Raw genomic sequence first — 57,671 nt, forward strand, 5'->3', positions numbered from 1 at the left:
ATCGAACAGTTCGGCAGACCGGAGAGTGATACTCATAATGACTCCTTCAGTTGCTTCCGCAATAGTTTACCGTTCGCATTGCGTGGCAGCGCGCTACGATAGATATAATCAACCGGACATTTATATTTAGCGAGCAATTGACTGATTTCCGTTCGGACGATGACTTGATCTAGTGTACTGACAATGAAGGCGACCGGAACTTGTCCCCATTTAGCATCAAATCGTCCGACGACACCTGCTTCTTGAATTCCATCAATCGAGAGAAGTGCTGATTCGACTTCAGCTGGATAAATGTTTTCCCCACCTGAGATGATGAGGTCGCTTCGACGATCGAGGACATAGAGGTATCCGTCGGCGTCCAGACGTCCTATGTCACCAGTCTTGAAAAAACCATCTGCCGTAAAGGCGTCTGCCGTTTTCTCTTCATCATGAAAATAACCTTTCATGATCGTCGGGCCTTTGACTTCGATCTCTTGGTGACGCGTAATGCGGATTTGCGTGGGATGAATCGCTTGTCCGGCCGATCCAATCTTTCGTAAGGCATCCTCTGGCAAAAGAGTCGCGATTTGAGAAGCTGTTTCCGTCATCCCATATGTCTGCATGACCGGGATATTACGATCAAGGGCACGCGTCAGAATCGGTAATGGAACAGGACCGCCTCCTGTCAGTACGACGCGAAGCGCGTGGCGACGTAGCCCGGCTTCGAGCAGTCGATCAAGCATGACCGAGACGAGTGAGACGTGGGTGATCTTTTCCGTCGTAATCCAGTGCAAGGCGCGTTCTGGTGAAAAATGTGGCTCGAGAATGATCGGTACTCCATAGATGACTGCCCGATAGACGACAGCTAATCCACTCATATGGAACAGCGGTGTGACGATCAAAAAACGATCCTCTGGCAGTGATCCGATATGACGCGCGGCGTTCGTCGCACTCGAAAAATGATTCAACATTGTTTGTTCGACGGCTTTCGGATGTCCGGTCGTACCACTCGTAAAGAGCATCGATTGGACGTATTGCTTGGGCATATGGCGTATTAACAGGTCAGGTGCTTCTTTTTCATAAGAGAAAGTACGGCACGGAATCGCTGTATCAAGTGCCCGGTCCGTCACGATGAGCCGTACATCTGCCTGTTTGAATTGACGCAACACTTCTGTCTGCGTCAAACGTGTGTTGATCGGGACGACGGTCAATTCAAGCAATTGAGCTGCGTGAAGTGCGACGATGTAGCGCGCACTCGATGGACCGTAAAGGGCGATCCGGTCTCCGCGTGTCACGATCGTCGCCCAAGTACTTGCTAAGCGATGTGCGCGTGTATATAGTTCAGACCACGACCAACGCTCTGTTTCCGTAATGAGTGCGATGTCATCCGGCTGTTCTTTTGCCCGTGTATAGATCCAAGGATACAAAATAGTCACTTCCTTTTGAGATGAATATACGAAAAAGGTTCAATGTCGTAAGACGATTGAACCTTTTTTTCATTATGGGAAACGTGGGAACTGTCCGAAGTCCGGGTTGCGTTTTTCTTTGAACGCATCGCGTCCTTCTTTTGCTTCGTCCGTTGTGTAGTACAACAACGTTGCATCTCCTGCGAGTTGCTGAATCCCTGCAAGACCATCTGAATCAGCATTGAATGCCGCTTTGAGAAAACGAAGAGCCGTTGGTGAATGTTGAAGGATTTCAGCACACCATTGAATCGTTTCTTGCTCGAGATCTGCGAGTGGGACGACCGTGTTGACGAGTCCCATATCAAGTGCTTGCTGTGCGTCATATTGACGGCAGAGGTACCAGATTTCACGCGCTTTCTTGTGTCCAACAACGCGTGCGAGGTAACCAGAGCCATATCCAGCATCGAATGAACCAACTTTTGGACCAGTTTGTCCGAAGCGGGCGTTGTCTGCAGCGATCGTCAAGTCACACACGAGGTGAAGGACGTGTCCGCCGCCAATCGCATAACCTGCGACCATAGCGATGACTGGTTTTGGGATGACACGAATCAAACGTTGAAGATCAAGAACGTTCAAGCGTGGAATTTCATCGTCACCGACATATCCACCATGTCCGCGTACCTTTTGGTCTCCGCCAGAACAGAATGCGAGATCGCCTTCACCTGTTAAGATGATGACGCCGACATTTTGATCGTCACGTGCACGTGAAAATGCGTCGATGAGTTCGTGGACCGTGTGTGGTCGGAACGCATTGCGAACTTCAGGACGATTGATCGTGATTTTCGCGATCCCGTTCCATTGTTCATATTTGATGTCTTCATAGCTGCGGGCTGATACCCATTCCGGAGCATATTTCATGTGAATTCCCCCAATATGTTAGTGATGAATAAGTAGATTCTCTACCATTGTAACAAACTTTTGCGGTTGGTCGATATGTGGGGCGTGCGAAGCGTGCAAAATCACGTGAATTTTTTCAGGTGATGCCGCTCGTGAAGCGATGGCACGGAATTTTTCATCCTCTTCCCCGACGATCCAATCAATCTCTTTCGGAAGACATGACCAAAGGGATGGCATGCTCCCTGTACCTTGTGCACGTAACGAAGCACTCAGACCTTCCACCGTTTGGGACAGGCGCTCCTGACGCAGTCGCGTACGTTGCGATTCCGGCAGAAGGGCTTGGGGTTTAAATAGTCCAAGTGTCTCCCAGTGATCGATGAAAGCTTCGAGTCCGCCCTTTTCGAGTCGCTCCGCAAGCAATCGATCCGATGTACGACGTACTTTTCGCTCGATTGCCGTCTTGATACCGGGTGTCGTACTAACAGCGATCGTCCGAGCGATTTGCTCAGAGACGACGCTCAGCATTAAAGCGATTCGTCCACCCATCGAATATCCGAGGACGATCCATGGCTCGGTTCGCATAGCGAGCAGTGCCTCGAGATCCTTGACCTGTTGCGTCAAACGCATTCGTTGCTCAGACGCCGGTGTCGTTTTTCCATGTCCCATCAAATCAAGGCGATAGACGGTGAAGTGAGTCGATAAATGCTCACTTAGCATGTCCCACGTCGAGAGCGAGCCTGTAAAACCATGAAGCAATAGGAGCGGTGGACCCGATCCCTCGATTTTCACATGATACGTATGCCCACGCAAAATCATTGGAACACCTCGGCTAACGCATGATTCGTCACGTCCCAGATCGAACGGTGCATCTGTACGTTTTCTGTTCGTGTCGTCTTGACTTCAAGAATCCGAGTGATGTTCGTCTCTTCCGCAAGTGCTTGACGTAACGCGGCGATGGAATCGATCGCCTGATAGGTTACACCGTATCCGGAAGCGAGAGAAGCGAAGTCGAGATGCTGCGGTGTACCGAAAAGTGGTTCGAACACCTCTTGCTCGAGTTGCTGTTGTGGTAAAAAGCTAAATATTCCGCCACCCGCATTGTTGACGAGAATGATCGTTAACGGAAGCGTCCGTGCTGTCATCAGACCGTTGATATCATGAATGAACGCTAAGTCGCCGACGAGTAAATAGCGGTGTGTGGCGTCAAACGTTGCTCCTAGAGCGCTTGAGAGAATGCCGTCAATTCCGTTCGCACCTCGGTTCGCGAGTAGACGAAGCGGTGTTCCTGTCGGTAGGAACGTATCGACATCCCGTATCGGCATACTGTTCGAAACGAAGAGACTTCCGTCCTGTAACGTCGTCAACGCACGGACGACGTTATACTCCGTCATCTCCTCTTGGTCGATTGTCGCAAAAGCAGCGGCGACGCGTCGCTCCGCCTGTTGCAACAGTGTCAGATACGCAGGATCATGCGGAACAGATATATAATGCGTGAGTTGTCGCGCGTGACCAATTACGAAATCCGAATGGAGTTGAGGGTCACGCCAATTTCCTGGATGACCGACGACCGTCGTCGGAATATCCCGAGACCAAAGCAGATAAGGTTTTGACGTCGGCATGGCACCGAAACGAATGATTCGGTCTGGTCGGACGTACTGAGCGGTAGCTGGATGTTTGAGCCATGTATCGTAATAGGCAAAAACGTGAGCATCATGCGATTGTCGTCCTTGACTGAGTGGATCCGCCAATACCGGAATCCCTGCTTGTTTCGCATACGAGATGACAACCTGACTGTCCGCCGCAGTAAGTTGTGGTCCAAGTACAAAAAGAAGACGCTCTTCTTGAAGTGCGGTCGCTAAAGCGTCGTTTACGCCCGGTGTCGGTTCAGGTAAAACACCGACCGGGCGTCCTGTCCGTAAGAGATCGAGTTCCGGCACGAGTGGTTCACGTAACGGAACATTGATTTGAACCGGACCAGCTGGTTCCGTTAGAGAGAGTAGGGTTGCGCGTTGTGCAACATGAGCGACGTAAGGAAGGCTCGCTTCTTCTGCTAACGGAAGATCAAACGCATGCCGAACCTGCTTCCCGTACAGACCAACCTGATCAATAGCTTGTGGCGCACCGACATTCCGTAATTCATGTGGTCGATCGGCGGTCAAGACGATCAGCGGAAGTTCAAAAATATTCGCTTCGGTCACTGCTGAATAATAGTTCGTCGCAGCGGTACCGCTTGTACAAATCAACGCAACGGGACGAACGCGTTCTTCCGTCCGTGTTAGACCTAAAGCAAAAAAACTAGCCGACCGTTCGTCAACAAGGACGTGGGTACGGCTAGAAGGATGCAGAAAAGCAGCAATGGCAAGTGGTGTCGAACGGGAGCCGGGACTGATGACGAAGTCCCGGACACCAGAAGCGACGAGCGTATCGATTAACGTGTGCATCCACTTAGTCAACATAAATATCATCCTTTTCAATCGAACCGACGTGTCCAAGTGCTTGTACCATCGGTGATAGTTTAGTTTCCGTCTCTGCCAGTTCACTATCGAGATGAGAGCCTTCGACGAGACCGCAACCGGCGTAAAGAATGACCGCCCGTTCTGTAAACAATCCAGATCGAATGGCAACGATGAATTCCCCGTCATCCTGTCCGTTCATCCAACCAACAGGTGAACCGTACCATCCTCGTTCGAACGTTTCGATTTCTTGGATGGCATCGACTGCTAACTGCTTAGGTTCGCCCCCAAGTGCAGGTGTCGGATGCAGTTTTTCGATTAATTGGAATAACGTCACATCTTCTTTTAAATGAGCTGTGATCGGTGTATAAAGATGTTGAATATGGCGATTCTTCAAGAGAATCGGCGTATCCGGACAATCCAGTTCCTCTGAAAATACAGATAATGTCCGTTCAATCGAATCCGCGACGATTCCGTGCTCTACCCGGTTCTTTTGATCTTGTAATAACGATTGACCGAGTGCTTCGTCCATCTCATCCGTTGCGTGGCGTGGTGCAGAACCAGCGACGGCTGCCGTTTCAAGACGACGTCCACGTTTTAAGACGAGTCGTTCCGGTGTAGCGCCGATAAAGGCTTCTTCCGGATTTGGTTGGAAACAGAAGACGTAGCTGCCGGGCTGCGTATCTTCGAGTTCAGCGACGACAGCGGCTACGTCGAGTGGACGATCCAGCTCATAGACGACTTCGCGCGCCAGGACGATTTTTTCAAGTGTCGTCTCCAAGTAGTGCATCGCTTGATGGAACGAAGCTTCAAAGGCTTCATTCCCATCTCGCGATAGTCGTAAGCGCGTGACGCCTGCGGCAGTCGATGGTTGCGGTTGATTGACTTTGGCGAAATCGAGTGCGAGTTCATTTAAGATAGAATCGACTTGATCCATTGGCTCGACGCGAGCAAAAATCGTCACACGTGTCTTGCCATCTTGTTCTAGAAATAAAAACTTCGGAATCGTCATCGAAGCGTCTCCGAAGGAAGACCAACGATAATCCGGTTGTTTAAGTTCGGTAAACGAAAATCCGCTGAACGCAAATAAATCATGACCGACATGATCGCGATTCAAGTTTGCCCATTGCGATTGAATTCGTAAAAAACGATCCGTTCCTGAAGCCTGAAGTTGTTGTACGATGCCAAACCCGATGGCCCGCATCGAGCGATCAGGTGTCGCGAAATAAAATCGTTCCTCGATACCCTGTTCGAGGGAACGCATGTCAGTTGCTTCGATTTCCCATGAATACGAAGCGAGTATAGGTCGTTGTGAGGCGTTCGCCTGACTGACGGCCTGTTCGATACACTGTTTTAGCTCTTGTTGAGCGTAAGCCATACCGCTCATTGCCCCCTAGTCTATAGATACTGTGATATGTTTCACTTAATCTAAGTGTAAACTTTTTGCGGACAAAAAAGAAGGAATAAGCTATCTCGGATTGAACATTGACAGCAAAAAACGAAACCCGATACACTTAGACAGGAAAGGGGTTATTATATGAATAAATCAATCGCTGTCTATTGGCGAATGACACGACCGCATACATTAACAGCAAGTTTTGTTCCGGTCGTCGTCGGTACGGCAGTTGTCGCACCACGCGTGGAATCGATACGCTTGGATTTGTTCGTGGCGATGTTGATCGCATCGATGTTGATTCAAATCGCAACGAATCTGTTCAATGAATACTACGATTACAAACGTGGTTTAGATACGGAGGAGTCGGTCGGAATCGGTGGATCGATCGTTCGTGACGGATTCAAGCCGGGAACGATCCTAGCGTTCGCACTTACATTGTATGGCATCTCGGCATTACTCGGTGTGTATCTGTGCATCGAGACATCGTGGTGGTTACTTGTCGTAGGACTCATTTCGATGTTCGTCGGATATATCTATACAGGAGGACCGCTTCCGATTGCCTATACACCGTTTGGAGAAGTCGTTGCAGGCTTTTTCATGGGGTATATTATCATCGCGATTTCGGCGTACTTGCAAATTGGTTATGTTCCGACAGAAGCCGTTGCGATTTCGGTACCAGTCGCCATCTTGATTGGTTCAATCCTACTTGCGAATAACATTCGGGACTTGGATAATGATAAGGTCAACGGACGAAAAACGATTGCCTGTCTCGTCGGACATCGCCGTGCCGTGTACGTCTTGATCGGATTTTTTGCGGCAGCTATCCTGTCTCTCATTATTGCTGTACTCGCATTTGACGTTTCATGGTTTGCGTTACTCGCGTTATTGAGTATTCCGCTCATGATCAAAGCAGTACGTCTCTTCTGGGAAGACTTACCACCGGAAAAGCTGATGCCTGGCATGGCACAGACCGGTAAAGTGAACACGATTTTCGGACTCTTACTCGCAATCAGTCTCGTGATCGCGAATATCTAATCTTTAATCAAAGCAGCAGGCGATCCGCTTGCTGCTTTTTTAACGTGAAGATAACGAACAGTTAGAAAAAAACTACTTCGGTTGTCACTGATTTAAAATTTTACTATAATTGAAGCAATGTGCCTGAAAGATCAAACAAGGTCGGAAATCAGGAAATATGGTTAGAGGTGGAACTGAAATGAATAAAATCGCGGTAATCGGAAAAGTATTCGTCGACATAAAAGGAACTTCGTTCGCTCCTTTGCATAAGGATGCGAAAAACGTAGGAGACATCACGTTTTCAAATGGAGGAACAGGACGCAACGTAGCACAAAATCTAGCCGTCCTCGGGAATGAAGTTCGCTTTATCTCGACGGTTACGAATGATCAGATTGGCGTGGGAGTGCTCGATGAGCTGAAATCTTACGGTGCAAATGTGGATCACGTCGAAATGTTAGAAGATCATGGAATGGGCATGTGGCTAGCTGTCATGGATAATGAAGGCGATTTGCAAACATCGATCTCAAAACAACCAGATGCCAAGTTGCTCGAAGAGGCGATTTTACGTCAATCAATCTATGCACTCGATGGAGTCGATGCCGTTGCAATCGATCTTGATTTGTCCGTTACGGTTTTAGAACGTTTGATTCATCTATGCCGTAAAATGGAGTTGCCATTGTTTGGTGTTTGTGGTCACTTGAGCGTCATCGAACGTAATCGTCATCTGCTACAAGGATTCACTGGATTCATTTGTAGCCGAGAAGAGGCGGAAATTCTGTCTGATCTGTCGATCGTGACTGTTGAAGATGCGATTCATGTAGCGAATGAGCTAGCGAAAAAGGGTGCTCCGTTCACGGTCGTGACGATGAGTGAACTCGGGGCGGTCTACGTTGATCGTCGTACAGCGACATCAGGTCATGTCGGAACGAAAAAAGTAAAAGTCGTTGACTCGACGGGAGCAGGCGACTCATTCTTCTCTGCTGTCTTGTCTGAATTGACACAAGAAAAGTCAGCAGAAGAGGCATTGAAGCTTGGTATGAAGGTTGCAGCAGAAGTCATCGCTTCGACAGAGAATGGACTCGTTCCTGAAATGCTGGATACTCTTCAATAAGTCGAAATAATAAAAGGGAGGTGGCGTCATGCCGATTCAACGAAGTGCAATCATTTTACGAAACGAACAGGATCAAATTGCGTTGATTCGTCGGGATAAACTGAACGAAACGTATTATGTCTTTCCAGGCGGTGGGAAAGATGATGGAGAATCGTTAGAAGAAACAGCGATTCGTGAAGCACATGAAGAACTTGGAATCGACGTGGAGTTGACCGGTATTGCCGCCATCGTCCGTTTTAATGGATTTGATAATCCTTATTTTTGGGCGAAAACAATTGGTGGTCGGTTTGGCACGGGTACGGGTGAAGAATTCGAAGAGGAAGGATCGGGTTATACACCGGTCTGGATCAAGCGTTCGGAGCTACCTTCGTTACCGGTTCGTCCACCGTCACTTGCCAAACAGCTGGCAGAAATGACAGAACCATTCTATGAATTAATCCTTTCTGAAAACGAATGAGGTTTTAGTTGAAATAAAATGGGAAAAGTATATTAAAACAATGAGGTGGTCGTTGACTGCCTCTTTTTCATGAAGGAGAGATGACGATGGCGCATTCACGCGATCCAAAAGGGCTTGCCCTGAACTTAAAGCAACGAATGTCCGATCATAACATCACGGATTATGCAGGGACACTCGCTTATTACTGGTTTTTATCCATTTTCCCAGGTATCATTTTCGTCATTTCCGTCTTATCTTTCTTTGACATCGATCGTCAGACGCTCGAATCACAAATTCGCGACTTAGCGCCAGGTGGAGCCGTCAACACATTCACGGATACGATTTTCCAAGCCATCAAGGAACCACAAGGTGGATTGTTATCGATTGGTGCGATTCTTGCTGTCTGGTCCGCTTCCAAAGGGGTCGATCGTTTGATCACGACAGCAAACCATGCCTATGGTGACTTCTCGCCACGTGGTTTCGTCGCAGCACGTGGGATTGCCTTATTGCTCACGATTGTACTCGGAATCGGGATGTTGCTGCTGATCGTCTTGAATGTGCTCGGTGGTCCGATCATCACGTATCTTGCCAATTTCGTGCTTCCGATCGATATGGGGCAAAAAATCCTACTGACGGTCTTACGGTATGTCGTGTCGACGATTCTATTGATCGGTATCCTGTCGATCTTTTACCGCGTCGCACCAAAGCGTCCGATTACATTCAAAGAAGCAATTCCAGGAGCCGTTTTTGGTGTCATCGTCTGGCAATTATTATCGGTTGGATTCGGATTTTACGTCTCGAACTTCTCGAATTACAATCAAACGTACGGTTCGCTCGGTAGTGTCGTCATCTTGTTATTATGGCTCTACTTCACAGGGCTGATCATCTTACTCGGTTCTGAATTGAACGCATCATGGGAACGATTCATGAAAAAAGCGGATCCGAAGAAAATGGAAGAAAAGCGCTTGAAGGAACAAGCTGAACTTGATGCCATTCCGACGAATACGTTCGGATGAAGATACGAAAAAACGTCTGACTGCCTTCCGGCAATCAGACGTTTTTTCGTGTTAAGCAGCTAATCGTTTTTCAGATGAACGCTGTGGAAGACTTGGTAAAGCATCCTGTTGAAGAAGACGTAAACCGTTCAAGATGACGAGAATCGTTGATCCTTCGTGTCCGACGACGGCGAACGGCATGATGAGGAACTGGGACAAATTCGATGCGATCAATAGGAGGATGACACCGATCGCAAGCGTGATGTTTTGTTTGACGATCCGGTTCATCTTCCGGGCTTTGTGCACAGCATAGGCAAGACGACCTAAATCATTTTTCATCAAGACGACGTCAGCGGTCTCAAGCGCAGCGTCCGTTCCTTCACCCATCGCAATCCCGACATGTGCTAATGCAAGGGCTGGGGCATCGTTAATGCCGTCACCGACCATCGCGACGGTCCGACCTTCTGTTTGGTATTGTTTGATGTAGCGGACTTTATCTTCCGGTAGGCACTCAGCGACGAAGTCCGTCAATCCCGCCTCACGTGAGATAGCAGCTGCCGTGACCGGATTGTCACCAGTTAACATGATCGTTGCGATGCCGAGATCATTTAAGGCAGCAATCGCTGTTTTGGCTTCCGGACGAATCGTATCACGTAACGCATAAAGCGCTACGATCTGTGCTCCATTGCTGACATAAACGATCGTATGCCCTTGCTCTTTCAATGACTGTTCGATCGCGACGAATGGATCGTCTAAACCATCATGGAATGCCCGTTTACCGATACGATACGTGACACCATCGACAGTTGCTTCAATCCCGTATCCTGTCACATCCTTAAACGTTGATGGTTCGCGGACATCGGTTTTTAAGTGATCGACGATTGCTTGGGCGAGTGGATGGTTCGACTGCGCTTCGATGGAAGCAACCGCTTGTTGGACTGCGCGGACGTCCATGCCTTCCGCGTAACGACTTTCAGTGACGACGGGTTTCCCTGTTGTCAGTGTTCCCGTTTTATCGAAGACGATCGTATCGACTTGACCGAGCGTTTCGATGTGGGCGCCTCCTTTAAAAAGAACGCCATTTTTCGCAGATGCGGCAATTGCAGATAAGGCAGCAGGTGTAATCGACGCAACAAGGGCACAAGGTGAGGCGACGACGAGAAGAATCATCGCGCGATAAATACTTGTCTCAAATGTCCAGCCAACGACGTAATGAGGGAGGACCATCATTAGTGCAACGACGAGGAGGACGATTTTGACATAACGGCTTTCGAAACGTTCGATGAACTGAGCAGATGGAGACTGTTCACTTTGTGCGTTTTGGACCATATGAATGATTTTTTGGAACAACGATTCGTCAGCAGCTTTCGTCATCTCAATCGTCAAGACACCATTCATGTTGACAGTCGAGTTATAAACGGTATCACCTGTTTGTTTTTCAACCGGAATCGATTCTCCTGTAATCGATGCTTCTTCGATCGCGGCTTGACCGCGGACGATGACACCATCGACTGGAATCCGCTCCCCAGGACGAACATAGACGAGGTTACCGATCGCTAATTGTTCGATTCCGACGACTTCGAGTTGACCGTTTGCATTCAGACGTGTTGCTTCCTCTGGCTGTAAAGACATCAAGCTTTGCAAGGCACGTTCGTTCTTATTCATCGTGTATGTCTCAAGGGCACCGGATAACGCAAAGATGAAGATGAGGATCGCACCTTCCATCCAGTATCCGATAGCAGCCGCACCGATGGCAGCTAAAATCATCAACAATTCGACGTTCAACGTTTTTTCTTGATACGTCTCCGTCAATCCTTCCTTCGCTTTCGCATATCCTCCGATTACATAAGCCGATAAGTACAATGTGACATAAACGGCAGACGCCGTATTGAATTTTTCGAGTCCGTAAGCAACTAAAATCAATATTCCGCTAAACAATGCTAGAATCAATTCGTGATGCTCATCCCAAGCATGACGGAATACGGAACGCTGTTGAACATCGGTAGTAGTGGAAGTCGTCATATTAAAACTCCTTTCAAAATGTAAATGAGAAATGAAATCATTATAGAAAGAGAATGAGAATGTGATATATCAATGAGTTTAACTGATTGATAATGAGTTTCATTGTCTCTAGATTATAATTATTATTATCTGTAGAATTACTATACCATGCTTCAGTGAAAAGGAACAGGAAAGGAACTAGAAAGATGCAAAAAATTTTAACCCATCGGATTGGACTCGTCGTCTTTGCGTTACTGACGACTTTTTTGTGGGGAAGTGCGTTTCCCTTCATTAAAAAAAGTTATGACTTATTACAGATCACATCTTCCGAATACGGAGAGCAATTACTGTTTGCGAGCTATCGTTTCTTTTTAGCAGGTGTGTTATTACTTGTCGTCAGTGTCTTCGTCTTCAAACAGACGATCACACTGAAGGAGCGGACCTACGCCTATAGTCGTCTCGGCTTCTTTTTGACGTTCTTGCAGTATGTCTTCTTTTATATCGGTCTATCTTTATCAACTGGCGTACAAGGATCAATCATTGCCGGATCGACTTCGTTCTTTCAGATGTTGCTGGCACATTTTCGATATGAAGACGATCGACTGAATCGATTTAAAGGACTCGCCTTATTCCTTGGATTCACAGGTGTCATCTTGGCCAACTGGCCACAAGGTGGGCAAGGTGTCTCGTTTGGAGTAGGGGAAGGATTATTGATCGCAGCAATGGTTTCCGGGGCGTTCGGTAACTTGATTGCCAAAGAATACTCGGCACGTTATCCGGTGGCACCGATGACTGGATGGGCGATGGTCATTGGATCAATCGGTCTCTTTATCGCAGGAGTCATTCTCGATGGTCACGTCGCACCATTCACCTTTTCAACGACAAGTGCTTGGATGCTCGTGTATCTTGCCTTCTTATCAGCGACTGGATTTACGCTTTGGAACTTACTAATGAAATATAATCCAGTCAGTAAAGTGTCGTTGTTCATGTTCTTCGTACCGATCTATGGTGTCAGTTTATCGGCCTTGATTCTCGGCGAGACGATTCCACCGCAAGCGTTGCTTGGGTTACTCTTCGTCGTCAGTGGTATCTTAGTCTCGACGTACCTTCCTGTATGGTTTCAAAAGCGAGGTTGACGAAGATTCAGAATCGTGCAAGAATAGTTTCAATCAAAGTAACTCCCAATCGTTCGTTGCTCAAGCCGACCCGTTCGGCTTTTTTCTGTACGGTCAAGTGAAGACCGATTCGGCCTTGTCTGAAAGGCTAGTGCGACTATAAAACGAAAGGAGATGAAAACGAATGGAACGGAATGAGATCGTTCGAAAGATCATTGCCACTCGTCGTCCACGTGATGAGTTTGCCCGGTTCGTCGTAACGTGCGTCAGTCAACAATTGAAGGAAACCCATGGAGATGTGGATGTGGAAATCATCGAGGCGGAGAGAGGTTACGATTCAGTGTGGTCAATCAACGGTCGAGAGGTCGTCGTGCTGCTCGAGACAGAAGAGCTGAAGCGTGCAAAAGAACAGCCGTATGCGATCGACGATAAGCTCTGGCGGAGTTTTCGGCAAGAAGGAATCGTGAAATAAAACAAAGGATCTTGCGCATCATTAGCGCAAGATCCTTTGTTTTAGATCCGGGATGATTCGTGACGGTTCGCGTATCGTAAGAGAAACGCAAGTGTCGCTAGAACCAGAACGAATAGACTGAAATAAAGCATAGCTGGAAGCAGAACGAACAAGCTGCCAGCAATCGGTCCAAGGATCGAACCAAGACTAAAGGCAATCCCTGCAAGCAAGTTGCCCGTCGGAAGAAGGTGTCGCGGTAACTGTTCCGTCATATAGGCGACACCGAGCGAGTACGTCGAGCCAAGTGCCATCCCGCTAATAGCAAAAATCGCGAATAACCAACCGTATTGTTCGAAGACGAAGCAAGCGATAAGGAAAGCAACGGAGCCAATCGAAAGAACGGTTACTAACGTCCGACGTTTTCCGAAGTGATCAGCAAGTCGTCCAAGTGGAAGTTGCATGATCAACGAGCTGACGACGAATGTCGTGATCAAGGTACTCGTCTCAGATAGACCGTACCCGTTACGCGTCGCAAAAACGGGAAAACTGGCATTCAGTGTGGCTTCGAGAAAACCATATGTAAAGCCAGGAAGTAACGTGAACCAAGCAGTTGATAGGACAAGTTTATACCGTGAGGCGGCGCTTTGCAGCTCCTCCGGCATGACGGATGACGGTTTTTCGTTCGGCATACGCGATAACAAGATCAGGACGATGACAGTCAATGTACCAGTCAACACGAATGGTAGCCAGTTGATGACATCGACGAGAGGTGCCGCAAGAGGACCGAGAGCAAAACCGAGACCGAATGCCATCCCGTATAGTGACATCGTTCGTCCTAACCGTTCATTTGGGGTAATGGACGTCACCCAAACCTGTGATCCATAGTGTAACGTCTGATCACCAAATCCGACGAGGAACCGTAAAATCATCCAAGCAATGACGCTTGGAAGGAGTGGAAATAAGAAAACCGCCACTGCAACAAGAGCGAGTCCAAACGAGATGACCGGAATATAACCACGTCGTCGTAGTGGACCTTCCATGAGAGGGGCGGCGACGATGACACCGATATAGAGAACGGCAGCGCTGAGACCGTTGATGAAAGCGGGGGTTCCTTGGCGTTCAAGTAAAATAGATAACAGTGGAATCAGCAGACCTTGCGTGAATCCGGAAATGAAGACGATCGATAAGATAAGAGCAAAACGACGTGACACAAGTAACGACGACCTTTCTTTTTTCTTTTAGCATAACACGCCCCGGTCTCTGAAACGGGAGACCGGGGCGTGCTTCATTTATTTTCTTGTTCAAAACGTGTCGGACGCGGCATATGCAGAAGATGTTCGTCCCAGTCTGTCTGGTCGAATACTTCATCATGTTCGATGCTGTGTGAAGCGCGAATACCAACCATCATGACGAACAAGACCATACTGAACGTACCGATGATTGCGACAATACCTACGAGCCATTCCATCCCGGTCACCCCTTTTAGAAAAACAGAATGTGTCTACTTTGTGACATTTTTCCCGGGATGCCATCGTTCAAAACCTTTTTTTTAGTTTTAAAGCCGGCTGGACTGTTTTGTGAAATCAATCTCAGGGTAATATGCGTTTTTCACAAGCGCGTTCGGTCCAAGGCATTGCACCGCAGGGCAGTGACATGACAAGCTTTTATTCAGTTCTGTCTCTTGCCACTCGGCATAAGCATCATTGAAGGATGTCTCATGAATCGTACCTAGCGAAGCAAGTTCGTCACCGAAATCCGTTACGATGATCTCGCCATCAAAGATGTTGACGTTAAGACGGGAACGTCCATCAGGGTCATTGCGAACAGAGACGTTTTTCTCTTGACGCAATCGACGATGAAGTTCTAAATCCGCCTCTTCCATCGAACAAGCATAGAAGGGGAGTGTTCCGAATAACATCCAGACGTTCGGATCCCGGACGTCAAGCAAACGATGGATCCCGTCGCGAATTTCGGGCAAGCTAGCTGCTTCGATCATCGACGCGAAGTCAGCGGGGTACATCGGATGCACTTCATGACGGACACACCCCATGTCGACGATTTCCTTATGAATCGCTTCAAGGTGTGGTAATGTCCGTTTATTGATCATCGTCTCTGCAGAAACGATGACACCACGTGCATTTAGAACACGGGCATTCTCTTTCATCGTCTCGAAAAGCTTCGTCCGTGCTTCACGTGACGGTTTTCGTTCCATCATCGCAAAGCCACCATCGATGAAATCATCAGCTGTTCCCCAGTTATGTGAGATGTGCAAGACATCTAAATAAGGAATGATTAATTCGTAGCGAGATAACGGAAGTGTTAAATTTGAGTTGATTTGGGTTTTAGCACCACGTTCGTGGGCATACTTAAGTAAAGGGACAACGTACTCCTTGATGGACTTCATTGAAAGCATCGGTTCGCCGCCGGTGATTGAGAAGGCACGCAGATGTTCGATTTCATCCAGACGTTGAATAAGTAGCTCGACTGGAATCTCGGGTGACTCGCTACTGGATAACATGTAACCGACGGCGCAATGTTCGCAGCGCATGTTACACAGTTTTGTTGTCGTGACTTCAATGTTCGTCAAACGGACCGTGCCGTATTGTTCAATGTCGCGATAAGCTTCCCACGGATCGTTCGCAATCGTGATGGGTGATGAATGTGACATAGATACTCCTCCTTTTTAGTGCTCCACTTCGTATCGTATGCTAAAATAACGTCGGAATCCAGCGGAAGAAAGGAAGTCTGAATAATGGGAAAAGCAAGAACTGATAAACTTGGTCAAATGAATGTGCTAAAATCAAGAATGCAGCTTCTCTGTCATACAATCGATTCACTCGATGAATCATCAGATATCGAAGATTTGGAACGACTGATCGTATCACTGGATCAACTCAAGGCGAAGGTCGTTCGATATGCAAAGGATATGAAAGAACAAGAAGAAACGAAAAAAGCGGTAGATTGAGACCGCTTTTTCATTTGCGTAAAGAGAAAGGATGAAATCAATGGCAACAAAAATCAAATTACAGACGGGTGAGGTCCGTTCGGTCACTTGTCTACGAATGGGAATCAACGGTGAAGGGATCGCAACACTTGAACGACAAATCGTCTTCATCCCAGGTCTACTCGTCGGTGAGACAGCACAGATCGAGATCACGGAAATTCATGCGAACTATGCGAATGCAAAAATCTTAAAGCGTGACGATCGTTCACCAGACCGTGTTACTCCACTTTGCCCGGTCTATAGTGTCTGTGGCGGCTGTCAATTACAACACATGAGTTACGATGGACAATTGCGTTATAAGGAAGAAATGCTTCGCAACGCTTTCTTGAAATCAACGAAGTTGAATGTCGAAAAAGCCGATATCCGCCCGACGATCGGTTCGAGGGAGTGGGGATACCGCAACAAGTCGCAATTCGTCGTCGGGAAACAAGGCAATGAAATCGTTAGCGGTCTCTATTCTGCGAATTCGAATCGTTTGGTCGCGATTGATGATTGTGTCGTCCAAAACAAGGATACGCTTCGCGTCAACCAAGCTGTCACGAAATTACTCAATGACTATAAAGTACCCGTTTACCATGCATCAAAACAAGATGGTGTCATGCGCCATATCGTCGTCCGGACAGGAATCAAAACGGGCGAAATTCAAGTCGTGCTCGTTGCCTTTAAAGACGGCTTCCGTGATCTAGAGGGCTTATCGCGCGATATCATGGACATTCCAGGTGTCGTCTCGGTTGCACTGAACATCAATGATAAGTTGACATCACGTGTCTTCGGAGAAGAGACGGAAGTCTTGCGTGGCGTTGAACGGATCGAGGAAGAGATGGGGGAATTCACGTATCAATTGTCTCCGCGTGCCTTCTTCCAATTGAATCCGGAACAAGCAGAGCGGATGTATGAAGAAATTGCGCGTGCTGCTGCTTTGACAGGCGAAGAACGTGTCGTTGATGCATACGCAGGTGTTGGTTCAATCGGACTTTGGATCGCTAAAGGAGCAAAAGAAGTCCGCGGTATGGAAATCATTGAAGAAGCTGTCGAAGATGCCAATGCGCACATGAAGCAATACGGATTCGACCATGCCCACTACGTCGTCGGTAAGGCAGAAGCGTGGATTCCACGTTGGGTCAAAGAAGGCTGGATTCCGGATGTCTTCATCGTCGACCCACCACGCTCAGGTTGCGATACACAATTGTTGAACGCGATGATCTCGTCTAAAGCGAAAAAAATCATCTATGTCTCGTGTAACCCGCAGACGCTTGCGCGCGATTGCGATCACTTGATGAAAGCGGGATACAAGGTATCGTACATTCAGCCGTACGATATGTTCCCACAAACAGCGCACGTCGAAGCAATCGTCGTGCTCGAAAAAAAGAAAAAGAAAAAGTTCTAAGTAACAAGCCCGTATGCACTCTTTGAACGAGTGGACATACGGGCTTTTTATCATGTTTGCGAAAGATAACCGAACGTCGCGTCACACTCAGCGAAGCGTTCCTTCAACCGAGCAACACGATCAACAGGAAGTGGACCGCGCTCGATCAGTTGCTGATTCAGCGCGAGGTGTTCTGATCGAGACGTACCGATGATGGCTGTCGTGATCCCTGGCTCAAAGACCGTGAAACGAAGGGCAGTTTCAAGCCAACTGGATTCCTCGAGTGGATAAGCGAGTTGTTGCGCACGTTCCCAGTAGGGTTCGACGTACTGTCCGACCGGACGCTCTGCGAATCGCCACGGGGCGTTACCGATTGGACGCTTGGCGATGACACCGTGATCTAGAAGGGTGGGCAGGACTTCATCGACACGTTGATCAAATAGATTGAATGACGTTTGGAAACTGTCGAAGCGATTCGTTTCGATAGCATATGTTAAGTCTTCCCGATCACCGGAATAAGCGATGACGCGGACTTTTCCAGCTTGTTTTGCTTGTTCAAGCGCTTCGATGACATCTCCCTGGGCGAGAATTTCTCGACTACAAGAATGGAGGTGTACGATGTCGAGATGATCCGTTTGCATCGTCTGTAAGGCTTGATCGATGCCACCATGAACCGCTTCAAAGGTCCAGTCCTGCGTACCGGGAACATCGTAGCCGACTTTCGTCGACAGAATGACGTCGTGGCGACGATTCTTTAGAAATTGTCCGACGCGTTGCTCCGATAAGCCATAGCCGCGTGCTGTATCGATCAGATTGATGCCGAGATCACGTGCTTGTTCGAGTAAATAAACTGCTTCGCGATCCGTCATCTGTTCTGCGCCGATGTGACCAGCTCCGAACCCAAGCGGGGATACGAGTAGGTCGGATGTTCCAAAACGTCTTAACTCCATGAACGATACTTCCTTTCAGAAAACCTGTAGTTTTATATCGATGATGCTCGTTTTTGTTGAATACGATAGGCCAGATAACCAACGAGTGCCACGCCTGCAATCGACCATTGGATGATGGATGAGGATTGCATGAACTGATGGACGGCGAACACTTCGATTAACATGGCTGGAATTTTTCCGATCGTACTCGCAGTCAGGAAAAGTAGGATGGAAATACCACTAGCAGCACTGACGATGTTGACGATGCCAGACGGGACGAACGGTAACAGCCGCAGCAAGATGATCGTCCAAAATGCTTCATGTCCTTGTTGTGCTTGTAGTTTTTGTTGCAAACGAGCGAATCGATCCGGAAGTGGGCGACGAAGGGCATACCGCAGTCCTTTTCGGTAAAGTAGAAACGCACAAACCGCACCTAGGACTTCACCAATGAAAGAGAGCAATGTGCCCATCCATAGACCGAAATATACGAGATTCGCAGCGGTGACGAACGTACTCGGTAGGACACCAAGTACACTGACGACGACGCCGACTAAGATACTAACGAACGGAGCGAACGGTCCGAAAAGTTCAAAGGTTTGGATGACATGATGTTCCATCATTCGAATCCATCCTCTTCATCCGGAAGAAGCGGTAACTCGATGTGGACAGTCGTTCCTTCTCCAAGAACGGAGTCGAACCGGATTGTCCCATCATGACGATCGATGATGTGTTTCGTGATGGCAAGACCAAGACCGGTTCCGCCATCTTTACGCGTCCGTGATTTATCGACACGGTAAAAACGTTTTGTCAGTCGATCAAGATGCTCTTCCGGAATGCCTTCTCCTTCGTCCCGGATAAGACAATGCGTCCGGTCGCCGATCGTTTCAGTCGATAAGAAAATCTGTTTTCCAGGCGGTGTGTACCGTAAGGCGTTATCGAGTAAATTGCCGAAGACTTGCTCGAGGCGGTCCGTATCGCCTAAGACGATTTGATCCGGGTCGAGATTCATGACGAACGTGACTCCTTTTGACTGGGCGATGGGTTCCATCCGGTAAATGACATCTTCAAGTACTTGACTGAAGACAAGTGGTTGTTTCGACATCGGATAGGAATCGCGTTCAAGTTGAGCGAGATCGAGCAGATCATTGACGAGACGTTGCAGACGTTCCGTTTCCCGCTCGATGATTTGGTAATACTGCGCACGCTTTTCTTCCTCGAGCGAATCATCCTGCATCATCTCCGTATAGCCACGGATGTAGGAGAGTGGTGTCCGCAATTCATGACTGACGTTCGCGAGGAACTCCTTCCGCTGCTCGTCGACTTCTCCGAGCGATTCCGCCATCTTATTTAATGTTTCTGCGAGTTCCCCGATCTCATCGTCCGATTGAATCGGAATCCGATAATCAAAGTCACCTTGTGCATAAACAGTCGAGGCGCGCTTCATGTCGATCAACGGACGGATGATCGTATCGATGATTTGTCGTCCGAAGATGACGAGATTCAAGACGATCAGTCCGATCATGAAGAAGATCATCAGGCGGAGTGGGCGGAATGGTTCACTGATTTGACCGAGTTCTAGATATAAAATCAATGTACCGACCAGTCGATTGTTTTCGATGATCGGAAATCCGGTCATCAAAATGTCCGTTCCTTCAATCGGATGGGTCCGACTGGAGACGACGGTTTCACCGTTTCGAAGTTCTTCGATATCCGCATTCGTCAAAAAGCGCAGTCCAGCTGGATTTTTCTTCAGGAAATCGATGAAGAAGACTTTCGATTCCGTCAACTCATTCGTATAAGTCATTCCATCGTAAAAAGCACCAGATAATCCTTCAGATTCATAAATGTTGATCAGCTTTTCGCCTCGGTTCAATAAGATATCTTCCTGCGTCTGAAGATAGAACCGGTCGTAGAGATAGAACGTCAACAAGACGAATAAAATGGCGGAAAAAACGCTTGTGAACCAAATCGTGATCCAAATCCGGCGCCGGATCGTATAGCGCTTAATCATACTTCCTCGAATTTATAACCGATGCCCCAGACCGTTTGAATCGAGCCACCAGCTTCCCCAAGCTTTAAGCGAAGTGTTTTGATGTGTGTATCGACCGTCCGTAAGTTCCCGATATAATCCGCACCCCAGATTTGATCGAGTAACTGTTCACGAGAAAAGACCTTATCATTGTTTTGAGCGAACAGGTGCAGCAAATCAAATTCCTTACGTGTCAGGCTGACCGGCTTGCCATTGACGTGGACACTCCGACTTTCGGTATCGAGTTCGAGCATTCCGAGCGTCAGGGTAGCCGATTGATCAACTGTAAAGCGATGAGAACGACGAAGCGTCGCTTCGATGCGAGCAAGCAGTTCTCGAGGGCTGAATGGTTTTGTAATATAGTCATCAGCTCCGATTTTCAGCCCGTGAATGCGATCGAGTTCATCCGAACGTGCCGTCAGCATGATGATCGGAACGTTTGAGAACTCACGGATGCGCATACATGCTGTCAAGCCGTCCATTTCCGGCATCATGACATCGAGTAGAACGAGATGGAATGTATTTTGTTGAATGAGATGGATTGCTTCTTGTCCGTTAGAAGCTGTCATCGTCGTGTAGTGTTCTTTTTCAAGATTCGAGACGAGAAGATCACGCATTTGTGCTTCATCATCTACTACGAGAATGTTAAACGATTCTGGCATTAGTCTTCGCTCCATTTCCTGTAGAAGAAAGTGTTTCCTCCATAAAGATGAGTTTTCTTATTTATCATACCATTTCAAACTTTAGAAGCGCATGCGTGGACACAAAAAAGCATGAGAGACAAGGCTCTCATGCTTCGAGTTGTTGGTGATCGTATAGTGTTTCGAGTTCCCGACCATGAATGTACATGTGGAAACTAGATTTTGAGACTTCATATAGCGTGAACTGTGTCTCACCGGCATTCAATTGCTCAAGAAGCGCAGGGCGCAACTCATCCGCACAGAACGCATACGGCAATTTTTCAGCTGCTTTTTGTGACCGAATATTGCTTTTGCGAATTTTCATGAAGACACTCTCATATCCAAGCTCGAAGAACAGCTCAGAGAAGAAGGCTTCTTTCGCTAAATGATTGTATCCTTTACCATGATACGGTTTACCTAACCATGTACCGAGAAACCCATATTGTCCTTCGATATCGAGTAAACTAATCGTACCAATCGGTTGATCGAATTCATCTAGGATGGTACGTGATACGATTTCACCACGTTCTTCCTCTTCGATTGCCTGCTTTGTAGTAAACAGAAATTCATCAAAGTACCGTGTTTTTTGGCGGACGTACGGATATACGTCTTGATGCTGCATCAGTTCGAACAAATCAGCGCAGTCGCTCAGCTCCCGTTGCTTGAGCATACTTCCATTCCTCCTTTTAGGACCGCAAGAATGATTGTCGAAAGCTACCTGTCTGACTCGTTTGAACCGCGCATGGTATGCCTTCTTCAGTTGTCGGATAAGATAATATTACCTTCTTTTTTTAAAATTGCAAGAAAATAATTTTTGTGAAAAAAGATACAAAAACAAGATGTTTTCCGTAAGCGTCTAAAACCCCCGAAAGGTGCAAAAAACACCTGGCGGGGGTGGGGTTAAGTCAAGTTCAGTTGAGCGTGTTCAAAAATGATTTTTCCGTCAATCATCGTCATGAGCGGCTTCGCTAAATAGTCGAGTGGGAAGTGACTCCATAGGACGAGATCCGCGTCTTTTCCGACCTCGATCGATCCGACGCGATCGTCCACACCGAGCGAGCGGGCTGGATGAATCGTGATCGCGCGCAAGGCGACATCGACCGGTAGACCTTCTCGTGCAGCTAGACCGGCACAGAGATTCAAGTACTGGACAGGGGTGTACGGATGATCGGTCGTAATGGAGATTTCAAGACCATGCTCATGAAGAATTCGATACGTTTCCCATGTCTTATTCTTCAGTTCGATTTTAGACTTTCGCGTGAAGGTTGGTCCGACCGTCACTTTTTCAATCGGTAATTGTTCCATCTCTTTTGCGACGAGATGACCTTCCGTACAATGTTCGATACGTAAATCGAGATCGAACTCTTCCGCAAAACGAATGGCGGAAAGGATATCATCTGCTCGGTGCGCATGTACACGAAGCGGCATTTTATGATCAAGGACCCGTTTGATCATCTGATGGGCGAACGTTTCGGAAACTCGTTGTGTCCGAACTTCAAGAAAGGCTTCGCGCAACATCCCCATGATGCCCATCCGTGTCAGTTCACCGGCGCGACCAGCACTATGGACACGCTTTGGGTTTTCACCGAGCGCCACCTTCAGACCCGCGTACTTTCGAAGAATCATATCATCAATGAACCGTCCATGCGTCTTGATGACACTCGTGACACCACCGATGATGTTCATGCTACCGGGCATGACTTGAACGGTCGTAATCCCGTGCTCGACGGCTTCCTTAAATCCTTCATCAAGTGGGTACACTCCATCAATGGCACGCAGATGAGGAGTCATCGCAAAAATCGTCTCATTCGCATCATTTCCGACGGTTCCGGTACCTTCGTCATATAATCCGAGATGTGTATGGGCATCGATGAAACCGGGTAATAAAAAGTGACCTTCTGCTTCAATGACTTGATCGTTTTCTAAGTGATCCAGTAATTCACCGATTTCAATGATTTTCCCATCACGAATGCGGATGTCCCCGTAAAAACTGTCCGAAGTAATCGGATAGATATGTGCGTTTCGAATTAAGATATCCAAGTATCGTCCACCCCTGTACTAGTTTGAATGCTCGATTGCTCGCAATGCATCCTTTAGTTCAGCATACCGAAACTTGTATCCGTTTTCGAGCGCTTTTTTCGGAACGACACGAGCTCCTTCTAGTACAATCGTACTCTTTTCACCGAGTGCGAGTTCTAACGCGAAGCGTGGCGCCGGGAGCCAGTGTGGGCGATGTAAGACTTTTCCGATCGTCTGACCGAAACGCCGCATCGTCTCCGGATGAGGAGCAGTGATGTTCAGCGGTCCTTCGACTGTCGGGGTCTCAAGTGCGAATACGAATAAATCGACTAAATCATCGATGTGGACCCAGGAGACCCACTGTTTTCCGTCGCCCATCGTCCCACCACCAAACAAGACATAGGGCAGGCGCATTAATGGGTAAGCGCCACCGGCTTTCGTTAGGACGACACCGATTCGTGGATGGACGAGTCGAATGCCAGCGTCGGCAATCGGACGGGCAAGATCTTCCCACGCGACACAGACATGACTTAAGAAGTCAGCGGTCGGTGGAAGGGGGTGATCTTCAGAGAAGGTTTGATGCCGATCTTGTCCGTAAATGCCAACCGCAGAAGCAGACAATACGACATTTGGCTTTTGATCGAGTGCTTCAACGATTCGAACGAGCTCCTTCGTCGTGCTGACGCGACTGTCGAGAATGACGCGTTTGCGTTCATCTGTCCAACGTCCGTCGTTGATCGAAGCACCAGCCAGATGAATGAATGCATCAACGCCCTCTAAGTGCTGTTCCGGTTTTGCGTCTTCTGTCATCCACTTGATATATGTGACATGCGCGTCATTTGCTTTCGGATGACGCGTTAAGATAAAGATATGATGTCCTTGCTCGAGTAAACGCTTCGTCAAGGCTTGACCAATCATACCGGTTCCACCGGTAATCGCAATGTTCATGTAATCCATCCTCCCTGAAATAAGTAAAAGTAGCTTCTTTCCATTTGTTCCCGTTCCATGGTTTCACTCAAACATAGACCTGCCTGTTCATGATATCGTAGAACTACCGAATCAGGTTAGGGGAGGGAACGACATGAAGATCAAACGGATCTCGACGCAGAAAAAGAACAGCGAACGATTCAACATCTATGTCGAGCGTGATGGCAAAGAGGAATATGCCTTTGCCGTAGACGTCGATATCTTAATTAAATACAATCTACAACGCGATAAGGAACTCGATGACGATTTCGTCAAGGAAGTGTTGACGGCTGAAGAACAGCAAAAAGCGTATCGTCTCTCGTTGAATCATTTATCGTACCGCATGCGGGCGACGAGTGAAGTCGTCGCCTATTTAACAGAGAAAGAGACACCGGAGCATGCGATCAAACATGCAATCGAGCGATTGACGGAGCAGCGCTATCTGGATGATCAACAGTTCGCACTTGCTTATACGGCAACGAAAAAAGCGACGACACCTCAAGGTCCGGGACGGATTCGCCGCGACCTTGAGGCATTGAAGATACCGAAGACGGCGATCGATGAAGCGATCGTGACGTTTACGGATGAAGAGGAATACGAAAAAGTCCTGAAGTTTTTGCGGCAAAAGCAAAAAGAGCTGCAACGGCGTTCCGTGCGGGAACTGACACAAAAGTTGCAGTTAACGCTCATGCAGCGTGGGTTTTCGTCCGATTTGATTAAAGCGGGCATTGAAGAGGTCTTTCGAGCTGAAGAAGGTGACGAAGAAGAACAAGCGGCCCTTTATCAAGCGCGCAAGTATTATCCGAAATACCGGCAACTTGAACCGTTCGAACGCGAACAGAAAGTGAAACAAGCGCTCGTCCGAAAAGGATTTCCATACGGTCTAGCGGCTCAAGTCCTCGAACAAGTCAAAGAAGAAGAGGCGGAACAATAAAAGCAAGACGAAAAATTGACAATTATCCGACAATTGTGCTATTCTACGCACAGACTAAGAAAAGGAGGAACCGTCCTATGAAAAAGCCAATTGGTTTCACTCATATCCAACAGCTGAATACGACGGAGACTCTTGAGCACGTATAAGTAATTCATTTCATGTGCGAGCAAGGGGATTCGTCTCCCGAGCGCGCAGACGAACAAGAATGCATCATGCCCATTTCAAGGCATACGGATTCTCGGACTGCATCCGGAAATCCGTATGCCTTTTTGCGTGCTCGGAAAAAGTACTTCATTTCACAGTAAAGGGGGGACCCTCATGCGTTTATTTCGGCAATTGAGTTGGTTTCTAAAAGAACACAAATCATCGTATCTCGTAGCAGTCGTCTTATTGATCATCACCGGCTTCATCGATTTAACGCCGCCATGGCTAATCGGTAAGGTCATCGACGGATTGCGGTCGGGATCGATGGACCAGGCGACGCTCTTGCAATACGTCATCGGATTAACAGTCATTTCCATCGTTTCCTTCATCTTGACGTATCTGTGGTTAGCGAAATTATTCGGAACGGCATTTTTATTAGAACGGACACTTCGGAGTCGCTTTTTTACGCACTTATTGAAACTGACGCCGACGTTCTACCAAAAGAATCGGACGGGAGACTTGATGGCGCTCGCGACGAACGACTTGAAGGCGGTCGAGCGGACAGCCGGATTTGGTGTCTTGACGCTCGTCGACTCGTTGAACATGACGGCAATCACGCTCGTCGTCATGGGGGTGGCGATCGATTGGAAGCTGACGCTCGCTGCCTTGTTACCGATGCCCCTTCTCGCCTACGCGATGAATAAGCTCGGAAGTCAAATTCACGGACGTTTCATCACTGCCCAGGATTCATTTGGAACGATGAATGACCAGGTCGTCGAGTCGATTTCCGGACTGCGTGTCATCCGCTCGTTCGTACAAGAACCAGTCGATGTTAAACGCTTCGACGATGTCACGACGGATGTCTTTGAGAAAAACATGCACGTCGCAAAAATCGATGTCTTGTTTGAACCGATCATCAAGTTGCTCGTCGGTTTCAGTTACTTGATCGGCTTATCGTTCGGGACATATCTCGTCTTTACGAACGACATCACGCTCGGACAATTGGTCGCCTTTAACATCTATCTCGGGATGCTGATCTGGCCGATGTATGCCTTTGGTGAATTAATCAATGTCATCCAGCGCGGGACAGCAAGTCTTGACCGCTTAGAAGCAACGATGCGAGTCAAACCGTTGATTGCTTCGACACCGCGGGAACACGTCGAACATCCCGAGCGGATCGAGATGAACGATTTGACGTTCACGTATCCAGAGACAGCCCATCCGGTCTTACGAGATTTGAATATGACGATCGAACAAGGAACAACGATCGGTATCGTCGGACCAACGGGATCCGGGAAAACGACGTTCTTGCGTCAATTCTTACGTGAGTATCCAATCGGACGGGATATGCTGACGGTCAACGGCGTACCGTATGAAGATGTTGCGCTAGAGACGGTTCGCGGATGGACCGGTTACGTCTCACAAGAACATTTATTATTCTCAAAATCCGTTCGGGACAATATTCTATTCGGTGCAGGTAAAGCGACAGAAGAAGAATTGCAGGAAGCGATTCGTCTCGCATCGTTTGAAAAAGATATCGAAACGCTGGAACAAGGACTTGAGACGATGGTTGGTGAACGTGGCGTCACGTTGTCGGGAGGACAAAAGCAACGTCTCTCGATCGCGCGGGCGATGTTAAAAAAACCAGAGTTGCTGTTGCTGGATGATTCACTATCAGCAGTAGATGCGAAAACGGAATCACATATCATTGATTCGATTCGATCGAATCGCCACCAATCCACGACATTAATTGTTGCCCATCGCTTATCGGCAGTAGCACATGCGGACGAAATCATCGTCTTGCAAGACGGAATGATTTCTGAACGAGGAACACATGACAGCCTGATGGCACAAAATGGCTGGTACGCTCAACAATTCGAGCGACAAAGTGAAGAAATGTAAGGAGGTGCCTCTGCATGAATGAATTAGAATTATACCAACTCGATCCGGCACGTCGGAAGACGACGATCCGTTCGTTGATCCGCTATGCGATGCATGAGAAACAAGCGATTTTCTTAGGGTTGTTTCTACTCGTACTGGCAGTCGGAGCGGAATTGACAGGTCCGTATATTGCCAAAGTCATCATTGATGAACATATCGTGGCAATTGAGAAGGACTGGGTCGAAGTTAAAGCGGACGGAGCGGTCACATATGACGGTCGTCAGTTCGCCAAAGCACAAGACGTCTCGAAAAGTCAGATCGTTCAGTCCGTCTCGATCGTTCAAACGACCAACGGCTACTTTTTCGTACCGAAACAAGTCGTCAGTGGAGGAGAGCGGAAAATCAGTGGAAATACGATGACGGTCACGCGTGGAGACGACGTCTACGCGTATGATAATATTCAAAAACTGACACAAGGACAGGTCTATGATTTTTATTCAAAAGACTTAAAAGCAATCGGCTGGTTGTCCTTGATCTACGTCCTTTTGCTGCTAGTAGCAGCTGGTTTGAACTGGATTCAGCAAATCTTGCTCCAGCGATCTGCTCATAAAATCATTAAACGGATGCGTCTTGATGTCTTTACGCATCTGCAACGGTTACCGGTTCGTTATTTCGACCAGACACCGATCGGGAAAATCGTCAGTCGAGTCACGAATGATACGGAAACGATTCGCGATCTATATCTCGGTGTGCTCGCCCGGGTCTTCTCGGGGATCATCACGATGGCGGGGATTCTGGTCGCGATGTTCTTCCTCGATTATCGCTTAGGACTAGTCTCACTAATCATCATTCCGATCGTCTATTTCTGGATTCAGCTATTCCAGAAACTCGCGACGAAGAACAACTTCAAAGTCCGCTCCCTCGTTGCCGACATGAATGGTCAACTGAATGAGAACATCCAGACGATGCCGATCATTCAGGCTTATGCACGTGAGAAGGAAGTTCTTGCCGAATTCGAACAAAAGAACGAAGAGAACTATCAGACACGGGCAAAGTTGTTACGACTTGATGCCCTGATGTCCCACAACTTATCCTACTTTTTGAAAAACTTGACGCTCGCCTTGTTGATTTGGGTCGTCGGTGGGAAAAGTCTGACGAACGGCTCGTTTTTATCGCTCGGGATCTTATATGCGTATATCGATTACGTGTCCCGTTTATTCGAACCGGTCACCCAAATCATGAATCAGCTGTCACCGCTACAACAAGCACTCGTGTCAGCGGACCGAATGTTCCAGTTGCTCGACGAAAAGGGAGAGCCGGTCGAACAAGGTCGTGTTGCTCGGTTTAAAGGGGCGGTGTCCTTCAAGGACGTCGAATTTAGTTATGAAGCGGGAAATCCCGTATTACGTGAGATTCAAATTGATGCTCGTCCTGGCGCGACGATTGCCCTCGTCGGACACACGGGCAGTGGGAAAAGTTCGATCATGAACTTGCTGATGCGTTTCTATGATCCGTCAAAAGGACAGTTGTTGATTGACGGACAGGACGTGACGACTTTACCGAAACAAGCGGTCCGTGAGCATATGGGGATCGTCCTACAGGATCCGTTCCTCTTCACAGGAACGATTCGCTCGAACATCACACTCGGCAATCCTGATATTTCCGAAGAACGAGTACGACAAGCGATTGAAGCTGTCGGTGCGGATCGGTTCATTGATCGTTTACCGAACGGGCTCGATGAACCAGTCATCGAAAAAGGTGCCACGTTATCAGCGGGGGAACGGCAGTTGATCAGTTTTGCCCGTGCGCTAGCGTTCGACCCTGCGATCCTAGTTCTTGACGAAGCGACAGCGAGCGTTGACTCGGAAACGGAAGCGGTCATTCAGGATGCTTTGCTGACGTTAACGAAAGGGCGGACGACGTTCATCATCGCCCACCGCTTGTCGACGATCAAGGATGCGGATGAGATTCTTGTTCTCGATCATGGTCGGATCGTCGAGCGAGGATCCCATGATGTGCTCCTTGCAACGTCCGGGATTTATGCGAAAATGTATGCGTTACAAAGTAAACGGAATCTTGAATTGAAATCAAGCTAATCCATCCAGTTTCTCCTCCTTTTCGTTTATACTGAAAAACGAAGAGGGGGAGTTTTTGTAATGGAGACACGGATGAGTCAATTATCGAAATACGAGCTTGAGATGTTGATCACGAAATTAAGTGAACAAAAACGAAAAGCGGAGCAACACGGGAACGTCAGTGAAGTGGAAGTCGTGACGCGAAAAATCGCCATTGCGAAAAGTTATTTGATCGATCCGGCACGATTCGAACGGGGAGCCTTTTACCGAATCGAAGGAGAAGAGGCACGATTTGAGTTACACTTCGTCAATGGCGTCATGGGCTGGGGACATTTTGAAGGAACCGCTCAGGAAGTCGCGATTCCGCTCGCGTTATTCACAGGAGAGGGAGAACAGACATGACGAATCGAGAACAAGCCCTTCAGCAACTGGCTGAAGAATTATTGCAAGTGAATGAAGTATTAACCCCGGAAGAAGCACTGACGTGGGTCGAAGTGCTGTGGGAAGATTTCGAAGCGACACTCGCGCGCGCAGGTGAGAAATATCAAGGTGAAGCCGTCGCGGTTCATTTCGTCGAGCAACAGATCAAACAGCACGGGGCAATGTTACACCGGTTTAATACGACGAACGAAAAATTCAAACATTTGATGACAGGTCGAAACGTCGAATGAAAAAAAAGCTCCGCACATCGGGATTTCCGTTGCGCGGAGCTTTGTCTTTATAATGCAGGGATGAACAGTTTTTTCTGCAAGGTCCGTTCGCTGAACACCCAGCCGGTATAGGAGCTGACGATCTCTTGTGTGGCAGCGTCGATTCTGACGACGGCAACGAATGGATATACTTCCTTCGTGAAGTAACGCAGGTTGGTGAAGCGGTATTCGACAATGCCATCCTTTCGTGAGACCGTATACGTATGAATCTTCGAAAACTCAAGAAACGCTTGCAAGTCCGCGTTTTGTTTGACGATTTCGTACAAGGCGTCACCGTGTGGTTCGTCCTTGATCCGGAAGTTTCCGCATTCGACGACGGTTCCACTGTTAATCTTAACGACGGAATACTCATCGCGTAAACGTGCCGCGACATGCCACTCATCCCATTTCATGCCAGGGGAGATGAACAGTTTATGCGCGCCGCGATAATAGCGGGCTGCGGTCGCGAGGGCATCGTTTCGTAACTTGAATTGAACAGCGTAGTAGATAATGACGATGGCGATTAAAATCGGGAAGATGACGATCGTTGCTCTCGTTAGTAGCCAAATCCCGAACGCGGCATAATACATTGTGAACAGATATGGATCAAATGTATTGATGACACCCCAACCGATCCAGGATTTTTTGAACGGGTGTAAGGCTTGTGTTCCGTAAGCGTTAAACAGATCGACGAAGACATGAAGAGCGACAGCGATCTGCGCCATCAGCCATAATGAAGTCGGAGGTACACCGAATAACGTGCCGATGACGATTGAAAGTAATAACGGCCAGGCGAGCAAAGCAATCAACCCGTGCGATTTTCCGCGGTGTTGACGCAAGTAGGCGCTGTTTCCTTTAAACTTAAAGACAGTATCGAAGTCCGGTGCGTGTGAACCGACGAGCGCCGTCGTCGTCACGGCAGCAAACATCGTCGTGCTCGCTGCGACGTCAGGGTGTAGCGTCGAGATGGCGGCGAGACAAAGTCCCATGCCGATATGCGTACCAGTATCCAATGCGAATTCGCTCCTTCTATAAAATCGTGATGGTGAATCCATCGAGGTTCTGCCGAGTAATTTTTAATAAATATATCGTATCCAAGAGAAAAGAGGTAACCTTTTGACTGTCGTTCAAGAATATTTCACAAACTTTAATAAAACACAATTTACCACAGAACTGATTGCCTGGTTCCTTCGTGAACAGCGGGATCTCCCGTGGCGAAGAACCAAAAACCCATATCATATCTGGATTAGTGAGATCATGCTTCAACAAACACGCGTCGATACAGTCATTCCGTATTATGAGCGCTTTACGAAACGTTTTCCGACACCGCATGATTTGGCAGAAGCGGATCAAAGTGAAGTTCTGAAGCACTGGGAGGGCTTAGGGTACTATTCCCGTGTCAAGAATCTTCAAATCGCGGTTCAGGAAGTTGTTGAAAAATATGATGGAATCGTTCCGGACGAAAAGGAATTGTTCAGTCAGCTGAAGGGCGTCGGTCCGTATACGACAGGAGCGGTTCTATCGATTGCTTATGGGCAAGCAGAACCAGCTGTAGACGGAAATGTGATGCGCGTCCTCTCGCGTGTACTTGGGATTTATGAAGACATTGCTGCACCGAAGACACGGAAATTGTTTGAGGCGGCGGTACATCAATTGATTGATCCGGCTGACCCGTCCAGCTTCAATCAAGGTTTGATGGAACTCGGTGCGATGGTCTGTACACCGAAGTCTCCGATGTGTGGACTCTGTCCTGTTCAAGACGTTTGTTTTGCATATGATCGAAATGCACAGGAAGAACTACCTGTGAAGACGAAGAAAGGGAAGACGCAAATTATTCCGTATGATGCTCTCGTCTATGAAACGAACGGAAAAATCGCAATTGAACAACGAGCAGAAACAGGTTTGCTCGCAGGGATGTGGCAATACCCACTTCGAGAAGCAGAAGAAGATCGTAATGGGACGCTTGTCGGGCACGTTCGACATATCTTCTCACACCGGATTTGGGAAATTGCCGTCTATCGCGTGACGGAACAGCCGGACCAGACGGTACTAGTTGATCAGGAAACGTATGCGACGCATCCAGTATCTGTCGCGCAAATGAAGATTGATCGACTATTAAAGGGGGAAATCTAATGCATACTTTTCGTTTTGAGACACGTGTCGATACATCAAAGGAGCAAGCGTGGGATTTTTTAAGTGACGCCAAGGCCTTAAGTCGATTGACAGTATTTCCGCAAGTGAAGACGTCGGGTGATACGCGGACGCGAGCAGGAAATACGATTCGTCTGCGCGTTGGTGTTCCTCCACTATTTGTCTCGTGGACGTCTTGGATTCCTTTCGTAGAAGAATATGTCTTCGTCGATGTCGGTACAAAAGTGCCGTATCCATTCCGGGCATGGTGCCACGTGCACCGAGTCGAAGAACGTGAATCTGGCGTCTATTTCGTGGATGAAGTGACGTACGCATCCTTCTTGCCAGCCTTCGTCATTGAAGCATTCATCTTGAAACCGATGTTCAAACAACGAAAAAATGCGATTTTGAATCACTTTCAAGCCTGAATTCCGTCATTTTTCTGAAAAAATACCCTTTCGTTTTTCATGCGTTCTGAAAATGGGTATAATAAGCACGAGAGTATAACAGAATGGAAGAAAAACGCTTTAGAAAGGAGTAGCACATGAGTCGATTCCCAAAAGAAAGTAGCAAGATTGAGATTCAAAGTTTCAAACATAACGGGAGCTTACACAGAGTTTGGGAAGAAACGCTCGTGCTGAAATCGACGGAAGAAGAATTGATTGGGTTCAATGACCGCATCATGGTCAGTGAATCGGATGGTCGTCAGTGGCGAACACGAGAGCCTGCAATCTGTTACTTTTCAACAGAACTCTGGTTCAATGTCATTTGTATGATTCGGGAGGATGGCATTTACTATTACTGCAATCTTGGATCACCTTCTACGTTCGATGAGAAAGATCGAGCAGTCAAGTACATTGATTACGATTTAGATATCAAAGTGTATCCGGACATGTCCTACATGATCCTCGATGAGGACGAGTATGAGAAGCATCGCCGCGAGATGAACTATCCGAAGGCGATCGATCGTATTTTGAAAGACAATGTCCAAATCCTGATTCAATGGATCCGCAGTCGCAAGGGTCCATTTAACCCGGCTTTCGTGGATATGTGGTATCGTGAATATGAAACAAGATATCGGAGATGATGGTTCGCCATCGTCTTTTTTTAATTGAAGGAAGTGAAACACGTGGCAACACAAGCAAAACGTAAGAAACAAGGTTCGATCCGCCGCTATATGGCGTTCGTCAAGCCGTATCAAAAACAGATTCTCCTGACGGTTTTCGTCGGGATCATCAAGTTCTCGATCCCACTTGGACTTCCGTTGTTGTATAAGTACATCATCGACAATATCCTAACTGGAAACACGATGCCGATGGCAGAAAAAAGTAAACAATTGGCGTATTTGATTGGAGCGGGTGTCTTCATCTTCTTGATCGTCAAGCCGCCGCTCGAATACGTCCGTCAGTACCTCGCGCAATGGTCAGCGTCGAAGATTTTATTTGACGTTCGTAATCGATTGTTTGATCATGTTCAGAAATTATCGCTTCGTTTTTATTCGAATACGAAAACCGGAGAAGTCATCTCGCGAATCATCAATGATGTCGAGCAGACGAAAGACTTCGTCGTCACGGGATTAATGAACCTATGGCTTGATATGATTACGATTTTCATTGCGATCGCGATCATGTGGACGATTGATCCGAAGTTGACGCTCGTCGCCATTATTCCGTTACCATTCTACGCCCTCGCCGTTAAGTTCTTTTACGGTCGCTTACGCGGATTGACACGGGAACGTTCGGCAGCACTTGCGGAACTACAAGGTCATTTGACGGAACGGGTCAACGGCATGGCAGTCATTCGTAGTTTTGCACTCGAACCACACGAGAACAAGGCGTTCAAACATCAAAATGATGGCTTCTTAAAAGCGGCGCTGCGTCAAACGAACTGGAATGCGCGGACGTACGTCGTCGTCTCGACGATTACGGACTTCGCACCGATCCTCATTTTCGGGACAGCGGCGTTCTTCGTCTTGAACGGACAAGTGACACTCGGGACGATGGTTGCATTCATTGGTTACATCGATCGCCTGTATGCGCCGCTCGGTCGTCTCGTCAACTCCTCAACGACGTTGACGCAGTCGATCGCTTCGATGGACCGGATGTTCGAGTTTTTAGATGAGCCATATGACATCACGGAAAAACTGAATGCACGCGATCCAAAAGATGTCCGCGGAAACGTTCAGTTCGAAAACATCAGTTTCGCTTACGAAGAAGGCGGCGAGCTAGCGATTGATCGCTTAACGCTTGACGTTCAGGCAGGTGAACGGATTGCTTTCGTCGGGATGTCAGGTGGTGGGAAATCGACGCTCGTCAGTTTAATTCCACGCTTCTATGATGTGTCTGCCGGTCGGATCACGCTTGACGGCGTTGATATTCGTGACTTGAAGTTGCGTGGTCTTCGCGATCAGATCGGGATGGTCATGCAGGAGTCAATTCTATTCAGTGAGTCGGTTCAGATGAACATTAAGATGGGGAATCCGGAGGCGACGGATGAGGAAGTCATCGCAGCGGCAAAAGCAGCGAATGCCCACGAATTCATCGAACGATTACCAAACGGTTATCATACGCCGGTCGGTGAACGAGGCGTCAAGTTATCGGGTGGTCAAAAGCAACGTCTAGCCATCGCTCGGGTCTTCTTGAAGAACCCGCCGATTCTGATTTTGGATGAGGCGACGAGTGCGCTCGATTTAGAGAGCGAAGCGATGATTCAAGATTCGTTAGCGCGTCTCGCGAAAGGACGGACGACGTTTACTGTCGCGCACCGTTTATCAACGATTACCGATGCCGATAAGATCGTCGTCATCGAAAATGGTCAAATTACGGAAATCGGAACACACGAAGTCCTCATGCAAAAACGAGGCGCTTATTTCGAACTGTATGCCATTCAAAATCTGGAACTCGTCGAATAACACAAAAGCAGCGACCTTTGCGAGGTCGCTGCTTTTTTAGTGGGAGGACTTAGAGTCGAGCAAAGGCACGATCGACTGCTGCAATCGTCTCTGTGATGTCGGCTTCCGTATGTTCCGTCGTCAAGAACCACGCTTCGTATTTCGAAGGAGCAAGGTTGACGCCTTCTTCCAACATCAATTTGAAGAAACGTCCGAACATCTCACTATCTGCACGTTCTGCACCATCGTAATCGATGACTGTTTCGTCCGTGAAGTAGACCGTCATGGCACCTTTTAGACGGTTGATCGTAATCGTGACGTCATGGCGTTTTGCTGCTTCTAGCACACCTTGTTCGAGTAAGGCGCCAAGGTGATCGAGTTGTTCATAGACACCAGGCTGCTCAAGTAGTTCAAGGCAAGCGATACCGGCAGCCATCGATGCTGGGTTACCTGCCATCGTTCCCGCTTGATAAGCAGGACCGAGTGGCGCGACGTGTTCCATGATTTCTTTGCGACCTCCATAAGCGCCGATCGGTAAACCACCACCGATGATTTTGCCGAGTGCCGTCATATCGGGGCGGATATCGAGTAACTCCTGTGCACTGCCGTACGTGAAGCGGAAGGCTGTGATGACTTCATCATAGATGACGAGTGCGCCGTGTGCATGCGTGATTTCGTTGACCGCAGCAAGGAATCCAGGTTGCGGTTCGACGATACCGAAGTTTCCGACGATCGGTTCGACGAGTACACAAGCGACCTGATCGCCCCATTGTTCCATGATTTGACGGTACGATTCGATATCATTGAACGGTGTCGTGATGACTTCTTTTGCCGTCGCTTTCGTGACACCAGCTGAATCAGGAGAACCAAGTGTCGCCGGTCCGCTACCTGCTGCAATCAGCATCAAATCCGAGTGACCGTGGTAACACCCACTGAACTTCACGACGAGCTCACGACCCGTATACGCACGTGCGACACGAATCGTCGTCATGACAGCTTCGGTTCCCGAGTTCGTAAAGCGTACTTTTTCAAGCGAAGGAATCGCTTTTTGTAGTTTATGTGCAAAGTCGATTTCTAGACGGTGTGGTGTGCCGTAAAGAAGACCATTTTGGGCAGCATGGGTGATCGCTTCCGTAATGTGAGGGTGACCGTGTCCCGTGATGATCGGACCGTAGGCTGCTAAGTAATCGATATAGCGATTGCCATCGACATCATAAAAGTAAGCACCTTCTCCGCGTTCCATATAGACAGGTGCGCCGCCACCGACGGCTTTGAATGAACGCGATGGGCTGTTGACGCCACCGACGATACACTCTTGTGCGATTTCATATAACGCCTCTGAAGTAGGACGTGTAGTGTGGGTAGACATGAGGATTCCTCCAATCGATGATTCGTGAAAAATATCACGATATGATTGTATCATGGACGTCAAATCCGGTGCAGAGCCGTTGACGGAATGCCTATTTGTAGGTAGACTAATTATAAAGATTACAATCTGATAATCAATGAAAGATAGAAATGAGGGGATGGACGTGGCTAACGAAATGCTGGATGACGCCGTGAAGTCACTTCGGGAATCAGGCGTTCGAATGACACCACAACGTCACGCGATTTTGGAATATTTAACGACGGGACACACGCATCCGACAGCGGATGAGATTTATCGTGCACTCGAACATCGTTTTCCAAACATGAGTGTGGCGACTGTATATAATAACTTACGCGTGTTTCGAGAAAAGGGAATCGTTGAGGAAATGAATTACGGAGACGCTTCAAGTCGCTTCGATTTCGTTACGACACGCCATTACCACATGATCTGTGAGAACTGTGGAAAGATCGTTGATTTCAACTATCCTGTGCTCGATGATGTTGAGACGGTTGCGGCGCACTTAACGGGCTTTAAAGTCGATCGTCACCGATTAGAAGTGTACGGAACTTGTCCGGACTGTCAATCGAATGTCCAATAAAAAAACGAGCTGCCTTAGCGGGGAGCTCGTTTATTGTGTTTATTATATTTTTCATCGAATTCTTTACCTTCAAGAGATGGATCCATCGTCAGTGGTTCATCGCAATGCATACATAAGTCGACGCGACCAAGAACCTTTGTTTCTTTTCCGCAATTCGGACAAGTGACGACAGCTGCCTTCGTTGATGTCAGACCAATCAAGAAATAGAGTGCCGTACTGGCAAGAACCATGACGAAACCGAGAAGCATGAGTAAGACCATGATGATTTCAAATTGTTTGATTAATAGACCGCCATACATGACGAGCATCCCACCGAACACAAGAAACATAGCTAAGTTTCTCGCGCGGTTTATTTTATTTTTACGTTGTTTTTTCAAGTGAATTCCCCCTGTTGTCAGTCTAGCATAAGAAGTGGGATTGCCTGAAGAAGGAAAGCTTGTTTTTTTGTCGAAAATGGTAACGACGAGTTCGTATAGAAGGGTGAGAAGTACATGGAACAAGCAACACGAACGATTTATTCGGAGTACGCGGCTTATCGCGAAACACAAGGGATCATTGCTGTTGAGAAACGGCAACCACGGGATTCCCTGACGGATCAATTTGATACACTTCTTGTCGTCATCACGAGAGACCCAGAAGTCGAGTGGACGATCAAACATTATCGACTGAATACACTAAAGGTATCATTACATCTCGTACATGAAGATGTGTTATCACGCTGGATTTTGTTAAATGCCAATCGACGCGCGATTCACTGGATTGCAGAAGGAACGATCGTTTTTGAACGAAATGATTACTTAGTTGATTTAAAACGGCAGCTATTAAACTTTCCTGATGAGGAAAGATGTTTACAGATGACGATCTCATTCGCTAAACTTTTGCGTCGTTTCCAAGACGGAAGGAACTTGTTCAGTCGCGGACATCATTATGATGCCTATACACACGTCCATCACGCATTACATCATCTCGCGCGATTATCTGTTCTGGAAAAAGGAAAACATCCCGAAACAGTCGTCTGGGAACAAGCGCGACTCGATGATCCGTATGTCTATAAACTATATGAACAATTATTGATGAGTGAAGAGACATTAGATCAACGTATTCACCTAGCCTTGATTGGACTTGAGCATCTTCTGCAGTCGAAGGTCTTATCGGGAGGACGCTATTTATTTGAAATCATGCGTGAGCGGACAAGTCCTTGGACAATGTATGAATTGATGGAAGAAGAGCGACTGCAAGAAGTCAAAGTGGATTTAAGTAGTCTGATTGATTTCTTTATGCGCAAAGGTCTGATCAGGATTTCGTATCAAACAACTAAAGGAGCAGGGGTCGAACTCGTAACGTATGAGCCGGTCGTATGACGATCGGCTTTATTTTTTTCTATGTGTTGTTTTGGCTATATATAGAAGGAAAAAGATTTCAAAAGTTTTTTTAGAAAAACTATTGACGGTATTATACCGAGATAGTATATTAATACATGTCGACAGGGCAACACGCACTGGACGGTGACGAGAAAGAAAAAAGATTTCAAAAAGGGATTGACGCTTAAGTTATTCCGTGATATCTTATTAAAGTCGCTGAAAACGACACGACGAACTTTGAAAACTGAACGATGAGGCAAAAATCGTATTCTACGGAATACAAACATGAATGAAGCGCAAGCTTCGTCAATCGTGACTTCGGTCACACAACGAGCAAGTCAAACACTTCATGGAGAGTTTGATCCTGGCTCAGGACGAACGCTGGCGGCGTGCCTAATACATGCAAGTCGAGCGCAGGAAACTGACGGAACTCTTCGGAGGGAAGGCAGTGGAATGAGCGGCGGACGGGTGAGTAACACGTAAGGAACCTGCCTCAAGGATTGGGATAACTCCGAGAAATCGGAGCTAATACCGGATAGTTCATCGGACCGCATGGTCCGTTGATGAAAGGCGCTTCGGCGTCACCTTGAGATGGCCTTGCGGTGCATTAGCTAGTTGGTGGGGTAACGGCCCACCAAGGCGACGATGCATAGCCGACCTGAGAGGGTGATCGGCCACACTGGGACTGAGACACGGCCCAGACTCCTACGGGAGGCAGCAGTAGGGAATCTTCCACAATGGACGAAAGTCTGATGGAGCAACGCCGCGTGAGTGATGAAGGTTTTCGGATCGTAAAACTCTGTTGTAAGGGAAGAACACGTACGAGAGGAAATGCTCGTACCTTGACGGTACCTTACGAGAAAGCCACGGCTAACTACGTGCCAGCAGCCGCGGTAATACGTAGGTGGCAAGCGTTGTCCGGAATTATTGGGCGTAAAGCGCGCGCAGGCGGCCTTTTAAGTCTGATGTGAAAGCCCCCGGCTCAACCGGGGAGGGCCATTGGAAACTGGAAGGCTTGAGTACAGAAGAGAAGAGTGGAATTCCACGTGTAGCGGTGAAATGCGTAGAGATGTGGAGGAACACCAGTGGCGAAGGCGACTCTTTGGTCTGTAACTGACGCTGAGGCGCGAAAGCGTGGGGAGCAAACAGGATTAGATACCCTGGTAGTCCACGCCGTAAACGATGAGTGCTAGGTGTTGGGGGGTTTCCGCCCCTCAGTGCTGAAGCTAACGCATTAAGCACTCCGCCTGGGGAGTACGGCCGCAAGGCTGAAACTCAAAGGAATTGACGGGGACCCGCACAAGCGGTGGAGCATGTGGTTTAATTCGAAGCAACGCGAAGAACCTTACCAACTCTTGACATCCCATTGACCGCTTGAGAGATCAAGTTTTCCCTTCGGGGACAATGGTGACAGGTGGTGCATGGTTGTCGTCAGCTCGTGTCGTGAGATGTTGGGTTAAGTCCCGCAACGAGCGCAACCCCTATCCTTAGTTGCCAGCATTCAGTTGGGCACTCTAGGGAGACTGCCGGTGACAAACCGGAGGAAGGTGGGGATGACGTCAAATCATCATGCCCCTTATGAGTTGGGCTACACACGTGCTACAATGGACGGTACAAAGGGCAGCGAGACCGCGAGGTGGAGCCAATCCCATAAAGCCGTTCCCAGTTCGGATTGCAGGCTGCAACTCGCCTGCATGAAGTCGGAATCGCTAGTAATCGCAGGTCAGCATACTGCGGTGAATACGTTCCCGGGTCTTGTACACACCGCCCGTCACACCACGAGAGTTTGCAACACCCGAAGCCGGTGAGGTAACCGCAAGGAGCCAGCCGTCGAAGGTGGGGTAGATGATTGGGGTGAAGTCGTAACAAGGTAGCCGTATCGGAAGGTGCGGCTGGATCACCTCCTTTCTAAGGAAAACGTCCCTTACGGGACATGCCCATCGTTCAGTTTTGAGAGCTCGTCTCTCAGTCTCGAAAGAGACACTCGCACCTTGAAAACTGAAGACATCAACAAGACATCAAACTTTTAATTAACCATGTCATTAGACGTGTGTTCTTAGAATACCAACGCTAGATCAAGGTATGAAGGGCGTACGGTGGATGCCTTGGCACTAGGAGCCGATGAAGGACGCGACGAACAGCGATATGCTTCGGGGAGCAGTAAGTATGCTTTGATCCGAAGATTTCCGAATGGGGGAACCCACCATCCGTAATGGGATGGGACATGTTACATGAATACATAGTGTAGCGTGAGGCAGACCCGGGGAACTGAAACATCTAAGTACCCGGAGGAAGAGAAAGCAAATGCGATTCCCTGAGTAGCGGCGAGCGAAACGGGAACAGCCCAAACCGAAGAGCATGCTCTTCGGGGTTGTAGGACACTCTACACGGAGTCAAAAAGGAAGACAGTAGGTGAAGGACCTGGAAAGGTCGGCCGAAGAAGGTGACAGCCCTGTAGCTGAAACTGTTTTCCCTCCAGAGTGGATCCTGAGTACGGCGGGACACGTGAAACCCCGTCGGAATCCGGGAGGACCATCTCCCAAGGCTAAATACTCCCTAGTGACCGATAGTGAACCAGTACCGTGAGGGAAAGGTGAAAAGCACCCCGGAAGGGGAGTGAAATAGATCCTGAAACCGTATGCCTACAAGTAGTCAGAGCCCGTTAACGGGTGATGGCGTGCCTTTTGTAGAATGAACCGGCGAGTTACGATAACGCGCGAGGTTAAGCCGATGAGGCGGAGCCGTAGCGAAAGCGAGTCTGAACAGGGCGTTCAGTGCGTTGTCGTAGACCCGAAACCAGGTGATCTACCCATGTCCAGGATGAAGGTCAGGTAACACTGACTGGAGGTCCGAACCCACGCACGTTGAAAAGTGCGGGGATGAGGTGTGGGTAGCGGTGAAATGCCAATCGAACCTGGAGATAGCTGGTTCTCCCCGAAATAGCTTTAGGGCTAGCCTCGAGGTTGAGAGTTCTGGAGGTAGAGCACTGATTGGACTAGGGGCCCCCACAGGGTTACCGAATTCAGTTAAACTCCGAATGCCAGCAACTTATACTCGGGAGTCAGACTGCGAGTGATAAGATCCGTAGTCAAGAGGGAAACAGCCCAGACCGCCAGCTAAGGTCCCAAAGTGTATGTTAAGTGGAAAAGGATGTGGCGCTGCCTAGACAGCTAGGATGTTGGCTTAGAAGCAGCCACCATTCAAAGAGTGCGTAATAGCTCACTAGTCGAGTGGCGCCGCGCCGAAAATGTAACGGGGCTAAACATACCACCGAAGCTGCGGATTCCGTAAGGAATGGTAGGGGAGCGTTCCAAACCGCTGTGAAGCTGTACCGGAAGGAGCAGTGGAGCGTTTGGAAGTGAGAATGCCGGTGTGAGTAGCGAAAAGAGGGGTGAGAATCCCCTCCGTCGAAAGCCCAAGGTTTCCTGAGGAAGGCTCGTCCGCTCAGGGTTAGTCTGGACCTAAGCCGAGGCCGAAAGGCGTAGGCGATGGATAACAGGTTGATATTCCTGTACCGCCGATCCACCGTTTGAACAATGGGGGGACGCAGGAGGATAGTGACGCATGCGGATGGAAGTGCATGTGCAAGTTTCAAGACCGTCTGATTGGCAAATCCGTCAGGCATCAAAGTCAAGGAACGATGCGGAGTCCCGTAGGGACGTAGGTCACGATTTCACACTGCCAAGAAAAGCCTCTAGTGAGGGGGAAGGCGCCAGTACCGTAAACCGACACAGGTAGGCGAGATGAGAATTCTAAGACGCGCGGGATAACTCTCGTTAAGGAACTCGGCAAAATGGTCCCGTAACTTCGGGAGAAGGGACGCTCTACATGAGTAGAGCCGCAGTGAATAGGCCCAAACGACTGTTTAGCAAAAACACAGGTCTCTGCTAAATCGCAAGATGACGTATAGGGGCTGACGCCTGCCCGGTGCTGGAAGGTTAAGGGGATGGGTTAGCGCAAGCGAAGCTTTGAACCGAAGCCCCAGTAAACGGCGGCCGTAACTATAACGGTCCTAAGGTAGCGAAATTCCTTGTCGGGTAAGTTCCGACCCGCACGAAAGGCGTAACGATTTGGGCACTGTCTCAACGAGAGACCCGGTGAAATCATAGTACCTGTGAAGATGCAGGTTACCCGCGACAGGACGGAAAGACCCCATGGAGCTTTACTACAGCCTGATATTGAGGCTTTGTGCATGATGTACAGGATAGGCGGGAGACGTCGAGCCCGGAGCGCCAGCTTCGGAGGAGTCACCCTTGGGATACCGCCCTTCATGCATAGAGTCTCTAACTCGCAGCCGTGATCCGGCTGGAGGACCGTGTCAGGCGGGTAGTTTGACTGGGGCGGTCGCCTCCTAAACAGTAACGGAGGCGCCCAAAGGTTCCCTCAGAATGGTTGGAAATCATTCGTAGAGCGCAAAGGCAGAAGGGAGCTTGACTGCGAGACCTACAAGTCGAGCAGGGACGAAAGTCGGGCTTAGTGATCCGGTGGTTCCGCATGGAAGGGCCATCGCTCAACGGATAAAAGCTACCCTGGGGATAACAGGCTGATCTCCCCCAAGAGTCCACATCGACGGGGAGGTTTGGCACCTCGATGTCGGCTCATCGCATCCTGGGGCTGGAGTAGGTCCCAAGGGTTGGGCTGTTCGCCCATTAAAGCGGTACGCGAGCTGGGTTCAGAACGTCGTGAGACAGTTCGGTCCCTATCCGTCGTGGGCGCAGGAAATTTGAGGAGAGCTGTCCTTAGTACGAGAGGACCGGGATGGACGCACCGCTGGTGTACCAGTTGTTCCGCCAGGAGCATCGCTGGGTAGCTACGTGCGGACGGGATAAATGCTGAAAGCATCTAAGCATGAAGCCCCCTCCAAGATGAGATTTCCCTTTGAGTAATCAAGAAAGACCCCTCAGAGACGATGAGGTAGATAGGTCACGGGTGGAAGCATGGCGACATGTGGAGCTGAGTGATACTAATCGGTCGAGGCCTTGTTCTAGCAGATGCTTGTTGATGACTTCAGTTTTGAGGGCGCGAGCCTTTCAAAAAACGAAAAAAAGTCTTGACGTTATGTGAACATAATGTTAAGATAATAAATGTCTGGTGGCGATAGCCAAGTGGTCACACCCGTTCCCATGCCGAACACGGAAGTTAAGCACTTGAACGCCGAAAGTAGTTGGGGGCTTCCCCCTGTGAGGATAGGACGCTGCCAGGCGATCGTTCCGCAATAGCTCAGCGGTAGAGCAACCGGCTGTTAACCGGTAGGTCGTAGGTTCAAATCCTACTTGCGGAGCCATTTATTACTTCTTCACCACGTACAATGGAGAGCTGTCCGAGTGGCCGAAGGAGCACGATTGGAAATCGTGTAGGCGTCAAAAGCGTCTCAAGGGTTCGAATCCCTTGCTCTCCGCCATCATCACTTTCAATTCATAATGGCCCGTTGGTCAAGCGGTTAAGACACCGCCCTTTCACGGCGGTAACACGGGTTCGAATCCCGTACGGGTCACCATTTATAACGTCGCGGGGTGGAGCAGTCTGGTAGCTCGTTGGGCTCATAACCCAAAGGTCGTCGGTTCAAATCCGGCCCCCGCAATTACATACGGTCCTGTGGTGTAGCGGTTAACATGCCTGCCTGTCACGCAGGAGATCGCGGGTTCGAATCCCGTCAGGACCGCCATTGTTAAGGCTTTGTAGCTCAGTTGGTAGAGCAAAGGACTGAAAATCCTTGTGTCGGCGGTTCGATTCCGTCCAAAGCCACCATCTTTATTAACAACATGATTTTCCCATTTGTGGGGGGGTAGCGAAGTGGCTAAACGCGGCGGACTGTAAATCCGCTCCCTCGGGTTCGGCGGTTCGAATCCGCCCCCCCCCACCACCATAGGGGCATAGTTTAGCGGTAGAACTACGGTCTCCAAAACCGTCAGCGCGGGTTCGATTCCTGCTGCCCCTGTTTACCATGGCGATTGTGGCGAAGTGGTTAACGCACCGGATTGTGATTCCGGCATTCGTGGGTTCAATTCCCATCAGTCGCCCTCTTATTATTGGGCTGTAGCCAAGTGGTAAGGCACTGGATTTTGATTCCAGCACGCGAAGGTTCGATCCCTTCCAGCCCAGCTTTTCAAGCGGAAGTAGTTCAGTGGTAGAATACGACCTTGCCAAGGTCGGGGTCGCGGGTTCGAATCCCGTCTTCCGCTCCAATGAGTGGCGCCATAGCCAAGTGGTAAGGCAGAGGACTGCAACTCCTTTATCGTCAGTTCGATTCTGACTGGCGCCTCCAACTATTTCTCAACTAAATAGTTTTGCAAGAGATTGTGCCGGTGTGGCGGAACTGGTAGACGCGCACGACTCAAAATCGTGTTCCTTTGGAGTGTCGGTTCGATTCCGACCACCGGTATCTTGCGGGTGTAGTTTAATGGTAAAACCTCAGCCTTCCAAGCTGATGACGAGGGTTCGATTCCCTTCACCCGCTTTATACTTTCTACACAATCTGATGTTTCACCTGATCATGCGGGTGTAGTTTAATGGTAAAACCTCAGCCTTCCAAGCTGATGACGAGGGTTCGATTCCCTTCACCCGCTTACCAAAAAAGAGCAATGTGTCGTTTTCGCTGACACCTTGCTCTTTTTGTTTAGGAAGGAATCTTAACAGGAAAGGAGTGAGTCGTGATGGATGGTGTACAATTGAAACTGGCTTTACAAGAGTACGCAGCAGAGATTGGGATCGATGAGCTGAAGGTGACGACGGCTGATCCATTTCTTGTCTTAAAACGTCGCTTGCAAGCGCAACAAGAAAAAGGATTCGCTTCTGGTTTTGAAGAGCCCGATCTCGATCTTCGAACGACACCGTCTCTACTCGTTGAAGATGCTGCTTCGATCATTGCCATTGCGGTAGCGTATCCAAGTACTCTCAAAAATGCACCTCGTGGTAAGGAAGGGGAGCGACGGGGAATCTTTTGTCGATCGTCCTGGGGACTCGATTATCACCAGGCGTTGCGACAACGCTTAACGTTACTTGAAGAAAAAATTCAAGAATTGAGTCCAGGTGCAAGGACGCGCTCGATGGTCGATACAGGAGAACTCGTCGATCGTGCAGTAGCAGAACGAGCAGGTATCGGATTCAGTGGGAAAAACTGCTCAATCATCAGTGAGGAGCACGGATCCTATCTCTATCTTGGTGAACTGATTACAGATATCGTCCTACCGCCGGATCAGCCAGTCGAAGAATTGTGTGGGACATGCAATAAGTGTATCGACGCTTGTCCGACGGATGCGCTTGTTGAACCTGGCGTCATCGACGCTAAACGGTGCATCTCGTTTTTGACGCAGACGAAAACATTACTGCCAGAACCATTCCGAATGGCGCTTGGGAACCGTCTATACGGTTGTGATACGTGTCAGCAAGTATGTCCGTATAACCGGAAGAAAAATGCGACACATCACGCTGAACTGCAGCCGGATCCAGAGCAAGTCAAACCGCTCTTGGTTCCACTCTTATCTATGAGTAACCGTGAGTTCAAGAGCCGGTTCGGGACGTTGTCTGGCGCATGGCGTGGAAAGAAGCCGATTCAGCGTAATGCGATTTGTGCGCTCGTCCATTACCGAGACAAGAGCGCGATTGAAGCGTTACGGTTAATGACAGAAACGGATGCCCGGGAAGACATGCGGGCACTGGCACTCTGGGCAGTCGGCCGGATTGGCGGAATCGATGAGAAGTCGTACATCGAATCACGTCTTTTAGCCGATATTGCAGTGGATGTGCAAACCGAAGGACAACGGTTACTTGAGGAGTGGGGGGAAGCAGATGCCATTTCAACAGCTCACTTATGAGTTTGGTACGTTGCTCGTCGCATGGGAAAAAGAGCACATCGTGTATCTCGATTTTGGATTGAATGAAGAGCGTGCTCGAACCTATTTGCAAAAAGAAACCGACGACGGTGAATTACCGAATGCTTGGCGCATGGCGTTTGATCGTTACGCAGTAGGCGATCGACAAGCGCTTGATGCACTTCCTTGTCAGTTGCGTGTCACGCCTTTTGCAGAGCAAGTATTGCACGCTTTACGAACCGTTCCGTTTGGTCAGACGATCAGTTACGGTGAACTGGCTCGAATGATTGGGAAACCAAAGGCAGCACGAGCCGTTGGCGGTGCCTTGAACCGGAATCCGATCGCGCTAATTTATCCGTGTCACCGTGTCATCGGGGCGACTGGTAAACTGACGGGTTTTGCAAGTGGGATTGCCCATAAAGAAGCGCTTTTAGCGCATGAGATAGGAGAGAATTAAACCATGGCTATTCATGTCGTTATGTATCAACCGGAGATTCCTCAAAACACAGGAAATATTTCACGAACATGTGCAGCGACGCATTCCGTCCTTCACTTGATCCGACCGCTCGGCTTCTCGACGGACGATAAGCAGCTTAAACGTGCGGGTCTCGATTACTGGGAATTCGTCGATGTCCGTTATCATGATTCGTTAGAAGAACTGTGGGAGAAGCATCCGGAGGGGATTTTCTACTATATTACGAAATATGGAGAACAGTACCCGAGCCAGATCGACTTATCGGACGTCGAACAGGATTATTTCTTTGTCTTTGGTCGGGAAACAAAAGGATTGCCGCTTGAAGTCATCGATGCGAACGCGGAGCGTTGTATCCGTCTCCCTCAATCGAACCTCGTTCGTTCACTGAACGTCTCGAACACGGCAGCGATCATCGTCTATGAAGCATTGCGTCAGCAAGGATATGCAGGTCTTCTATAAAGCAAAAGCTCCATCCTGATTCAGGATGGAGCTTTTATGAATTATTCGTTACCTTCAGGTTTTTTGTTGTAGCCTGCAGTGAAGATTGCTGTCAAAAACGCAAGACTTACACCGACCATTAAGATAAATGCCATTTTTGTTTCCCCCTTCAGTCTCTTGAACCGATATAATCTATTATAGTATACCTGTAAGTGAAATTGTGTGCTACATATGAATTTTCTATGAATGGAGACTCCACATGCGTACGAATGTTTACCTGTTAAGTTATGCCCCGCTGATCAGCATCTTGTTATTTAGTACATCCCTTGCAATTGCAACGACAGAACTCGCATTACATTGGCTCGATCAAGTTGGTGTGTACGATGAACTACTGCAACTCTTGACGGCGCGCGATACGAAGCTCGTCGTTTGGCTCGGCTTTTTGATCGTCTACTTCATGATCTTCAGTTCATTGAAGTTATTATCGGATACGATCAATCAACTCGGTTTCGCCTTTTTCATCAAGGAACAAGAGGGGACGACACTCGGCATGTTACGTCCGGGTAGTATTCTGTTACTTATCGGAGGTTGTGTCAGCTTTGCCTTCATGACGTCCTTCTTACATGTCGGAATCGTGTTGCTTGCGTCCTTCCTCATCTATTTTATCTTTTATACAGTACAAATCAGTAAGATGACGAGTGCAGCAGGAGCCGTCGGATTGATCATCTTCTCCTTCTTGGCCTGGGGCGTTCTACTTGCTGGTCTATCATGGGTCGGTTTGACTTTATTTAATTCCTTCGGGGAAGCAATTTTATTTCCGAGTTGACTCAAGGGCGTAAAATCGTTGCCCACGTCTTAACCTGTAGCGTTGCATTCGCTTCGACAGGGAAAGGACGCGGGCGATCTGCCCCTAGCCAAATCCCTCCGATATGTTGATTTTTGATGCCAACGAACCACATATCCTTATTGTCGTTCGTTGTTCCTGTTTTTCCTCCAATATAACGAGCAGAGGAGTCAAATCCTTTGCGTCCCGTTCCATACGTCATGACATTTTTCAAACCAGCCCGTAATTCCCGGTTCGTCTGACTGGACCAAATCCGTTGTTCCTTTTCTTGTGGTCGTTCGACCGTTCCATTCTTAAGCGTAATACTTTTAATCATCGACGCCGGTCGATAGATCCCGTCATTGACGAATACGGTATAGGCATTTGTCAGTTCATATGGACTGATCCCGTACTGTAAACCGCCTAGAGCACTCGTAAACGCATCATCTTCCCGTGTCCATTGACTGAACTGAAACGGACGGATGGACTTCAATCCTTCCCGGAAGGAGACCGCGAACGCGCGAATCGCTGGTGTGTTGTAGGAATAGGCAATTGCGTCGGCAATCGTCACTCGTCCAAGTATTCGATTTCCGCTATTTGAAGGGCAGTAGCCATCGATACAGACGGGACTACCGTCTAGCGTACTGGACAAGCGGGCTTTCGTCTTCTCGAGATAAGGACCGTAGACAAGTAACGGTTTGATTGCTGAACCAGGCTGTCGGTAGGATTGTACAGCCCGGTTGAATTGACCGGTCAATTCGGATTTATAGCCGACAAGAGCGGTGACTCCGTGTGTTTGTCCGTCGATGCCAACATAAGCACCCTCAATCGGGTTGGGTAGATTGCGAAGAGCTTCTTTAGCCCGTCGTTGTTCTGCTGAGTCGAGATATGTCGAGATGACCGCCCCTTGTTGATGCAGATATTCTGCAGCATGCTTCTCACTCCAACCCTTTTTTTGAGCGGTCATCCGAACGGCAGCTTGAACGGTGGCATCGATATAGTCCGGATAAGGGACACTCGGTTTATAGGATCGAGGCGACACACGAGAAATAGCAAAATCTTTCGTCAGTACACGATCGCGTATTAACGCTTGAACGATTCGTTGCTGACGTTTTTTTGTGTTTTCAGGAAAGCGCAGCGGGTCATAAAGAGAAGGATTATTCGGAATTGCTGTCAAAAAGCTGACTTCTGACCAATTTAACTCGCGTGCCGGCTTATTGAAATACGATTTTGCGGCAAGTTCGATGCCATAAATATTATTCGCGAAATAGGCTTGATTGACATACGCTGTCATCAGTTCTTTTTTCGAATATTTTTGCTCCAAAGACACAGCAATTAACAACTCTTTTATTTTTCTAGTATATGTTTTTTCGTTTGTTAGATATGTCATTCTTGCTAGTTGTTGTGTGATCGTACTGCCACCTTGAGATTTAGAATCAGACTGGTTTTTCGTAAACGCGCGTAAGATTCCTGTGATGTCATATCCGTCATGTTGATAGAAACGCTGATCTTCGATTGCCACAAACGCTTGCTCGACTTTTTTCGGCAATGTTCGAGGTGTTAAGTCATCCCGTCGCAATCCGTCATAGAGCTCGACCCGTTTGTTTTCATAGGTTACGGTGATTGGTTGGTAGGAGGTCAGTGGATGTCGTGTCGTCTGTTCATCGGCCCAGAAAAAAAGTGTGCGTGCTGTTTTTAACTCATCTTTAATTGAAAATAAGGAAAACAGAAGCATCATTGTAAGACCAAGTAAGACGAGATATCCTGTCGTAATTCGCATGAGAACTCCTTTCAAAAAGCCATTTCATTCCTATTATCGGTCTTTTATGGAGAAATCAATAGATTTTTTTTCGATTTTTGTATTTTAATAAACCTATTTTGCAGGAATGTTATATTAAAAAGAGAAAAGATTGGGTATATAGAAGTATCTGTGGATTTTAGAACGCGAGTCATCTGTAAAAAAAGAGCATAAATGGAGGGGACGAAATGGCTAAAAAGAATGTCGTTGCGATGTTACTTGCAGGCGGAGAAGGGAAACGTCTGGGAGCTTTGACGAAACACACTGCGAAACCAGCTGTTGCATTTGGAGGAAAATACCGGATCATTGATTTCCCACTTTCGAACTGTACGAACTCAGGAATCGATACAGTTGGCGTGTTGACGCAATACGAACCATTAGAGTTGAATCGATACCTTGGCATCGGAAGTCCATGGGATTTGGATCGTCGTAATGGCGGATTAACGATTCTTCCACCATACCAAGCACAGAACGGCAAAAACTGGTATGAGGGCACAGCAAATGCTATTTATCGAAACATGAGTTATATCAATCAATTTGACCCTGAATATGTTCTTGTTCTATCAGGCGACCATATTTATAAAATGGACTACGAAAAGATGATTGAGGAACACCGTGTGACAGGTTCTGATGTCACGATTTCCGTACGTGAAGTACCATGGGACGAGGCACCGCGATTTGGTATCCTCAATACGGACGATGACTTACGAATCAATGAATTCGAAGAAAAACCAAAAAATCCGAAATCAAATCTTGCATCGATGGGGATTTATGTCTTTAACTGGGATATCTTAAAACGCCACTTGATTCAAGATGCCGGCGATGCGGAATCAAGCTTTGACTTCGGTAAAAATATCATCCCGAACATGCTTTTTGAAAATCTCAATATCCGTGCGTATAAATTCAAAGGATACTGGAAAGACGTCGGGACGATTCAATCCCTTTGGGAAGCGAACATGGATCTATTGACGGCAGAGCCTGAATTCGATTTGTACGAACCGTCATGGAAAGTACATTCGGTCAACCCGAATCAGCAACCACAATACATTGGAAACGCTGCGACAGTCGAGACATCGATCATCAACGAAGGATGCCACATCGAAGGAGAAATCAATCATTCGGTTCTCTTCTATGGTGTCGATGTAGCAGAAGGATCACTCGTCAAAGACTCGGTCATCTTCCCGAACGTCAAAATCGGACGAGACGTCACGATTCACCGGGCGATCTTAGCAGATGGCGTGATCGTAGAAGATGGTGCAACGATTGGTTCTCCAGACGGAGAAGTTTTCGTCATCGAAGCAGACAGTATCGTCAAGAAGAACGAAGTCATCAAAGAAGCGATTCAATAAGGGGGATATTCGAATGAAGGTCGATTTATTAGGTGTCATCAATCTGAGTGGGGAAGAAGGCTTTTTCAAGGAATTGACGGAGCATCGTAACTTAGCGGCAGTTCCATTTGCAGGGCGTTATCGGTTGATCGATTTTACATTAACGAACATGGTACAAAACGATATCGCGAACATCGGGATTTTTACGCTCGAGAAATATCGTGGCATGATGGACCATCTTGGATCTGGTAAAGAGTGGGATCTTGACCGTTCAAACGGTGGACTCTATATCTTCCCACCTGCATTGTCACAAGATGCGAACGAGTTCCGTGGGGATCTATCGAACTTCCACCTTCACCGTGATTTTTTCCTTCGCAGTAAGGAAAACTATGTCGTCGTCTCTGGTTCAAACATCTTATCCGCGGTGGATTATCGCGATGTATTACGTGAACATAAAGAATCGAATGCGGATATTACAGTCGTCTATACGAAGCGTGAACTACCTTGTAAATACTGCCGCCCGATCCGTTTTGGTGAACAGAATCGCGTGACAGCGATTGGATCACGCGGATTCCAGCCGACGGATGAGACGTTCTATATGGAGACGGTCGTTCTATCGAAAAATCTCTTTGTTCGTTTAATTGATGAAGCGATTGCTCGTGGTGAGTACGATTTACTTCAGAGTATCATTCGTTCGCAACTGAACCGTCTACACGTGCACGGTTATGAGTACAGTGGTACATCACAAGTCATTCACTCGCTTCGTTCATACTATCGTGAGAGCATGCTGTTGCTTGAACAATGGGGAGCAATCAATGACTTCCAGCACGTCTATACGAAAATCAAGCATGAGCCACCGACACGTTATCTACCGGGTTCTGACATCAAGAACTCACTTGTCGCGAACGGCTGTAAATTAGAAGGAACGACGACGGACAGCATTTTGTTCCGTGGTGTCAAAGTCGGTAAACACGCTCGTGTCAAGAATTCGATCATCATGCAAAAATCAGTCATTGAAGAAGGCGCGGTCGTTGAGTACGCGATTCTCGATAAAGAAGTCACCGTCAAACGCGGTCAAGTCATCCGCGGAACGGCAGAAGAACCAATCGTCATCAAAAAACAAACAATCGTTTAAAGGAGATGTCATTCATGAAGGTATGGTTTGCTGCCACGGAAGCGACACCCTTCATCAAGACAGGGGGGCTAGCTGACGTCGTCGGCTCGCTCCCTTTAGCGCTTGCTGAGGAAGGGGCGGACGTTTCAGTCGTCTTACCCAATTACGGTCAGATCAAGGAGCAATACAAATCAGAGATGGAGTTTTTATTCGACTTCATCGTACCGGTCGGCTGGCGCCAGCAATTTGGTGCTGTCCTCCGATTGAAACAAGATGGTGTGACGTTCTATTTCATCGATAATGAGTACTACTTCAAACGGGATGGCGTCATTTATGGACATTACGATGATGCGGAACGGTTTGCGTATTTCTCACGTGCTGTCCTTGAGATGATTCAACATCTAGATCGAAAGGAAGTACCGGATGTTATCCATTGTCACGATTGGCAAACAGGTGTGATTCCAGCGTTCTTACGCATCCATTATCAACATCTTGAGCGCTATCAAGACATTAAAACGGTCTTTACGATCCACAACTTACAATACCAGGGTGTCTTCCCGGAAGAAGTGCTCGGTGACTTACTTGGTTTGAGTCATGAACATTTCACAGCGGATGGGATCGCTCATAACGGTCTCGTCAATTACATGAAGGCAGGACTTGTCCACTCCAATCAAATCACGACAGTCAGTCCATCGTACCGTGATGAAATCATGGATCCGTATTACGGTGAGACACTTGAGCCGGTCTTGCAACATCGCGCTGTCGACGTGCGTGGAATCTTGAACGGAATCGACTATCGTCAATTTGATCCTGCTCATGATACGCATCTCGTTGAGACGTATTCCGTTGATACCGTCACGGAAGGAAAAGCAAAAAACAAGGCTGCCTTACAAGAGGAACTAGGTCTCCCGATCAATCCGGACGTACCACTGTTCGGTTTCGTTTCTCGTCTTGTCGACCAAAAGGGAATCGATTTACTCGCGCATATCTTACCAGACTTGTTCGAACTCGATGCGCAGTTCATCATTCTCGGATCGGGTGAAGCGGAATATGAAGGGTTGTTCCATCATGCGACATCGATTCGTCCAGACAAAATCGCTTCTTATATCGGATTTGACGTTGGTCTCGCACAACGGATCTATGCAGGAAGTGATGCTTTCTTGATGCCTTCGCGTTTTGAACCGTGTGGTCTCAGTCAGTTGATTTCGATGAAGTATGGCTGTTTACCGGTCGTTCGGGAAACAGGTGGGCTCCGTGATACGGTTAAACCGTTCAATCAGTTCACGTTAGAAGGAAATGGATTCTCGTTCGCGAATTATAATGCACATGAGTTTTTAGAAGCGATTAGACGTACGATTGAGGTTTATCATGATCGACCAGTCTTTGAGCATTTGATTGAGACAGCGATGAATGAGGACTTCAGTTGGTTGCGTTCAGCCGACGAATACTTGGCTTTATATCGTTTGATTGCACCGTCCGCCACTTGATCGTATCACTGGGAAAAGGGGTTACGTCATGTTCAAAGATAAAGAGAAGTTCAAGGAGAGGTTTACGGAACGATTCGTTTCGATGCATGGTAAAGCCATAACGGAAGCAACAGAAAATGATATCTATCAGACACTTGCCTATCTGGTACGTGAGACAGTCACGACTGATTGGTTACGAACGAAAGAAACATATATCCATAAAAAAAGTAAGCAAGTCTATTACTTTTCACTCGAGTTTTTACTCGGACGTTTCCTGCATAACAACCTATTGAGTCTTGATGTCTTAAAGGATGTGGAACGGGGACTTGACGAACTCGGATATCAGCTCAGTGATTTGACAGAAGAAGAGCCGGAACCTGGACTTGGGAACGGAGGGCTCGGTCGTCTCGCGGCGTGTTTCCTCGATTCCCTGGCTGCGCTGGGTCTGCCTGGACACGGGAACGGGATCCGGTATCAGTACGGTCTGTTTAAGCAAAAAATCATTGATGGTTATCAAGTCGAGTTACCGGATAACTGGCTGAAGAACGGGAACATGTGGGAAATCAGACGTTCTGATAAAGCGGTCGATGTTCCATTCGGTGGACATGTCTGGCTCGAAGAAGTCGGTGATGGATATCGTGTCCATCATGAGCCGGCTGAAATCGTCCGTGCTGTTCCGTACGATATGCCGATCGTCGGCTATCAAAACAAGGTCGTCAATAACCTGCGACTCTGGAGTGCTGAGTCTCCACTTGATGATGATGAATTACTTAGCCAATACCGTGGGAACTATAAAGATTTACTGGCACATAAACAATCGATTCAGACGATTTCAGAGTTTCTGTATCCGGATGATACGACGTATGAAGGAAAAGAGTTGCGTTTGAAGCAACAATACTTCTTTGTCTCTGCCGGATTACGGAGTATCTTGACGTCCTTTAAAAAGCGAAATCATTCATTGAAGCAACTCGGCAACCATATCGCTATCCATATCAACGATACACATCCGGTCGTCGCGATTCCGGAGTTGATGCGGATTCTTGTCGATGAAGAAGGATTTGGATGGGAAGAAGCATGGCGCATCACGAAGAGTGTCATGTCGTTTACGAACCACACGTTACTGTCAGAAGCACTCGAGCGCTGGCCGATCGATTTGTTCCGTCGCTTGTTACCGCGCATCTACCTCATCATCGAGGAAATCAACCGACGCTTCTGTAAGGATGTGCTTGCAAACTATCCACACATGGAAGCGCATATGCGAGATATCGCCATCATCGCGGATGACCGGATCAACATGGCGAATCTGGCTGTCGTCGGAACGCATTCGACGAATGGTGTCGCTCAGATTCATACTGAGATTCTGAAGCAGCGCGAGATGCGACTATTTTATGAGATGTTTCCGCTTCGCTTTAATAATAAGACGAACGGAATTACACATCGTCGCTGGTTCCTCTCATCAAATCCAGCACTGGCAAATCGTGTGACGGAAGCAATCGGGGATAGTTGGATTCAGCATCCGTCCGATTTGCAAAAGTTGACGAAATGGGCAGAGGATGCAGCATTACAAAAGGACATCGCCGAGATCAAACTTCAGCGTAAAGAAGAATTAGCGTTGCTCATTGAAAAAGAAACCGGTATCGTCGTGGACCCGACCTCGATTTTTGATGTTCAAGTCAAGCGATTGCATGCGTACAAACGTCAACTGTTGAATGCGTTACACATTCATTCGCTCTACTATCGTCTGAAGGAAGACCGTTCCTTCACGATGACACCACGGACATTCATCTTTGGTGCAAAGGCGGCGCCAGGCTATCATTATGCAAAAGAAGTCATTCGTTACATTAATGCATTGGCACGCTTAATTAACGATGATCCAGACGTCAGTCCGTACTTGAAAGTCGTCTTCTTAGAAAACTATCGTGTATCGCTTGCTGAGAAGATCTTCCCGGCAAGTGACGTCAGTGAACAGATTTCGACTGCAAGTTATGAAGCCTCTGGAACCGGCAACATGAAATTCATGATGAATGGCGCCTTGACGATTGGAACGCTCGACGGAGCGAACATCGAAATTCGAGACGAGGTCGGGGATGCGAACATCTTCATCTTTGGCTTAACACCGCAGGAAGTCATGAATTATAAGCAGTACGGTGGTTACAGTGCATACGATCAATACAGTGCCCAACCCGAGCTACGACGAATCATCGATAGTCTCGTCGATGGAACATTATTTGCTCCAGGTGAATTCCAAGCGATTTATGATTCATTATTGACGTATAATGATGAATATTTAATTTTAAAAGATTTCTTATCCTACCAACAAGCGCAAGAACGAATCGATTGGATGTATCAGCAACCAGAAGAATGGTATAAACGCGTCATTCTTAATATTGCACGGTCAGGTGTGTTCTCAAGTGACCGCACGATTAAAGAGTATGCGAATGCGATTTGGAACATCAAACCGATTCAACTCTGAACAAAAAGACACTGACAGATGTTTCTGTCAGTGTCTGATGCTTACGAACGGGAGACATCTTCACCACGGCTGACCCAATCACTATAAGAGCCGGCGTAAAGCCGGACATCGGTTTTCCCGAGTGAATGGAGAGCGATGACATTGACACACGCTGTCACACCACTTCCACAATAGAGGATAGGTGCTGTGACTGGTAGGATGTCGGCGTACAATTCTTTCAAATCTTCCGCGTCCCGTAAGCGACCATCTGGTGAGAGTGCTTGTTCGAAGAAACAATTCACGGCACCCGGAATGTGGCCGGCGACGTGATCGAGTGGTTCGATTTCTCCACGGTATCGATCGGGTGCACGGGAATCGATGACCATCGTTTCTGTCAGCTGATGCTTTAGCTCTTCGAACGAGACGAGCATCTCATCTTGAAAACGAGGCGCGTATTGAGACGGTTCATAAGTAGGAACGTCGTCCGTGACTGGGAGATCGAACGCTAGATAAGAGGAGAATCCGCCCTCAAGGACGACGACACGCTCATGTCCGATCCATTTAAATAACCACCATGCACGAGCGGCATACGGAAAACCATCGTCGTACAAGACCACGAAGTCTTCTGGTGTTACACCATGCTGTTCCAGTGTGTGTTGCCACGCTTCTTTTGAAGGAAGCGGATGCCGACCACCGACCTCATCGATGGGACCGGAAAGGTCAGTCGTTAAATCCAGGTGCTGTGCACCTTCGACGTGTTGTTCCAAGAAAGCATTCCGTCCATATTCAGGTTGTTGCAAGTCATATCGGCAGTCAAACCAGCGAATCTGATCCGTTCGGACGAGCTGTTGAAGATCTGCCATTTGAATCGTAGGAAACATGCCTCATCACCTTACCCTTTCTAGTGTTAATCATATGAAAGGTATCGCTTCATCGCAAGTCTTACCCTCATTCAAAAAGGAGTCGATTTACCATGTCATGGAAAGAAACCTATCAAAAATGGGATCAGTTCGCTGATTTAGATAGCACATTAAAAGAAGAGTTAGTCACGTTAGCAACGGATGAAAAAGCAGCCGAAGAAGCATTTTATAAAGAACTCGAATTCGGAACAGGTGGTATGCGCGGGGAAATCGGTGTCGGAACGAACCGGATGAACGTATATACGGTCCGAAAAGCATCACAAGGGTTCGCAGCATTCATTAAGGCATCGGGGGAAGAAGCGGCAGCAAAAGGAATCGTCATCGCACACGATTCACGCCATTTCTCACCAGAATTTGCGTTAGAGGCGGCACGGACGCTCGCAAGTAACGGCATCAAAGCGTATCTGTTCGACGGTCTACGTCCGACACCGGAACTTTCGTTTGCGGTTCGGTCTTTACAAGCGGCGGGCGGGATCGTCATCACGGCGAGTCACAACCCACCAGAGTACAATGGCTATAAAGTATACGGGGATGACGGTGGACAACTTCCGCCAAAAGAAGCAGATGAACTCGTTTCGTACGTCAGCCAAATCGAAGATGAGCTATCGATTGAACTGGAGCAAGAAGAAGTCCTTCGCGCGAACGGTTTGATCGTCCGTGTCGGAGAAGAGCTCGACGAGGCGTATCAAGAAAAATTACAAACGATTCGTGTCTTACCTTCGATTCAA

General features: G+C 48.0%; 49 protein-coding genes, 15 tRNA genes, 3 rRNA genes and 1 pseudogene (2 of these 68 running past the window's edge). 46 read left to right on the top strand and 22 right to left on the bottom strand.

Annotated elements, in window-relative coordinates; genetic code table 11:
* The 6 genes from menC to U719_RS03195 form a co-directional block, all read right to left on the bottom strand.
* Positions 1 to 36 carry the start of an o-succinylbenzoate synthase gene (gene menC / locus U719_RS03170; RefSeq protein ID WP_023467280.1) on the bottom strand. 1,035 nt of this gene lie to the left of the window's left edge, so 36 of the gene's 1,071 nt are visible here — the first part of the coding sequence; its start codon is at positions 34 to 36; its stop codon lies beyond the left edge, outside the window.
* Positions 33 to 1,406 (bottom strand): o-succinylbenzoate--CoA ligase, encoded by a 1,374-nt coding sequence (menE, locus tag U719_RS03175; RefSeq protein WP_023467281.1) that lies wholly within the window; start codon positions 1,404 to 1,406, stop codon positions 33 to 35. The genes menC and menE overlap by 4 nt, the downstream gene beginning before the upstream one ends.
* 72 nt (positions 1,407 to 1,478) lie before the next feature.
* Complete coding sequence (gene menB / locus U719_RS03180) at positions 1,479 to 2,303, bottom strand: 1,4-dihydroxy-2-naphthoyl-CoA synthase (RefSeq protein ID WP_023469886.1); 825 nt, start codon at positions 2,301 to 2,303, stop codon at positions 1,479 to 1,481.
* A gap of 18 nt (positions 2,304 to 2,321) precedes the next feature.
* Positions 2,322 to 3,098 (bottom strand): 2-succinyl-6-hydroxy-2,4-cyclohexadiene-1-carboxylate synthase, encoded by a 777-nt coding sequence (gene menH / locus U719_RS03185; protein WP_041255002.1) that lies wholly within the window; start codon positions 3,096 to 3,098, stop codon positions 2,322 to 2,324.
* Positions 3,095 to 4,738 (bottom strand): 2-succinyl-5-enolpyruvyl-6-hydroxy-3-cyclohexene-1-carboxylic-acid synthase, encoded by a 1,644-nt coding sequence (gene menD / locus U719_RS03190; protein ID WP_023467282.1) that lies wholly within the window; start codon positions 4,736 to 4,738, stop codon positions 3,095 to 3,097. The genes menH and menD overlap by 4 nt, the downstream gene beginning before the upstream one ends.
* A complete protein-coding gene (locus tag U719_RS03195) occupies positions 4,728 to 6,113 on the bottom strand; it encodes an isochorismate synthase MenF (RefSeq protein ID WP_023467283.1) in 1,386 nt (461 codons plus the stop codon). The genes menD and U719_RS03195 overlap by 11 nt, the downstream gene beginning before the upstream one ends.
* Before the next feature lie 159 nt (positions 6,114 to 6,272).
* On the opposite strand from U719_RS03195, the gene U719_RS03200 reads away from it, so the two are divergent.
* The 4 genes from U719_RS03200 to U719_RS03215 all read left to right on the top strand — a co-directional run bounded on the left by U719_RS03200 (position 6,273) and on the right by U719_RS03215 (position 9,708).
* Complete coding sequence (locus tag U719_RS03200; protein WP_023467284.1) at positions 6,273 to 7,166, top strand: 1,4-dihydroxy-2-naphthoate polyprenyltransferase; 894 nt, start codon at positions 6,273 to 6,275, stop codon at positions 7,164 to 7,166.
* Between the two features lie 178 nt (positions 7,167 to 7,344).
* Positions 7,345 to 8,256, top strand: coding sequence for a PfkB family carbohydrate kinase (locus U719_RS03205; protein WP_023467285.1), 912 nt, complete (start codon positions 7,345 to 7,347; stop codon positions 8,254 to 8,256).
* Between the two features lie 28 nt (positions 8,257 to 8,284).
* The gene (locus U719_RS03210; RefSeq protein WP_023467286.1) at positions 8,285 to 8,713 is read left to right on the top strand and encodes an NUDIX domain-containing protein; all 429 of its coding nucleotides are present in this window, start codon (positions 8,285 to 8,287) and stop codon (positions 8,711 to 8,713) included.
* An 86-nt stretch (positions 8,714 to 8,799) separates the two neighbouring features.
* Complete coding sequence (locus tag U719_RS03215; RefSeq protein WP_023467287.1) at positions 8,800 to 9,708, top strand: YihY/virulence factor BrkB family protein; 909 nt, start codon at positions 8,800 to 8,802, stop codon at positions 9,706 to 9,708.
* Between the two features lie 51 nt (positions 9,709 to 9,759).
* On the opposite strand, the gene U719_RS03220 is transcribed toward U719_RS03215, so the two are convergent.
* Positions 9,760 to 11,709, bottom strand: a complete 1,950-nt coding sequence (locus tag U719_RS03220; RefSeq protein WP_023467288.1) for a heavy metal translocating P-type ATPase — start codon at positions 11,707 to 11,709, stop codon at positions 9,760 to 9,762.
* Positions 11,710 to 11,894: 185 nt separating this feature from the next.
* On the opposite strand from U719_RS03220, the gene U719_RS03225 reads away from it, so the two are divergent.
* Positions 11,895 to 12,824 (top strand): DMT family transporter, encoded by a 930-nt coding sequence (locus tag U719_RS03225; protein WP_023467289.1) that lies wholly within the window; start codon positions 11,895 to 11,897, stop codon positions 12,822 to 12,824.
* Between the two features lie 163 nt (positions 12,825 to 12,987).
* Positions 12,988 to 13,275: a hypothetical protein gene (locus U719_RS03230; protein WP_023467290.1), complete on the top strand. Its 288-nt coding sequence runs from the start codon at positions 12,988 to 12,990 to the stop codon at positions 13,273 to 13,275.
* Positions 13,276 to 13,316: 41 nt separating this feature from the next.
* Here U719_RS03230 and U719_RS03235 read toward each other — a convergent pair.
* The 3 genes and pseudogenes from U719_RS03235 to yfkAB all read right to left on the bottom strand — a co-directional run.
* A pseudogene (locus tag U719_RS03235) lies at positions 13,317 to 14,468 on the bottom strand (MFS transporter); the annotation flags it as partial.
* 71 nt (positions 14,469 to 14,539) lie between these two features.
* Positions 14,540 to 14,722, bottom strand: a complete 183-nt coding sequence (locus U719_RS03240; protein WP_023467292.1) for a hypothetical protein — start codon at positions 14,720 to 14,722, stop codon at positions 14,540 to 14,542.
* Positions 14,723 to 14,809: 87 nt separating this feature from the next.
* Positions 14,810 to 15,922, bottom strand: coding sequence for a radical SAM/CxCxxxxC motif protein YfkAB (gene yfkAB / locus U719_RS03245; RefSeq protein WP_023467293.1), 1,113 nt, complete (start codon positions 15,920 to 15,922; stop codon positions 14,810 to 14,812).
* 84 nt (positions 15,923 to 16,006) lie between these two features.
* Here yfkAB and U719_RS03250 point away from each other — a divergent pair, with 84 nt between their 5' ends.
* Complete coding sequence (locus tag U719_RS03250; protein WP_023467294.1) at positions 16,007 to 16,219, top strand: SE1561 family protein; 213 nt, start codon at positions 16,007 to 16,009, stop codon at positions 16,217 to 16,219.
* Positions 16,220 to 16,259: 40 nt separating this feature from the next.
* Positions 16,260 to 17,645, top strand: coding sequence for a 23S rRNA (uracil(1939)-C(5))-methyltransferase RlmD (gene rlmD, locus U719_RS03255; protein WP_023467295.1), 1,386 nt, complete (start codon positions 16,260 to 16,262; stop codon positions 17,643 to 17,645).
* Positions 17,646 to 17,695: 50 nt separating this feature from the next.
* Here rlmD and U719_RS03260 read toward each other — a convergent pair whose 3' ends face one another.
* The 7 genes from U719_RS03260 to U719_RS03290 all read right to left on the bottom strand — a co-directional run bounded on the left by U719_RS03260 (position 17,696) and on the right by U719_RS03290 (position 24,229).
* The gene (locus U719_RS03260) at positions 17,696 to 18,574 is read right to left on the bottom strand and encodes an aldo/keto reductase (protein ID WP_023467296.1); all 879 of its coding nucleotides are present in this window, start codon (positions 18,572 to 18,574) and stop codon (positions 17,696 to 17,698) included.
* Positions 18,575 to 18,606: 32 nt separating this feature from the next.
* Positions 18,607 to 19,173, bottom strand: a complete 567-nt coding sequence (locus U719_RS03265; RefSeq protein ID WP_023467297.1) for a TVP38/TMEM64 family protein — start codon at positions 19,171 to 19,173, stop codon at positions 18,607 to 18,609.
* Positions 19,170 to 20,564 carry a cell wall metabolism sensor histidine kinase WalK gene (locus U719_RS03270; protein ID WP_023467298.1) on the bottom strand — a complete coding sequence of 465 codons (1,395 nt, stop codon included), beginning with the start codon at positions 20,562 to 20,564 and terminating at the stop codon, positions 19,170 to 19,172. The genes U719_RS03265 and U719_RS03270 overlap by 4 nt, the downstream gene beginning before the upstream one ends.
* Complete coding sequence (locus U719_RS03275) at positions 20,561 to 21,244, bottom strand: response regulator transcription factor (RefSeq protein ID WP_023467299.1); 684 nt, start codon at positions 21,242 to 21,244, stop codon at positions 20,561 to 20,563. The genes U719_RS03270 and U719_RS03275 overlap by 4 nt, the downstream gene beginning before the upstream one ends.
* 127 nt (positions 21,245 to 21,371) lie before the next feature.
* Positions 21,372 to 21,932, bottom strand: a complete 561-nt coding sequence (locus U719_RS03280) for a GNAT family N-acetyltransferase (protein WP_023467300.1) — start codon at positions 21,930 to 21,932, stop codon at positions 21,372 to 21,374.
* Between the two features lie 230 nt (positions 21,933 to 22,162).
* Positions 22,163 to 23,302, bottom strand: coding sequence for an amidohydrolase (locus U719_RS03285; protein WP_023467301.1), 1,140 nt, complete (start codon positions 23,300 to 23,302; stop codon positions 22,163 to 22,165).
* A gap of 18 nt (positions 23,303 to 23,320) precedes the next feature.
* Positions 23,321 to 24,229: a TIGR01777 family oxidoreductase gene (locus tag U719_RS03290; protein WP_023467302.1), complete on the bottom strand. Its 909-nt coding sequence runs from the start codon at positions 24,227 to 24,229 to the stop codon at positions 23,321 to 23,323.
* Between the two features lie 133 nt (positions 24,230 to 24,362).
* On the opposite strand from U719_RS03290, the gene U719_RS03295 reads away from it, so the two are divergent.
* The 5 genes from U719_RS03295 to U719_RS03315 all read left to right on the top strand — a co-directional run bounded on the left by U719_RS03295 (position 24,363) and on the right by U719_RS03315 (position 29,952).
* Positions 24,363 to 25,181 carry a RecX family transcriptional regulator gene (locus U719_RS03295; RefSeq protein ID WP_023467303.1) on the top strand — a complete coding sequence of 273 codons (819 nt, stop codon included), beginning with the start codon at positions 24,363 to 24,365 and terminating at the stop codon, positions 25,179 to 25,181.
* A gap of 318 nt (positions 25,182 to 25,499) precedes the next feature.
* A complete protein-coding gene (locus tag U719_RS03300; protein WP_023467304.1) occupies positions 25,500 to 27,227 on the top strand; it encodes an ABC transporter ATP-binding protein in 1,728 nt (575 codons plus the stop codon).
* Positions 27,228 to 27,241: 14 nt separating this feature from the next.
* Entirely contained in the window at positions 27,242 to 29,302 is a 2,061-nt protein-coding gene (locus U719_RS03305; RefSeq protein WP_023467305.1) for an ABC transporter ATP-binding protein, read from the top strand.
* A 60-nt stretch (positions 29,303 to 29,362) separates the two neighbouring features.
* Positions 29,363 to 29,683, top strand: a complete 321-nt coding sequence (locus U719_RS03310; RefSeq protein ID WP_023467306.1) for a DUF1811 family protein — start codon at positions 29,363 to 29,365, stop codon at positions 29,681 to 29,683.
* Positions 29,680 to 29,952 carry a YfhJ family protein gene (locus tag U719_RS03315; protein ID WP_023467307.1) on the top strand — a complete coding sequence of 91 codons (273 nt, stop codon included), beginning with the start codon at positions 29,680 to 29,682 and terminating at the stop codon, positions 29,950 to 29,952. Before U719_RS03310 ends, U719_RS03315 begins: the two co-directional genes overlap by 4 nt.
* Positions 29,953 to 29,999: 47 nt before the next feature.
* Here U719_RS03315 and U719_RS03320 read toward each other — a convergent pair whose 3' ends face one another.
* Complete coding sequence (locus U719_RS03320; protein WP_023467308.1) at positions 30,000 to 30,983, bottom strand: metal-dependent hydrolase; 984 nt, start codon at positions 30,981 to 30,983, stop codon at positions 30,000 to 30,002.
* Between the two features lie 103 nt (positions 30,984 to 31,086).
* Here U719_RS03320 and mutY point away from each other — a divergent pair, with 103 nt between their 5' ends.
* The 4 genes from mutY (at position 31,087) to U719_RS03340 (ending at position 35,011) form a co-directional block, all read left to right on the top strand.
* Positions 31,087 to 32,103, top strand: coding sequence for an A/G-specific adenine glycosylase (mutY, locus tag U719_RS03325; RefSeq protein ID WP_023467309.1), 1,017 nt, complete (start codon positions 31,087 to 31,089; stop codon positions 32,101 to 32,103).
* Positions 32,103 to 32,528, top strand: coding sequence for a hypothetical protein (locus tag U719_RS03330; protein ID WP_023467310.1), 426 nt, complete (start codon positions 32,103 to 32,105; stop codon positions 32,526 to 32,528). Before mutY ends, U719_RS03330 begins: the two co-directional genes overlap by 1 nt.
* A 116-nt stretch (positions 32,529 to 32,644) precedes the next feature.
* Entirely contained in the window at positions 32,645 to 33,187 is a 543-nt protein-coding gene (locus tag U719_RS03335) for a DUF402 domain-containing protein (protein ID WP_023467311.1), read from the top strand.
* 90 nt (positions 33,188 to 33,277) lie between these two features.
* Complete coding sequence (locus tag U719_RS03340; protein ID WP_035398853.1) at positions 33,278 to 35,011, top strand: ABC transporter ATP-binding protein; 1,734 nt, start codon at positions 33,278 to 33,280, stop codon at positions 35,009 to 35,011.
* A gap of 49 nt (positions 35,012 to 35,060) precedes the next feature.
* On the opposite strand, the gene U719_RS03345 is transcribed toward U719_RS03340, so the two are convergent.
* The gene (locus tag U719_RS03345) at positions 35,061 to 36,359 is read right to left on the bottom strand and encodes a glutamate-1-semialdehyde 2,1-aminomutase (protein ID WP_023467313.1); all 1,299 of its coding nucleotides are present in this window, start codon (positions 36,357 to 36,359) and stop codon (positions 35,061 to 35,063) included.
* A gap of 175 nt (positions 36,360 to 36,534) precedes the next feature.
* Between U719_RS03345 and perR the strand changes: the two genes are divergently transcribed.
* Entirely contained in the window at positions 36,535 to 36,957 is a 423-nt protein-coding gene (gene perR, locus U719_RS03350) for a peroxide-responsive transcriptional repressor PerR (RefSeq protein ID WP_369792039.1), read from the top strand.
* Between the two features lie 14 nt (positions 36,958 to 36,971).
* On the opposite strand, the gene U719_RS03355 is transcribed toward perR, so the two are convergent.
* Positions 36,972 to 37,334: a DUF2614 family zinc ribbon-containing protein gene (locus U719_RS03355; RefSeq protein ID WP_023467315.1), complete on the bottom strand. Its 363-nt coding sequence runs from the start codon at positions 37,332 to 37,334 to the stop codon at positions 36,972 to 36,974.
* A 114-nt stretch (positions 37,335 to 37,448) separates the two neighbouring features.
* Here U719_RS03355 and U719_RS03360 point away from each other — a divergent pair, with 114 nt between their 5' ends.
* The 23 genes from U719_RS03360 (at position 37,449) to U719_RS03470 (ending at position 47,868) form a co-directional block, all read left to right on the top strand.
* Entirely contained in the window at positions 37,449 to 38,318 is an 870-nt protein-coding gene (locus U719_RS03360) for a nucleotidyltransferase-like protein (RefSeq protein ID WP_023467316.1), read from the top strand.
* A gap of 346 nt (positions 38,319 to 38,664) precedes the next feature.
* A 16S ribosomal RNA gene (locus U719_RS03365) occupies positions 38,665 to 40,226 on the top strand.
* A 165-nt stretch (positions 40,227 to 40,391) separates the two neighbouring features.
* Positions 40,392 to 43,305 (top strand): 23S ribosomal RNA (locus tag U719_RS03370).
* A gap of 100 nt (positions 43,306 to 43,405) precedes the next feature.
* A 5S ribosomal RNA gene (gene rrf, locus U719_RS03375) occupies positions 43,406 to 43,521 on the top strand.
* Together the 16S, 23S and 5S rRNA genes with 15 tRNA genes alongside form the textbook arrangement of a ribosomal RNA operon.
* Positions 43,522 to 43,527: 6 nt before the next feature.
* Positions 43,528 to 43,602: transfer RNA gene (locus U719_RS03380), tRNA-Asn, on the top strand.
* 26 nt (positions 43,603 to 43,628) lie between these two features.
* Positions 43,629 to 43,719, top strand: a tRNA-Ser gene (locus tag U719_RS03385).
* Between the two features lie 21 nt (positions 43,720 to 43,740).
* Positions 43,741 to 43,815: transfer RNA gene (locus U719_RS03390), tRNA-Glu, on the top strand.
* A gap of 10 nt (positions 43,816 to 43,825) precedes the next feature.
* Positions 43,826 to 43,899, top strand: a tRNA-Met gene (locus U719_RS03395).
* Positions 43,900 to 43,907: 8 nt separating this feature from the next.
* Positions 43,908 to 43,983: transfer RNA gene (locus U719_RS03400), tRNA-Asp, on the top strand.
* Between the two features lie 7 nt (positions 43,984 to 43,990).
* A tRNA-Phe gene (locus tag U719_RS03405) sits at positions 43,991 to 44,066 on the top strand.
* Positions 44,067 to 44,097: 31 nt separating this feature from the next.
* Positions 44,098 to 44,181, top strand: a tRNA-Tyr gene (locus U719_RS03410).
* Positions 44,182 to 44,185: 4 nt separating this feature from the next.
* Positions 44,186 to 44,256 (top strand) — tRNA-Trp (locus U719_RS03415).
* A gap of 9 nt (positions 44,257 to 44,265) precedes the next feature.
* Positions 44,266 to 44,338: transfer RNA gene (locus tag U719_RS03420), tRNA-His, on the top strand.
* A gap of 10 nt (positions 44,339 to 44,348) precedes the next feature.
* Positions 44,349 to 44,420 (top strand) — tRNA-Gln (locus tag U719_RS03425).
* 8 nt (positions 44,421 to 44,428) lie between these two features.
* Positions 44,429 to 44,503: transfer RNA gene (locus U719_RS03430), tRNA-Gly, on the top strand.
* 6 nt (positions 44,504 to 44,509) lie between these two features.
* Positions 44,510 to 44,583 (top strand) — tRNA-Cys (locus tag U719_RS03435).
* Between the two features lie 36 nt (positions 44,584 to 44,619).
* Positions 44,620 to 44,700: transfer RNA gene (locus U719_RS03440), tRNA-Leu, on the top strand.
* 4 nt (positions 44,701 to 44,704) lie between these two features.
* Positions 44,705 to 44,775 (top strand) — tRNA-Gly (locus tag U719_RS03445).
* Between the two features lie 38 nt (positions 44,776 to 44,813).
* Positions 44,814 to 44,884: transfer RNA gene (locus U719_RS03450), tRNA-Gly, on the top strand.
* Between the two features lie 87 nt (positions 44,885 to 44,971).
* A complete protein-coding gene (gene queG / locus U719_RS03455) occupies positions 44,972 to 46,132 on the top strand; it encodes a tRNA epoxyqueuosine(34) reductase QueG (protein WP_023467317.1) in 1,161 nt (386 codons plus the stop codon).
* On the top strand, positions 46,107 to 46,586 hold the full coding sequence (locus U719_RS17100) for a methylated-DNA--[protein]-cysteine S-methyltransferase (RefSeq protein ID WP_023467318.1): 480 nt from the start codon (positions 46,107 to 46,109) through the stop codon (positions 46,584 to 46,586). The genes queG and U719_RS17100 overlap by 26 nt, the downstream gene beginning before the upstream one ends.
* Positions 46,587 to 46,589: 3 nt before the next feature.
* Positions 46,590 to 47,063: a tRNA (uridine(34)/cytosine(34)/5-carboxymethylaminomethyluridine(34)-2'-O)-methyltransferase TrmL gene (trmL, locus tag U719_RS03465; protein ID WP_023467320.1), complete on the top strand. Its 474-nt coding sequence runs from the start codon at positions 46,590 to 46,592 to the stop codon at positions 47,061 to 47,063.
* 238 nt (positions 47,064 to 47,301) lie between these two features.
* Positions 47,302 to 47,868 carry a DUF5366 family protein gene (locus U719_RS03470; protein WP_023467322.1) on the top strand — a complete coding sequence of 189 codons (567 nt, stop codon included), beginning with the start codon at positions 47,302 to 47,304 and terminating at the stop codon, positions 47,866 to 47,868.
* A 1-nt stretch (position 47,869) separates the two neighbouring features.
* On the opposite strand, the gene U719_RS03475 is transcribed toward U719_RS03470, so the two are convergent.
* On the bottom strand, positions 47,870 to 49,645 hold the full coding sequence (locus U719_RS03475) for a transglycosylase domain-containing protein (protein WP_023467323.1): 1,776 nt from the start codon (positions 49,643 to 49,645) through the stop codon (positions 47,870 to 47,872).
* Positions 49,646 to 49,851: 206 nt separating this feature from the next.
* On the opposite strand from U719_RS03475, the gene U719_RS03480 reads away from it, so the two are divergent.
* From U719_RS03480 to U719_RS03495, 4 genes are read left to right on the top strand one after another with little or no spacing between them, the layout of a single operon-like run.
* Positions 49,852 to 51,012, top strand: coding sequence for a glucose-1-phosphate adenylyltransferase (locus U719_RS03480; protein ID WP_023467324.1), 1,161 nt, complete (start codon positions 49,852 to 49,854; stop codon positions 51,010 to 51,012).
* Between the two features lie 13 nt (positions 51,013 to 51,025).
* A complete protein-coding gene (gene glgD / locus U719_RS03485) occupies positions 51,026 to 52,126 on the top strand; it encodes a glucose-1-phosphate adenylyltransferase subunit GlgD (protein ID WP_023467325.1) in 1,101 nt (366 codons plus the stop codon).
* Positions 52,127 to 52,140: 14 nt separating this feature from the next.
* Positions 52,141 to 53,592: a glycogen synthase GlgA gene (glgA, locus tag U719_RS03490; RefSeq protein ID WP_023467326.1), complete on the top strand. Its 1,452-nt coding sequence runs from the start codon at positions 52,141 to 52,143 to the stop codon at positions 53,590 to 53,592.
* 28 nt (positions 53,593 to 53,620) lie between these two features.
* The gene (locus tag U719_RS03495) at positions 53,621 to 56,044 is read left to right on the top strand and encodes a glycogen/starch/alpha-glucan phosphorylase (RefSeq protein WP_023467327.1); all 2,424 of its coding nucleotides are present in this window, start codon (positions 53,621 to 53,623) and stop codon (positions 56,042 to 56,044) included.
* 41 nt (positions 56,045 to 56,085) lie between these two features.
* Here U719_RS03495 and U719_RS03500 read toward each other — a convergent pair whose 3' ends face one another.
* Entirely contained in the window at positions 56,086 to 56,904 is an 819-nt protein-coding gene (locus tag U719_RS03500) for a sulfurtransferase (protein WP_023467328.1), read from the bottom strand.
* A 92-nt stretch (positions 56,905 to 56,996) separates the two neighbouring features.
* Between U719_RS03500 and U719_RS03505 the strand changes: the two genes are divergently transcribed.
* On the top strand, positions 56,997 to 57,671 hold the start of the coding sequence (locus U719_RS03505) for a phospho-sugar mutase (RefSeq protein ID WP_023467329.1). Its footprint extends 1,062 nt past the window's final position; 675 of the gene's 1,737 nt are visible here — the first part of the coding sequence; its start codon is at positions 56,997 to 56,999; its stop codon lies off the right edge, out of view.

The sequence above is a fragment of the Exiguobacterium sp. MH3 genome, from assembly GCF_000496635.1.
Classification (GTDB): domain Bacteria; phylum Bacillota; class Bacilli; order Exiguobacteriales; family Exiguobacteriaceae; genus Exiguobacterium_A; species Exiguobacterium_A indicum.

Excerpts from the sequence above, each read along its gene's own strand:
- U719_RS03270 (WP_023467298.1), bottom strand. The coding sequence starts at position 20,564 with ATGATTAAGCGCTATACGATCCGGCGCCGGATTTGGATCACGATTTGG.
- U719_RS03480 (WP_023467324.1), top strand. The coding sequence starts at position 49,852 with ATGGCTAAAAAGAATGTCGTTGCGATGTTACTTGCAGGCGGAGAAGGG.
- U719_RS03330 (WP_023467310.1), top strand. The coding sequence starts at position 32,103 with ATGCATACTTTTCGTTTTGAGACACGTGTCGATACATCAAAGGAGCAA.
- U719_RS03500 (WP_023467328.1), bottom strand. The coding sequence starts at position 56,904 with ATGTTTCCTACGATTCAAATGGCAGATCTTCAACAGCTCGTCCGAACG.
- queG (WP_023467317.1), top strand. The coding sequence starts at position 44,972 with ATGGATGGTGTACAATTGAAACTGGCTTTACAAGAGTACGCAGCAGAG.
- U719_RS03300 (WP_023467304.1), top strand. The coding sequence starts at position 25,500 with ATGCGTTTATTTCGGCAATTGAGTTGGTTTCTAAAAGAACACAAATCA.
- U719_RS03240 (WP_023467292.1), bottom strand. The coding sequence starts at position 14,722 with ATGGAATGGCTCGTAGGTATTGTCGCAATCATCGGTACGTTCAGTATG.
- U719_RS03205 (WP_023467285.1), top strand. The coding sequence starts at position 7,345 with ATGAATAAAATCGCGGTAATCGGAAAAGTATTCGTCGACATAAAAGGA.
- U719_RS03470 (WP_023467322.1), top strand. The coding sequence starts at position 47,302 with ATGCGTACGAATGTTTACCTGTTAAGTTATGCCCCGCTGATCAGCATC.
- U719_RS03345 (WP_023467313.1), bottom strand. The coding sequence starts at position 36,359 with ATGTCTACCCACACTACACGTCCTACTTCAGAGGCGTTATATGAAATC.
- U719_RS03225 (WP_023467289.1), top strand. The coding sequence starts at position 11,895 with ATGCAAAAAATTTTAACCCATCGGATTGGACTCGTCGTCTTTGCGTTA.
- menB (WP_023469886.1), bottom strand. The coding sequence starts at position 2,303 with ATGAAATATGCTCCGGAATGGGTATCAGCCCGCAGCTATGAAGACATC.
- U719_RS03275 (WP_023467299.1), bottom strand. The coding sequence starts at position 21,244 with ATGCCAGAATCGTTTAACATTCTCGTAGTAGATGATGAAGCACAAATG.
- U719_RS03200 (WP_023467284.1), top strand. The coding sequence starts at position 6,273 with ATGAATAAATCAATCGCTGTCTATTGGCGAATGACACGACCGCATACA.
- U719_RS03220 (WP_023467288.1), bottom strand. The coding sequence starts at position 11,709 with ATGACGACTTCCACTACTACCGATGTTCAACAGCGTTCCGTATTCCGT.
- menD (WP_023467282.1), bottom strand. The coding sequence starts at position 4,738 with ATGTTGACTAAGTGGATGCACACGTTAATCGATACGCTCGTCGCTTCT.
- U719_RS17100 (WP_023467318.1), top strand. The coding sequence starts at position 46,107 with ATGCCATTTCAACAGCTCACTTATGAGTTTGGTACGTTGCTCGTCGCA.
- U719_RS03250 (WP_023467294.1), top strand. The coding sequence starts at position 16,007 with ATGGGAAAAGCAAGAACTGATAAACTTGGTCAAATGAATGTGCTAAAA.
- U719_RS03495 (WP_023467327.1), top strand. The coding sequence starts at position 53,621 with ATGTTCAAAGATAAAGAGAAGTTCAAGGAGAGGTTTACGGAACGATTC.
- U719_RS03310 (WP_023467306.1), top strand. The coding sequence starts at position 29,363 with ATGGAGACACGGATGAGTCAATTATCGAAATACGAGCTTGAGATGTTG.
- glgA (WP_023467326.1), top strand. The coding sequence starts at position 52,141 with ATGAAGGTATGGTTTGCTGCCACGGAAGCGACACCCTTCATCAAGACA.
- U719_RS03315 (WP_023467307.1), top strand. The coding sequence starts at position 29,680 with ATGACGAATCGAGAACAAGCCCTTCAGCAACTGGCTGAAGAATTATTG.
- U719_RS03265 (WP_023467297.1), bottom strand. The coding sequence starts at position 19,173 with ATGATGGAACATCATGTCATCCAAACCTTTGAACTTTTCGGACCGTTC.
- rlmD (WP_023467295.1), top strand. The coding sequence starts at position 16,260 with ATGGCAACAAAAATCAAATTACAGACGGGTGAGGTCCGTTCGGTCACT.
- U719_RS03195 (WP_023467283.1), bottom strand. The coding sequence starts at position 6,113 with ATGGCTTACGCTCAACAAGAGCTAAAACAGTGTATCGAACAGGCCGTC.
- U719_RS03210 (WP_023467286.1), top strand. The coding sequence starts at position 8,285 with ATGCCGATTCAACGAAGTGCAATCATTTTACGAAACGAACAGGATCAA.
- glgD (WP_023467325.1), top strand. The coding sequence starts at position 51,026 with ATGAAGGTCGATTTATTAGGTGTCATCAATCTGAGTGGGGAAGAAGGC.
- yfkAB (WP_023467293.1), bottom strand. The coding sequence starts at position 15,922 with ATGTCACATTCATCACCCATCACGATTGCGAACGATCCGTGGGAAGCT.
- U719_RS03340 (WP_035398853.1), top strand. The coding sequence starts at position 33,278 with ATGGCGTTCGTCAAGCCGTATCAAAAACAGATTCTCCTGACGGTTTTC.
- U719_RS03360 (WP_023467316.1), top strand. The coding sequence starts at position 37,449 with ATGGAACAAGCAACACGAACGATTTATTCGGAGTACGCGGCTTATCGC.
- U719_RS03280 (WP_023467300.1), bottom strand. The coding sequence starts at position 21,932 with ATGCTCAAGCAACGGGAGCTGAGCGACTGCGCTGATTTGTTCGAACTG.
- menH (WP_041255002.1), bottom strand. The coding sequence starts at position 3,098 with ATGATTTTGCGTGGGCATACGTATCATGTGAAAATCGAGGGATCGGGT.
- U719_RS03290 (WP_023467302.1), bottom strand. The coding sequence starts at position 24,229 with ATGAACATTGCGATTACCGGTGGAACCGGTATGATTGGTCAAGCCTTG.
- U719_RS03215 (WP_023467287.1), top strand. The coding sequence starts at position 8,800 with ATGGCGCATTCACGCGATCCAAAAGGGCTTGCCCTGAACTTAAAGCAA.
- U719_RS03305 (WP_023467305.1), top strand. The coding sequence starts at position 27,242 with ATGAATGAATTAGAATTATACCAACTCGATCCGGCACGTCGGAAGACG.
- U719_RS03230 (WP_023467290.1), top strand. The coding sequence starts at position 12,988 with ATGGAACGGAATGAGATCGTTCGAAAGATCATTGCCACTCGTCGTCCA.
- U719_RS03260 (WP_023467296.1), bottom strand. The coding sequence starts at position 18,574 with ATGGAGTTAAGACGTTTTGGAACATCCGACCTACTCGTATCCCCGCTT.
- U719_RS03295 (WP_023467303.1), top strand. The coding sequence starts at position 24,363 with ATGAAGATCAAACGGATCTCGACGCAGAAAAAGAACAGCGAACGATTC.
- U719_RS03335 (WP_023467311.1), top strand. The coding sequence starts at position 32,645 with ATGAGTCGATTCCCAAAAGAAAGTAGCAAGATTGAGATTCAAAGTTTC.
- perR (WP_369792039.1), top strand. The coding sequence starts at position 36,535 with ATGCTGGATGACGCCGTGAAGTCACTTCGGGAATCAGGCGTTCGAATG.
- trmL (WP_023467320.1), top strand. The coding sequence starts at position 46,590 with ATGGCTATTCATGTCGTTATGTATCAACCGGAGATTCCTCAAAACACA.
- U719_RS03475 (WP_023467323.1), bottom strand. The coding sequence starts at position 49,645 with ATGCGAATTACGACAGGATATCTCGTCTTACTTGGTCTTACAATGATG.